Annotated in this window: 52 protein-coding genes and 1 tRNA gene (2 of these 53 running past the window's edge); 25 read left to right on the forward strand and 28 right to left on the reverse strand. The window is 51.7% G+C overall.

Features of this window, described 5'->3' with window-relative positions; all coding sequences use genetic code 11:
* Together FW415_RS03580 and FW415_RS03585 are read right to left on the reverse strand one after the other, a co-directional pair.
* Positions 1-3,421, reverse strand: partial view of a SusC/RagA family TonB-linked outer membrane protein gene (locus FW415_RS03580; RefSeq protein WP_148382924.1) — the 5' portion only. The gene continues 41 nt to the left of window position 1, outside the view; 3,421 of the gene's 3,462 nt are visible here — the first part of the coding sequence; the start codon lies at positions 3,419-3,421; the stop codon falls past the left edge of the window.
* A gap of 36 nt (positions 3,422-3,457) precedes the next feature.
* On the reverse strand, positions 3,458-4,438 hold the full coding sequence (locus tag FW415_RS03585; RefSeq protein WP_148382925.1) for a FecR family protein: 981 nt from the start codon (positions 4,436-4,438) through the stop codon (positions 3,458-3,460).
* 115 nt (positions 4,439-4,553) lie between these two features.
* Here FW415_RS03585 and FW415_RS03590 point away from each other — a divergent pair, with 115 nt between their 5' ends.
* The 3 genes from FW415_RS03590 (at position 4,554) to FW415_RS03600 (ending at position 6,575) form a co-directional block, all read left to right on the forward strand.
* Positions 4,554-5,105 carry an RNA polymerase sigma factor gene (locus FW415_RS03590; protein ID WP_148382926.1) on the forward strand — a complete coding sequence of 184 codons (552 nt, stop codon included), beginning with the start codon at positions 4,554-4,556 and terminating at the stop codon, positions 5,103-5,105.
* A gap of 182 nt (positions 5,106-5,287) precedes the next feature.
* Positions 5,288-6,181 (forward strand): S-adenosyl-l-methionine hydroxide adenosyltransferase family protein, encoded by an 894-nt coding sequence (locus FW415_RS03595; RefSeq protein ID WP_148382927.1) that lies wholly within the window; start codon positions 5,288-5,290, stop codon positions 6,179-6,181.
* 4 nt (positions 6,182-6,185) lie between these two features.
* Positions 6,186-6,575: an acyl-CoA thioesterase gene (locus FW415_RS03600; RefSeq protein ID WP_246858899.1), complete on the forward strand. Its 390-nt coding sequence runs from the start codon at positions 6,186-6,188 to the stop codon at positions 6,573-6,575.
* On the opposite strand, the gene FW415_RS03605 is transcribed toward FW415_RS03600, so the two are convergent.
* The 6 genes from FW415_RS03605 to rimP form a co-directional block, all read right to left on the reverse strand.
* A complete protein-coding gene (locus FW415_RS03605; RefSeq protein ID WP_148382928.1) occupies positions 6,572-7,075 on the reverse strand; it encodes a histidine phosphatase family protein in 504 nt (167 codons plus the stop codon). The genes FW415_RS03600 and FW415_RS03605 overlap by 4 nt on opposite strands.
* Positions 7,076-7,207: 132 nt before the next feature.
* Positions 7,208-9,055: an amidophosphoribosyltransferase gene (locus FW415_RS03610; RefSeq protein WP_148382929.1), complete on the reverse strand. Its 1,848-nt coding sequence runs from the start codon at positions 9,053-9,055 to the stop codon at positions 7,208-7,210.
* 183 nt (positions 9,056-9,238) lie between these two features.
* A complete protein-coding gene (locus FW415_RS03615) occupies positions 9,239-10,624 on the reverse strand; it encodes a peptidylprolyl isomerase (protein ID WP_148382930.1) in 1,386 nt (461 codons plus the stop codon).
* A 126-nt stretch (positions 10,625-10,750) separates the two neighbouring features.
* Positions 10,751-14,146: a translation initiation factor IF-2 gene (gene infB, locus FW415_RS03620; RefSeq protein ID WP_246858900.1), complete on the reverse strand. Its 3,396-nt coding sequence runs from the start codon at positions 14,144-14,146 to the stop codon at positions 10,751-10,753.
* A gap of 71 nt (positions 14,147-14,217) precedes the next feature.
* Positions 14,218-15,465, reverse strand: a complete 1,248-nt coding sequence (gene nusA, locus FW415_RS03625) for a transcription termination factor NusA (RefSeq protein WP_148382931.1) — start codon at positions 15,463-15,465, stop codon at positions 14,218-14,220.
* A 16-nt stretch (positions 15,466-15,481) separates the two neighbouring features.
* Positions 15,482-15,946 (reverse strand): ribosome maturation factor RimP, encoded by a 465-nt coding sequence (rimP, locus tag FW415_RS03630; RefSeq protein ID WP_168208652.1) that lies wholly within the window; start codon positions 15,944-15,946, stop codon positions 15,482-15,484.
* A 192-nt stretch (positions 15,947-16,138) separates the two neighbouring features.
* Here rimP and FW415_RS03635 point away from each other — a divergent pair, with 192 nt between their 5' ends.
* From FW415_RS03635 to FW415_RS03645, 3 genes are all read left to right on the forward strand, one after another.
* Positions 16,139-16,453: a DUF2752 domain-containing protein gene (locus FW415_RS03635; protein ID WP_148382933.1), complete on the forward strand. Its 315-nt coding sequence runs from the start codon at positions 16,139-16,141 to the stop codon at positions 16,451-16,453.
* Positions 16,450-16,803 (forward strand): TM2 domain-containing protein, encoded by a 354-nt coding sequence (locus FW415_RS03640; protein ID WP_148382934.1) that lies wholly within the window; start codon positions 16,450-16,452, stop codon positions 16,801-16,803. Before FW415_RS03635 ends, FW415_RS03640 begins: the two co-directional genes overlap by 4 nt.
* Before the next feature lie 90 nt (positions 16,804-16,893).
* Complete coding sequence (locus FW415_RS03645; protein WP_246858901.1) at positions 16,894-17,142, forward strand: hypothetical protein; 249 nt, start codon at positions 16,894-16,896, stop codon at positions 17,140-17,142.
* A gap of 3 nt (positions 17,143-17,145) precedes the next feature.
* Here FW415_RS03645 and FW415_RS03650 read toward each other — a convergent pair whose 3' ends face one another.
* Positions 17,146-17,766: an HAD family phosphatase gene (locus FW415_RS03650; protein WP_148382935.1), complete on the reverse strand. Its 621-nt coding sequence runs from the start codon at positions 17,764-17,766 to the stop codon at positions 17,146-17,148.
* A gap of 125 nt (positions 17,767-17,891) precedes the next feature.
* Between FW415_RS03650 and FW415_RS03655 the strand changes: the two genes are divergently transcribed.
* Positions 17,892-17,965: transfer RNA gene (locus FW415_RS03655), tRNA-Ile, on the forward strand.
* A 215-nt stretch (positions 17,966-18,180) separates the two neighbouring features.
* Here the strand turns inward: FW415_RS03655 and FW415_RS03660 are convergent.
* From FW415_RS03660 to FW415_RS03700, 9 genes are all read right to left on the reverse strand, one after another.
* Positions 18,181-19,563 (reverse strand): glycoside hydrolase family 2 TIM barrel-domain containing protein, encoded by a 1,383-nt coding sequence (locus FW415_RS03660; protein WP_148382936.1) that lies wholly within the window; start codon positions 19,561-19,563, stop codon positions 18,181-18,183.
* A gap of 11 nt (positions 19,564-19,574) precedes the next feature.
* The gene (locus FW415_RS03665; protein WP_148382937.1) at positions 19,575-21,164 is read right to left on the reverse strand and encodes a sulfatase; all 1,590 of its coding nucleotides are present in this window, start codon (positions 21,162-21,164) and stop codon (positions 19,575-19,577) included.
* 135 nt (positions 21,165-21,299) lie between these two features.
* Positions 21,300-22,520 carry a hypothetical protein gene (locus FW415_RS03670; protein ID WP_148382938.1) on the reverse strand — a complete coding sequence of 407 codons (1,221 nt, stop codon included), beginning with the start codon at positions 22,518-22,520 and terminating at the stop codon, positions 21,300-21,302.
* 1 nt (position 22,521) lies between these two features.
* Positions 22,522-23,886, reverse strand: a complete 1,365-nt coding sequence (locus FW415_RS03675; protein WP_210420824.1) for a glycoside hydrolase family 2 TIM barrel-domain containing protein — start codon at positions 23,884-23,886, stop codon at positions 22,522-22,524.
* Positions 23,886-25,544, reverse strand: a complete 1,659-nt coding sequence (locus FW415_RS03680; RefSeq protein ID WP_148382939.1) for an FAD-dependent oxidoreductase — start codon at positions 25,542-25,544, stop codon at positions 23,886-23,888. The genes FW415_RS03675 and FW415_RS03680 overlap by 1 nt, the downstream gene beginning before the upstream one ends.
* Positions 25,545-25,639: 95 nt before the next feature.
* A complete protein-coding gene (locus FW415_RS03685) occupies positions 25,640-27,217 on the reverse strand; it encodes a RagB/SusD family nutrient uptake outer membrane protein (protein ID WP_148382940.1) in 1,578 nt (525 codons plus the stop codon).
* A 12-nt stretch (positions 27,218-27,229) separates the two neighbouring features.
* Positions 27,230-30,463, reverse strand: a complete 3,234-nt coding sequence (locus FW415_RS03690; RefSeq protein WP_210420825.1) for a SusC/RagA family TonB-linked outer membrane protein — start codon at positions 30,461-30,463, stop codon at positions 27,230-27,232.
* A 248-nt stretch (positions 30,464-30,711) separates the two neighbouring features.
* On the reverse strand, positions 30,712-31,905 hold the full coding sequence (locus FW415_RS03695; RefSeq protein ID WP_148382942.1) for a FecR family protein: 1,194 nt from the start codon (positions 31,903-31,905) through the stop codon (positions 30,712-30,714).
* 82 nt (positions 31,906-31,987) lie between these two features.
* Positions 31,988-32,560: an RNA polymerase sigma factor gene (locus FW415_RS03700; RefSeq protein ID WP_210420826.1), complete on the reverse strand. Its 573-nt coding sequence runs from the start codon at positions 32,558-32,560 to the stop codon at positions 31,988-31,990.
* A 213-nt stretch (positions 32,561-32,773) separates the two neighbouring features.
* Here FW415_RS03700 and FW415_RS03705 point away from each other — a divergent pair, with 213 nt between their 5' ends.
* The 3 genes from FW415_RS03705 (at position 32,774) to FW415_RS03715 (ending at position 35,649) form a co-directional block, all read left to right on the forward strand.
* Entirely contained in the window at positions 32,774-33,874 is a 1,101-nt protein-coding gene (locus tag FW415_RS03705; protein WP_148382943.1) for an AI-2E family transporter, read from the forward strand.
* Positions 33,875-34,073: 199 nt separating this feature from the next.
* On the forward strand, positions 34,074-34,514 hold the full coding sequence (locus FW415_RS03710; RefSeq protein ID WP_148382944.1) for a nuclear transport factor 2 family protein: 441 nt from the start codon (positions 34,074-34,076) through the stop codon (positions 34,512-34,514).
* 373 nt (positions 34,515-34,887) lie between these two features.
* The gene (locus FW415_RS03715) at positions 34,888-35,649 is read left to right on the forward strand and encodes a hypothetical protein (protein WP_148382945.1); all 762 of its coding nucleotides are present in this window, start codon (positions 34,888-34,890) and stop codon (positions 35,647-35,649) included.
* A gap of 344 nt (positions 35,650-35,993) precedes the next feature.
* Here the strand turns inward: FW415_RS03715 and FW415_RS03720 are convergent, their stop codons facing one another.
* The 3 genes from FW415_RS03720 to FW415_RS03730 all read right to left on the reverse strand — a co-directional run bounded on the left by FW415_RS03720 (position 35,994) and on the right by FW415_RS03730 (position 38,600).
* On the reverse strand, positions 35,994-36,380 hold the full coding sequence (locus FW415_RS03720) for a DUF5367 family protein (protein ID WP_148382946.1): 387 nt from the start codon (positions 36,378-36,380) through the stop codon (positions 35,994-35,996).
* An 84-nt stretch (positions 36,381-36,464) separates the two neighbouring features.
* Entirely contained in the window at positions 36,465-37,328 is an 864-nt protein-coding gene (locus FW415_RS03725; protein WP_148382947.1) for an AraC family transcriptional regulator, read from the reverse strand.
* 51 nt (positions 37,329-37,379) lie between these two features.
* Entirely contained in the window at positions 37,380-38,600 is a 1,221-nt protein-coding gene (locus FW415_RS03730; RefSeq protein ID WP_148382948.1) for a hypothetical protein, read from the reverse strand.
* A gap of 82 nt (positions 38,601-38,682) precedes the next feature.
* Here FW415_RS03730 and FW415_RS03735 point away from each other — a divergent pair, with 82 nt between their 5' ends.
* The 5 genes from FW415_RS03735 (at position 38,683) to FW415_RS03755 (ending at position 42,347) form a co-directional block, all read left to right on the forward strand.
* Positions 38,683-39,180, forward strand: coding sequence for a DUF1648 domain-containing protein (locus FW415_RS03735; protein WP_148382949.1), 498 nt, complete (start codon positions 38,683-38,685; stop codon positions 39,178-39,180).
* A 34-nt stretch (positions 39,181-39,214) separates the two neighbouring features.
* The gene (gene purU / locus FW415_RS03740; protein ID WP_148382950.1) at positions 39,215-40,042 is read left to right on the forward strand and encodes a formyltetrahydrofolate deformylase; all 828 of its coding nucleotides are present in this window, start codon (positions 39,215-39,217) and stop codon (positions 40,040-40,042) included.
* A 50-nt stretch (positions 40,043-40,092) separates the two neighbouring features.
* Positions 40,093-40,770: a hypothetical protein gene (locus tag FW415_RS03745; protein ID WP_148382951.1), complete on the forward strand. Its 678-nt coding sequence runs from the start codon at positions 40,093-40,095 to the stop codon at positions 40,768-40,770.
* A gap of 200 nt (positions 40,771-40,970) precedes the next feature.
* On the forward strand, positions 40,971-41,558 hold the full coding sequence (locus FW415_RS03750; protein WP_148382952.1) for a hypothetical protein: 588 nt from the start codon (positions 40,971-40,973) through the stop codon (positions 41,556-41,558).
* Between the two features lie 48 nt (positions 41,559-41,606).
* Positions 41,607-42,347: an SDR family oxidoreductase gene (locus tag FW415_RS03755; protein WP_148382953.1), complete on the forward strand. Its 741-nt coding sequence runs from the start codon at positions 41,607-41,609 to the stop codon at positions 42,345-42,347.
* Here the strand turns inward: FW415_RS03755 and FW415_RS03760 are convergent.
* A complete protein-coding gene (locus tag FW415_RS03760; protein ID WP_148382954.1) occupies positions 42,344-42,727 on the reverse strand; it encodes a hypothetical protein in 384 nt (127 codons plus the stop codon). The two genes, FW415_RS03755 and FW415_RS03760, sit on opposite strands and share 4 nt — an antisense overlap.
* 53 nt (positions 42,728-42,780) lie before the next feature.
* Complete coding sequence (locus FW415_RS03765; protein WP_168208653.1) at positions 42,781-44,082, reverse strand: histidine kinase; 1,302 nt, start codon at positions 44,080-44,082, stop codon at positions 42,781-42,783.
* 46 nt (positions 44,083-44,128) lie between these two features.
* Between FW415_RS03765 and pheS the strand changes: the two genes are divergently transcribed.
* The 3 genes from pheS to FW415_RS03780 are packed head-to-tail and all read left to right on the forward strand — an operon-like array spanning position 44,129 to position 47,068.
* Positions 44,129-45,163 carry a phenylalanine--tRNA ligase subunit alpha gene (gene pheS / locus FW415_RS03770; protein ID WP_371417056.1) on the forward strand — a complete coding sequence of 345 codons (1,035 nt, stop codon included), beginning with the start codon at positions 44,129-44,131 and terminating at the stop codon, positions 45,161-45,163.
* Between the two features lie 15 nt (positions 45,164-45,178).
* Positions 45,179-46,021: a 3-hydroxyacyl-CoA dehydrogenase family protein gene (locus tag FW415_RS03775; protein WP_148382957.1), complete on the forward strand. Its 843-nt coding sequence runs from the start codon at positions 45,179-45,181 to the stop codon at positions 46,019-46,021.
* Between the two features lie 51 nt (positions 46,022-46,072).
* Positions 46,073-47,068, forward strand: a complete 996-nt coding sequence (locus tag FW415_RS03780; RefSeq protein ID WP_148382958.1) for an NAD-dependent epimerase/dehydratase family protein — start codon at positions 46,073-46,075, stop codon at positions 47,066-47,068.
* 2 nt (positions 47,069-47,070) lie between these two features.
* Here the strand turns inward: FW415_RS03780 and FW415_RS03785 are convergent, their stop codons facing one another.
* The 3 genes from FW415_RS03785 to FW415_RS03795 form a co-directional block, all read right to left on the reverse strand.
* The gene (locus tag FW415_RS03785; protein WP_148382959.1) at positions 47,071-47,775 is read right to left on the reverse strand and encodes a hypothetical protein; all 705 of its coding nucleotides are present in this window, start codon (positions 47,773-47,775) and stop codon (positions 47,071-47,073) included.
* A 10-nt stretch (positions 47,776-47,785) separates the two neighbouring features.
* On the reverse strand, positions 47,786-48,727 hold the full coding sequence (locus FW415_RS03790) for a UDP-3-O-(3-hydroxymyristoyl)glucosamine N-acyltransferase (RefSeq protein ID WP_148382960.1): 942 nt from the start codon (positions 48,725-48,727) through the stop codon (positions 47,786-47,788).
* A gap of 424 nt (positions 48,728-49,151) precedes the next feature.
* Positions 49,152-49,814 (reverse strand): Crp/Fnr family transcriptional regulator, encoded by a 663-nt coding sequence (locus FW415_RS03795; protein ID WP_246858903.1) that lies wholly within the window; start codon positions 49,812-49,814, stop codon positions 49,152-49,154.
* Positions 49,815-49,927: 113 nt separating this feature from the next.
* Between FW415_RS03795 and FW415_RS03800 the strand changes: the two genes are divergently transcribed.
* The 7 genes from FW415_RS03800 (at position 49,928) to FW415_RS03830 (ending at position 55,474) form a co-directional block, all read left to right on the forward strand.
* Positions 49,928-50,518, forward strand: a complete 591-nt coding sequence (locus tag FW415_RS03800) for a pseudouridine synthase (protein ID WP_148382962.1) — start codon at positions 49,928-49,930, stop codon at positions 50,516-50,518.
* A gap of 55 nt (positions 50,519-50,573) precedes the next feature.
* Positions 50,574-51,449, forward strand: coding sequence for a YicC/YloC family endoribonuclease (locus tag FW415_RS03805; RefSeq protein ID WP_148382963.1), 876 nt, complete (start codon positions 50,574-50,576; stop codon positions 51,447-51,449).
* Positions 51,450-51,472: 23 nt separating this feature from the next.
* Complete coding sequence (locus tag FW415_RS03810) at positions 51,473-51,958, forward strand: gliding motility lipoprotein GldH (RefSeq protein WP_168208655.1); 486 nt, start codon at positions 51,473-51,475, stop codon at positions 51,956-51,958.
* Positions 51,959-51,970: 12 nt separating this feature from the next.
* A complete protein-coding gene (locus FW415_RS03815) occupies positions 51,971-52,987 on the forward strand; it encodes a sensor histidine kinase KdpD (protein ID WP_148382965.1) in 1,017 nt (338 codons plus the stop codon).
* Positions 52,988-53,041: 54 nt separating this feature from the next.
* Complete coding sequence (locus FW415_RS03820; RefSeq protein WP_148382966.1) at positions 53,042-53,752, forward strand: response regulator transcription factor; 711 nt, start codon at positions 53,042-53,044, stop codon at positions 53,750-53,752.
* A 120-nt stretch (positions 53,753-53,872) separates the two neighbouring features.
* Positions 53,873-54,721, forward strand: a complete 849-nt coding sequence (locus FW415_RS03825) for a sensor histidine kinase (RefSeq protein WP_148382967.1) — start codon at positions 53,873-53,875, stop codon at positions 54,719-54,721.
* Between the two features lie 9 nt (positions 54,722-54,730).
* Positions 54,731-55,474 (forward strand): LytTR family DNA-binding domain-containing protein, encoded by a 744-nt coding sequence (locus FW415_RS03830; RefSeq protein ID WP_148382968.1) that lies wholly within the window; start codon positions 54,731-54,733, stop codon positions 55,472-55,474.
* 1 nt (position 55,475) lies between these two features.
* On the opposite strand, the gene FW415_RS03835 is transcribed toward FW415_RS03830, so the two are convergent.
* Both FW415_RS03835 and FW415_RS03840 read right to left on the reverse strand, forming a co-directional pair.
* Positions 55,476-56,240 carry a tetratricopeptide repeat protein gene (locus FW415_RS03835; RefSeq protein ID WP_148382969.1) on the reverse strand — a complete coding sequence of 255 codons (765 nt, stop codon included), beginning with the start codon at positions 56,238-56,240 and terminating at the stop codon, positions 55,476-55,478.
* Between the two features lie 5 nt (positions 56,241-56,245).
* On the reverse strand, positions 56,246-57,671 hold the 3' portion of the coding sequence (locus FW415_RS03840; RefSeq protein ID WP_148382970.1) for a BatD family protein. It continues 524 nt past the right edge of the window; 1,426 of the gene's 1,950 nt are visible here — the last part of the coding sequence; its start codon lies off the right edge, out of view — the gene reads right to left on this strand; it ends in the stop codon at positions 56,246-56,248.

The raw sequence follows: 57,671 nt of genomic DNA on the forward strand, positions 1-57,671 counted from the left end.
AAGGCAGGGAGCCGTATTCCAGCCCCTGCCCATTGCCGTTGTTATAGTTAGAATCAGGATCTACATTGGGTACTTTCTTATGCAGGATAAAAGGATTGCGGCTTACAACGGAGACGGTGAGCCCGCCTACATTTATACGCCGCAGCAAGGCAGCCGGCACATGGTATGTCAATGCCATTTCCCGCATCTTCAGGTACGAAGCATCATACAGGAAGGGCGTGGTGATGCCTTTATTATCGCTGTAGAACAGCGACCAGTACTGGCCGGGGTCCACCGCGGCCGTATTCTTCACATACACAGGTTTGCCGCTCGCATCCATACCGTTCCTGACCACACCCTGCGGCACATATCCCTGTACCATGCCCATTTCCCTCCATTCGGCGGGTGTTTTATTGGCGGCCATCCGCTGCTCTTCGGAATGTATCCATTCCTGCCGGCCTTCCAGCGTTATTTCATGGCTGCCGCGCAGTACGGCGAAGAGGTTGGTCATGGAGAAAAGGTCGGCGCCCTGCTTGATGTCCAGGATAGCATTGAAGGTGAAGTTCTTGTAGGAGAGCGTTGTGGTCAGCCCGCCGGTCCAGTCCCAGGTGCCTTTACCCAGTACCTTCCGTTCATCGGAAGGGATAGGTGTAAGGGTGATGGAGTCCAGTATGATATTTCCCGATGGGTCTTTCTGGTAGTCGTACCCCAGGATGGCCCCGTAGGGCGCATTGGGTTGGGCGACCACGGAAACACCCAGCCAGCGTGCATCGGAAAGCGAAAGGAAGGGTACGCCATTGGCGAGTGATTTTACCACATTCTTGTTCCTGGCTGCGTTCACGCTGATATCCCAGCGGAAGTCTTCCGTTTTCACCGGTGTGGCGGACAAGGCGATCTCCCAGCCCTGATTGCTGATCACTCCGGCATTCACGAGCCCCTGCGGGAAACCGGAGGACAAGGGTTGCGGAACATAATTGATCTGGTCCCTGGAGGCCTGCGTATAGTAGGTAAGGTCCAGCGAAATATTATTGTCGAAGAACTTCATTTCGGTACCGATCTCGAAAGAGCGGGTACGCGTTGGCACCAGGCTGTTGGGTGGCTGCACCTTTGTAGAGATGCCGCCTACGGCATTGCCATTGAGCGGATATTGCAGCAGGGCATAAGCGAGGTTCAGCATATGGGGGTCCGTATCGGTGCCTACTTCCGCGGCGGAAACGCGCAGCTTGCCGTAGCTCAGCACCTTGCTGCGGATACCGAATGCATCGGTGAAAATGAAACTGCCGGAAAGCGAGGGATACCAATAGGTATTGTTGTCCTGCGGCAATGTGGAGGAAGCGTCGCGGCGTACTGACGCATCCAGGTATACATAGTTTTTGTACGCCATGCTGACGAGCCCGTAGAAAGAATTGATCCGCTTGCGGCGGTCCAGGTCCGTGATCACTTTATCATTAAAGCTGTTGAAGCTCACCACATCATTTACCACCATATCCGTAGCCAGCAGGCTGGTACCGGGATTGGCGTATTGGGAGATGCTGCTCCCCAGCCTTGCGGCGGCGTACCATTTCGGCGTGAACTGCTTTTGCATGGTGAGCAGCAGGTCTGCTTCCGTAGTAGCGAAACGCTGATCCAGCCCTTCATACCTGCCGGAGATAGCGCCGGGTGTGCTGCGTGGACTGAACTTGCGGTATTTGAAGAACGTGATATCATTCGAGAAACGGCCCTGCAATCCTATCCATTCCGCAAACTGGTAATTGGCGATCACCGTGCCGAGCAGGCGGTCCTTTTTGGTATTGTTCTGCATCTCATTGATCACCCAGTAAGGGTTCAGCCGGTATTCCCCACCGCCCCAGTCCACATAATCCCCGTTCTGGTTCTTGTGCCCTCCGGCGAATATTTTCTGGTCCACATTATTGGCGAGGCCTACAAATGCGTTCCCGATATTGCCCACATCATCAGCCAGGGCGGGGCGGTTGTTCACATCTTCCCGCATGTACATGATCTTTGCATCGAGACTGAAGTGCTTTCCGAATTTAGAGCTGCTGGAAAGGTTGACCGTATTGCGGTGCATGTAGCTGTTGGGAACGATGTCGTTATTCCGGAGATCAGACACCGAGAGGCGAAAAGCCGTATTGTCCGTAGCGTTCGTAAGGGAGATGGTATTGGTGAAGGTGGAGCCGGTGCGGAAGAAATTCTCGATGTTATTGCGTACCAGTCCATATGGCCGAAGTTCTCCGTCAAACCCCGGCACCATCAGTCCCGGATCGAGCCTTGCGCCGAAATTGCTGAAGAGCGTGCTCCGCGCCTGATCCCGGTCCCGCGGGATGGTGCCCGCAGTGCCCTGGCCGTATTGGTATTGATAATCGTCCCAGCGGGTCAGTTGTTTCTCCATCGTGGCGGTGCTGTTCACTTCTATGCCCAGCGCCTTTTTCATGCTGCCTTTTTTGGTGGTGATGAGGATCACGCCGTTTCCGGCCCGGCTGCCGTAGAGGGCTGAAGCCGAGGGGCCTTTCAGTACGCTGATGGTCTCGATATCGTCCGGGTTGATCGCGGAGATGGCATCCCCGAAATCAAATCCGCTGGAATATTTTTCGCCGCCTACCTGGCCGTAGTTGGAGTTGTCTATCGGTACGCCGTCCACAACATAAAGGGGCTGGTTATTTCCGGAAATGGAAGTATTGCCGCGGATGATCACCCGGGAGGAACCTGCGGGGCCGCCCGCCGTGCTGTTGATGATCAGGCCCGGCACCTTGCCGGCCAGGGAATTGATCACATTGGTTTCGCGGGCGCGTTTCATATCATCGCCGGAAACTTCCGCATGCGCATATCCCAGGGCCCGCGCTTCTCTTCGTATGCCCAATGCCGTTACCACCACCTGGCCCAGCTCCGTAACTTTTTCTTTCAGCACAACATTCATCGTGGAGCCTTCGGGACCGGCCACGCGGGTAACCGTTTCAAACCCTATCATGCTGAAGGCTATCCTGTCGCCTTCATTGGCTTCAATGGAATAGGCGCCATCATCCAGCGAGTTGACCGCTTTTTTCAGGCGGGTGTTCTGCACGGTAACCCCTGGCAGCGGCTCTCCTCTTTCATTCTTTACACGGCCGCGCAGCTGGTAAGTCACCACTTCGGCAGCGGCCTGGGGGCGGATCATCACAATGTTGTCCGATATCCTGTAATTGGAGTTGATCGCTTTGCACAGTCGTGCCACCACAGCATCCAGCTGCTGCCCTTCTATGCGCATGCGAATGGGCATGTCTTCCCGGATACCGGAGGGGTTGTAGGAAAAACGCACGTCAGCCGCCTGTTCAATTTGTTTGAATACGGTGGAGAGCGCCGTGTTGTCCCAGTTAAACGAATAAACCTTCTGTTGTGCAAACGTACTGATCTGCAGCCATATCAACATAGCCGCGATCGTACATGAGCGGGGTAAAATTTGCTTCATGTACACAGGTTTTAGGTCACCAAAAAAAACGTTCTGTCAAAAACGCAGCAGCACTTCGTTGTCCTGCAGGCGATAAGTAAAGTTGTTCGTAAAGCTGATCGCATCGAGCACCACATTCAGTTGCTGATCGTTAAAAACACCGGTGAACATGACTGTGCCGGAGGGGCGGTTTTCCAGCTTTACCTTAAGTCCGTAGAACTCCTCTAATGTCGAAATGATCTGGTTGATACCTGCCTTGTCGAATATCACTTTCCGTTCCAGCCAATGCTGCAGGTCTGTTTGCCGGTAAGTTGTTTTTTTGATGGCGCCGCCGGCATATACGGCTTCTTCCCCGGGTAACAGTGCTATTGTTGCGGCCCGCGCTTTCACTTTTACTTTTCCGGAAGCCAGTGTCACCAGCTCCTGTTCGTCCGCGGGATAACTGCGCACTTTAAATGCGGTGCCAAGCACGGTGGTAGCCGTTTCGCGGGTTTCAACGATGAAAGGCAGGGCAGCATCGGGCTTTACGTCAAAATAAGCTTCCCCGGTCAGGAAAACCTGTCTGTTGTTCTTACTGAAATGATCGCCAAGCTGCAAGGTGCTGGCGGCATTGAGGATAACGGAGGTGCCGTCCGGAAGGGTGAGTTCCCGGCGGTCCTGCAATCCGGTCTGCGCGAAAGTGGTATAATGTACCGGCGTGGTGCGGAAGATCACATAAGAAGTTACGGCCAGTACGAGGATGGCCGCGGCAGCAACCCATTTCCAGGGGAGGCGCCTTACCGTTGCGGAGGTGGTCATGTTTTGGGTCCGTTCCAGGGTATCCAGACTGATCTCCAGCCGTTTCCGGGCATCCGCTTTCAGCGTTTCCGCGGGGCGCAGCTGCATCATCCGGAACAGTTCCTGGGCTTTTTCCACTTCGGGATTTTGCATACGCACTGACTGCCAGTATTGTACATCGGCATCCGGGGCATTGTTGCAGTATCGGAGGAAAGACTCGTCCAGCAGAAGTTCAGCGGCTGTAAATTGCGAATGATGCATGATCTGAATTGGTTGATATATACAAGTGTGAGAAAGATGCCGTTTTTACCAATGGAATCGAAAAAAAATTTTACTTTACCCTCCGTCAACCAAATCAGCCTTTTTTCATCGCCCCATGGACCTTCGTACTGCAAACATGGAAAAGAACTGGCAGCTGCTTGCCGGCGGGGACCGTCAGGGCCTGTATGCCTGCTTTGACCTGTTCTATGATGATCTTTTCCGGCTGGGTGTTTCCCTTTATCGTGATGTTGACCTGGTGCAGGATGCGATCAATGAATTGTTCCTCGAGCTCTGGAAGATACGGGAGCGTCTTGGGGAGGTCCGCAACATTCAGCAATATGTGATCACGATCTATAAACGTGTGCTGTATAAATCCCGCCACGTCCGCCAGGAGTTCGCCTCGCTGGATGAATGCATCGAGATGCCCCAATCGTCCTATGAGGAGGCGCTGATCGCCATACAGACGGATGAAAGGCGTAAGGCCCTGCTGCAACAGGCGCTGCAACAACTCTCCGAACGGCAGCGGCAGATGGTGCAGATGCGGTATTACGAAGGGCGGGGATTCCGGGAAATTGCGGAAACAACGGGATTGACGGAGCGGACGGTGTATAATACGCTGCACAACGCGCTGCAGGCCTTGCGGAAGGGGATGGAGCGGGTGGAGTGAGCGGCTGCGGAACGGGAATGACAGGCAATGCGAATTATGGAAGAGTTTGGAGTGGGTGGAGTGAGCGGATGATGGGATGATGTATGCAGGAAGCAGGAGCAATGATCATCGCCTCACGGCATGATCAGGCCGGAACCCGATTAACCGGAATGATGTATTTTAGCGGCATCAAGCTGTATCTCATGAAAACCGCATGGTATTTCCTCTTTTTTATACTGTTCTATACCCGGGCCGCGGCACAGCAACATGCGCTGGTGCTGCAATCCGATTTCGGCGTGAAAGACGGAGCGGTAGCGGCGATGAAGGGCGTTGCCTTCGGGGTCTCCCCTCAGTTGCCTGTATTTGATCTTACCCACGAGATCCCGCCTTTTAATATATGGGAGGCGGCTTACCGTTTGCAGCAAACGGCCCCTTACTGGCCTGCCGGTACTGTTTTCGTATCGGTGATCGATCCGGGTGTCGGCTCTTCCCGGAAATCCGTTGTCCTGCAAACGCGCAGCGGTCATTACTTCGTAACGCCGGATAACGGAACGCTCACGCTTGTGGCGGAGCAACTCGGTATTCAGGCTGTCCGGGAAATAGACGAGCAGCGGAACAGGCTGCCCGGATCTTCCGCTTCTTATACTTTCCACGGCCGAGATGTGTATGCGTACACAGGCGCGCGCCTGGCCGCAGGAGTGATATCCTTCGATTCCGTAGGCCCCCGGCTGGCGGACACGGTTTTGCGCATCCCTTACCGGCAGGCGGGGTTCCGCAACGGTATCATTCACGGCAATATTCCCATCCTTGATGTACAATTCGGCAATGTGTGGACGAATATTGATGCTGCAACGCTGGCACAATTGCATTTGCAGTATGGCGATGAAATAAGGGTGCGCATCCTGCAGGGGCAGTCCCTGGTATTTGAGGGTATTATGCCTTATGTAACGACTTTTGGAGCGGTGAAACAGGGAGCGCCGCTGGCGTACCAGAACAGCCTGCTGAACCTGTCCTTTGCGCTCAACGAGGGTGACTTCGCGGCGGAGCACAAGATCGGCAGCGGGCCGGAATGGACCGTGGAGATACAACGTAAATGATCAAATGATGAGTAACGAAACCAGGATACAACAATCGGAAACACGCATTTTCAAAGCCGTATTCCCCAATACAACGAACCATTATGATACCCTTTTCGGCGGAACAGCCATGCAGCTGATGGATGAAGTGGCCTTTATCACCGCTACCCGGTATTCCCGCAAGCGGATGGTCACCGTGTCGTCTGACAAGATCGACTTTACCAAACCCATTCCCGGCGGCACCATTGTGGAGCTGATCGGCAAGGTGATCCATACGGGCAATACCAGCCTGAAGGTAATGGTGGATATTTTTGTGGAAGAGATGTACACTACGGAGCGGTATAAGGCGATTTCCGGCACATTCACCTTTGTGGCGATAGATGAATATAAAAGGCCGGTATCTATTGATGCTTAAACGAGGCCTTCGCTTTTGGGGTAGTCAAAAAACAAAAACCGCTTTTTAGCACGGTCGAATTCTTCCCAGTGATCGGTTTCTGCTTCGATGGCAAAAATGCCGGTGGTGGGCACATTGTCTATACGGATCTCCTCTGTCAGATAGTTGGCGAAATCGGTGATGCCGGGATTATGGGCGAAAATGGCCACGGCATTAAAATCGTCGTCGATCTTCGTGATCACTTTGAGGAAGGTGGAAGCGTAGCAGAGATAGAGCTCTTCTTCCAGCAGTATGGCCTGTTTCGGGTATTTCCATTCTTTGGCCATGATGCGGGCGGTAGTGCGGGCGCGTTTTGCCGGGCTGGAGATGATCAGTTCGGGGACGGTCCCCCTGGAAAGCAGGCGCGTAGCCATTTCCGGCGCATTGATCTTCCCCCGTTTGTTCAGCGGGCGGTCAAAATCGTCCATGTCCGGATCAGTCCAGCTGGATTTGGCGTGGCGAATAAGTAACAATGTTTTCATACACATTGTAAACCGTTGAGTACAAACACTATCCGAATTTACGGCATTTTATGTTAAGTTAACAAGTTATGCCTTCCCGGGGGGAAAGCTGTGCAGGAATTAAGATAAAATTAACATGCTGAGGAAGCGATACTAGTACCCTCTTTCGTTCTTGCCCTCCATATAGTTCATGAATGCCTTGTTCACCACACGGTTTCCGCCCGGGGTGGGATAATTGCCGGTGAAGTACCAGTCGCCAAGGTTATTCGGACAGCTGGCATGGAGGCTTTCGATGTTCTGGTAGATCACTTCCACGTTGGCATTGATGCCGGAGGGGGTGATGATCTCGGCGATCTTGGCGGATATCTGTTCGGGCGTGAAAGGTTTATAGATGTTCTTCACGACGTTCTGTGCGTGGAGGGTATTGGTGCGTTCCAATTCCTTGCAGAGGCCGTAGGCTTCCTGCAGAATGTAGTCCTTCCCCTGCTCGCGCAGCAGCGAGATGGCGGCCTGGAAGGCAACGAATTCGCCCATTTTGCTCATGTCTATACCGTAGCAGTCCGGGTAACGGATCTGGGGGGCGGAGCTCATGACAATGATGCGTTTGGGGCCGAGGCGGTCCAGCATTTTGATGATGCTTTCCCGCAGCGTGGTGCCCCGTACGATGGAGTCGTCTATCACCACCAGGGTATCCGTGCCGGGTTTCACTGTTCCGTAGGTGATATCGTACACGTGCTGCACCATTTCATTCCGGCTGGCATCTTCAGTGATGAAAGTGCGCATTTTCACGTCCTTGATGGCGATCTTGTCTATCCGGACGCGGCGGTTCACCATTTCGCTGAGCTTTTCTTCGTCAAAATCCTTGCCCCAGCTCATGATCCTTTCCACCTTGATGCGGTTCAGGTAGTCTTCCAGCCCTTTGATCAGTCCGTAAAACGCTACTTCAGCCGTATTGGGAATAAAGGAGAAGATGGTATTGCGGAGGTCGTTATCGATCGCTTTGAGCACGGTTTCCGAGAGGTGATACCCCAGGGCGGAGCGTTCCTTGTAGATCTTTTCGTCGTTACCGCGTGAGAAATAGATCCGTTCAAAGCTGCAGGCGCGGCGCTCTTTGGGCTCCAGTATCTGCTCAATGCTGTAATCGCCGTTTTCCTTCACGATGAGGGCGTTGCCGGGCATCAGTTCCAGCACTTCGTTCTCTCCCACATTGAATGCGGTGCGGATGGCGGCCCTTTCGGAAGCCGCTACGATCACTTCATCGTTGATATAATAGTAGGAGGGGCGGATGCCGTGCGGATCGCGGATCACGAAGGAATCCCCCGAGCCGATGAGGCCGCAGACGTGGTATCCGCCGTCGAACATGGAGAAAGCCTGCTGCAGGATGGCCTTTACGTCCAGCCCGTTCTGCCTGGCCTCGTCTTCCTGGGCCAGGAAGTGATGTACAACTTCCAGCATGGCGGCCAGGTCGCTGTTCTTGTGGGTCTCCCCGGGGGAAACTTTCACGAATTTGAACAGCTCATCAACATTAACGAGGTTGAAATTCCCTGCCATACAGATATTGCGGGCGGGAACGGTATTGTGTCTTACGAAGGGGTGGCAAAGCTCTACGTTGTTCCTTCCCTGGGTGGCATAGCGGAGGTGGCCCATCAGCAGTTCCCCCAGGAAGCGCATATGCCCTTTCATGAGGCCCGGGTAACGGGTGATCTCGGGCTGGTATTTTTCTATTTCTGCTATTTCTTCGCGGATTTTGGAGAAAATGTCCGCAATGGGCTGGTGTTCGCTGCTTCTGATACGGTGCATGAAGGGAACACCGGGTTCTGTGTGCAATTTTACGGTGGCTACGCCTGCTCCGTCCTGTCCGCGGTTGTGCTGCTTTTCCATGAGCAGGTACAACTTGTTCAGGCCGTAGAAAACCGTTCCGTGCTGTTGTTGATAATACGAGAAGGGTTTCCTTAGTCTGATGAATGCCAGACCGCATTCATGTTTTATCGCATCACTCATGGCCGTAAAATTGAAGTCGCAAAGTTACGCCTAATATTTCAAACCACCGAAAGCAGGGGATGTTAAAGTTTGCGCGGGGCTGTAGCCGATTGCCTGAACGATGACAGGTCTCCATCAGGTACCCGAATAAATCAGGGCTGACCAATGGTCAGCCCCGCGGATATCTTTTTATGATACAATCTCTTATTTGCTGACTACGGAGTTGGCTACCCATTTGGAAATGTTCCCGCAATTGCGGTATTCCGGTTCCACATGCACGTAGAAGGTGGGTACGTGGTCTACCAGCCATTTGTTGAGCGCTTCCGCCTGTTTTTCCTGCAGGGTCCGCTGCTGGATGCGGGAGTAGTCGTCACGCAGGTTTTCGCGGTGCGGCTCGGTGCGTGTTTTCAGGTACACGAGACGGAGCGCTTTGCGGCCCTGTTCGTCCTCGAACACCATGGGCTTGGAAATGCCGCCGGGTTTCAGGTCGTCCAGGATCAGTACCAGGTCTTTTGTGGAAGGATCGTCCAGCATGTCCATGGTAATGAAGCTGCTGCCGGTCATCTGGTTCTGGATCATACCGCCGTTAAACTTGGCCATGGGATCGTCACTGTGTTTTACTACCGCTTCCGTGAAGGACATTTTGCCGGCCATGATGTTTGCGCGGATCGTGTCCAGCTTTTCGGTGGCGGCGTTGATATCGGCCGTCATTACGTTCGGTTTCACGAGAATGTGCTGAACCACTACGTTATCGCCCTTACGTTGCAGCATCTTGATAAGATGGTAACCGAACTGCGATTTAACGGGGGATGACATTTCGCCTTCTTTCAGCCGGAAGGATGCGGCCAGGAAGTCAGCGTCCCAGTTTTTGTCGTTACGGTTGAGGGTGTAGGTACCGCCGTTCTCCTTTACGCCGGGGTCTTCGGAATAGAGGCTGGCCAGGGTGCCGAATTCGCTTTCTTTCTTTTCCACCCTGCTTTTGAAGTCGAGCAGGCGGTCTACTGCATATTTATCCATTTCCCGGCTGGCTTTCGGCTGCAGCACGAGCTGGCCTACTTCCAGTTCAGACTCGTAAAAGGGGAGGCTGTCCTTCGGGATGCGTTCAAAGTTGTTCCTTACTTCTGTGGGCGTTACTTTCACGGCATTCACGATCTTGTCGCGCATGGCTTTTGCCAGCATGCTTTCGCGGATGGCATCGCGGAAACGCTCCCGGAGCTGGTAAATGGTATATCCGGTCACTTCGGTCATTTTCTCACGGCTGCCGTAACGTTGTTCAGCCCAGCGGATCTGGCTTTCGATACGTCCGTCCACGTCCGCTTCGGAGATCGGCAAGCTGTCCAGCTCTGCCTGCAGCACCAGTATTTTCTGGGCAATGATCTGTTCTATGGCTGAACAGGAGGCATTCGGGGGCAGCGGCATGCCTTGCAGCGCCTGCTGCTGCATGTCTACCAGGGCCGATTCGATATCCGAATTAAGGATGATCTTGTCTCCTACCTTGGCCACTATCTTGTCTGCCACTATCTTTTGCTGTGCTACTGCTACCTGGAAGAGGAGCAGTGCGCCAACGGAGGATATGAGAATTTTTTTCATGATAACGTTACTGTGATCTCAAAATAACCAATAAAAAATTAGCCGCACAAAGACGGCTAATCTATTTAACAAAAATTTCGGATTTGGACCGGCTAAAAGCCCTGCTTTCAGCCGGTCTCCGGTATTTTAGAGTGTTCTCTTTACTTCCACTTCCTCGAAACCTTCCACGATATCGCCTACTTTCAGATCGCTGTAGTTCTTGATGCTCAGGCCGCATTCCATACCGGATACCACTTCCTTCACATCATCTTTATAGCGTTTGAGCGACTGCAGTTCCCCGGTGTACACCACGATACCGTCGCGAACGAGGTTCACGCGTGTATTGCGGTTGAGTTTTCCGTCCAGCACATAACAGCCGGCTACGGTCACCTTGTCGAATTTGTAAGTTTCGCGGATCTCCACATTGGCCACCACTTTCTTCTCGATCTTCGGTTCGAGCATGCCTTCCATGGCGCTCTTCAGTTCGTCGATCGCATCGTAGATGATGGAGTAGGTGCGGATCTCGATGTTCTCTTTCTCGGCCAGTCTTGCCGCGTTCATGGACGGGCGTACCTGGAAGCCGATGATGAGCGCATCGGAGGCGGTTGCCAGCAATACGTCGGATTCGGTGATCTGGCCTACGCCTTTCAGCACAACGCTCACCACGATCTCTTCTGTGGAGAGTTTCTGCAGGGAGTCGCTCAATGCTTCCACGGAACCATCCACGTCCCCTTTGATGATCAGGTTCAGCTGTTTGAAGTTTCCGAGGGCAAGGCGGCGTCCGATCTCGTCCAGCGTAATGTGCTTTTTGGTGCGGATACCTTGTTCCCGCACGATCTGCGCCCTGCGGTTGGCAACGTCCTTGGCTTCGGATTCATCTTCATACATCCTGAACTTCTCACCGGCCTGTGGAGCGCCGTTCAGGCCGAGCAGCTGCACCGGTGCGGAAGGCCCTGCCTTCTCTACACGCTGGCCGCGTTCGTTGAACATGGCTTTGATCTTGCCGAAGTGGGAGCCGGAAACGATGGTGTCTCCCTGTTTGAGGGTACCGTTCTGCACAAGTACGGTTGTTACGTACCCGCGGCCTTTATCCAGCGTGGCTTCAATCACCGAGCCTGTCGCTTCGCGGTCAGGATTGGCCTTCAGTTCCAGCAGTTCGGATTCGAGCAGTATTTTTTCCAGTAATACGTCTATATTAAGACCGCTTTTTGCGGAGATCTCCTGGCTTTGGTATTTACCGCCCCAGTCTTCCACGAGGAGGTTCATGCCGGCCAGTTGTTCCTTGATCTTTTCCGGGTTTGCGCCGTCCTTGTCGATCTTGTTGATCGCAAATACCATGGGCAGTCCGGCCGCCTGTGAGTGGGAGATGGCTTCACGCGTCTGGGGCATGATGGCGTCATCCGCGGCTACAACGATCACGGCGATATCCGCTACTTTGGCACCACGGGCACGCATGGCGGTAAACGCTTCGTGACCGGGTGTATCCAGGAAGGTCAGTTTTTTGCCGCTGGCAGTGGTCACCTGGTAGGCGCCGATGTGCTGGGTGATGCCTCCGGCTTCACCGGCTACCACATTGGCACTGCGGATATAGTCGAGCAGGGATGTCTTACCGTGGTCAACGTGACCCATGATGGTAACGATCGGTGCGCGGGGCAGCAGATCTTCCGGATCATCCACAATTTCTTCCTCATCATCCTCGGTGGCGTCATCGATGCCGATGAATTCCACTTCATAGCCGAATTCTCCGGCTACCAGTTCTATTACTTCTGCATCCAGGCGCTGGTTGATGGATACCATGATACCGAGGCCCATACATTTCGAGATCACTTCTGCAAAGCTCACGTCCATCAGGTTGGCGAGTTCGCTTACGGAAACGAATTCCGTTACCTGCAGCTTGTTGCCGTCTGCGCCGCTCTGTGCTTCGCGTTCGGCCATTTCATGGCGTTTGTCCCTGCGGCGGCTGGCCTTGGTGTTACGGCCGCGTGATCCGCCGCCGAGCTTGGCCATGGTTTCCTTGATCTTGTTCTGTATCTCGTTCTTGTCGATCTCCTTGTCATCTGTCCTGCGGGGAGCGCCTTGTCCGAATCCTCCGCCGGGGCGTTGGTCCCGGCGCTGATGTGGACGGCTTGGGCCGGTTCCGGGGGGGCGGTTGCCGCCAGGGCCTCCCGGGCCGCGATTGCCACCCGGACCACGATTACCGCCACCGGGGCCACGGTTGCCACCCGGACCACCAGGTCCGCGGTTGCCGCCGCCGGGGCCGCGGTTATCCCTTGGGGGGGCTCCGCCGGCCGCGCCTTCTTTGGCGAACTCACCGGGTTTGATGGGTTCGGGTTTCTTTTCTATAACGATGCGCTTGCGTTTGCGCTTTTCGTCCTTATTGAAGTTTTTGTTATCCCGGCGATCCTGCTGCACCGGCAGGTCAATCTTTCCGATAACCTTGGGGCCAGAGAGCTTGGTGGCCTGGATATTTTCGATCACGGCGTTGCTGTTGTCTTCTCCTGATTCGTCTGATGATTTTGCGGGATCCGCCGCGGCTTCTGCAGGTTCTGCTGCTTTGGCAGCCGGTTTTTCTGCTTTGACCTCTTTGTTTTTAACTTCCTTTGCTTCCTTCGCTGGTCTGGCTTCCTTCGTTTCTTTCACGGGAGGCGCAGCTTCGGGAGTTTCGGAGGCCTTGGGCGCTTTAGGCTCTTCTGCTTTGGCGGCCGGAGCTTCTGCTTTCACTTCCGGTTCTTCCCTAGCAACAGGCGTTTCTTTTTCCGGGGGCGGTGCAGGGGCTGGAGCGGGTTCTGCTGCTTTTGGAGCAGGTTTCTCCTCAGCCGGTTCTGTCTTTTTAGCCGCCGGTTTCTTGCCGCGGTTAGCGGTATTGAGCGCTTCCAGATCGATGGTGCCCATTACTTTGGGGCCATTGATCCGGGGCGATTCGGGTTTTGCGGGTTCTTCCGGTTTTGCCGGAGCGGGTTCTTCCGGTTTTGCTTTAGGCTGCGGAGCGGGTTCAGGCGCGGGTTCGGGTTTGGCTTCCTGCACCGGTTCCGGTTTGGGTTCAGGCTTTGGCGCAACGGGTTCCGGTTTTGGCTCCTGTTTGGCGGCCGGAGGCTGCGGGGCAGCGTACGGCGCATCAGGTTGCGGTTCCGGGCGTGCGGGAGCGTCTTCGATCTTCTTTGCAGCAGCGGCCGCATCGGCATCCTCTTTCTCTTTCTTCTTCGCTGCCAGCTCTGCTTCTTCTTTCTCTTTCTTCTTGGCCGCATCCAACACGGTACCTTTCGGCAAAGCTATCTGATCGCTTTTCTTCTTATTTGCCTTATCCTGCTGGAACTCGTTCTGCAAGGAGTTGTACATCTGGGCTGTGAGACGGGCGTTGGGAGATCCGAATCCGTCCATATCGAAGCCCTTATTGGAAAGAAAATCGATGAGCGTTTCCTTTCCAATATTGAATTCCTTGGCCGCAGCCAGCAATCGCGGTGTGTTGTTTGTTACTTCAGGCATATCGTATTCTCGTCCTTCCCGTTTAATCCCCACCAGCCGGCGGAGCAATTCTTTTAACATTTAACAATAACTCAAAATATCTCTGCAATCAAAAAAGCCTACCCCATGGGAAGGTGTAGTGGCCGGCTTAATTATTCCTTTTCAAATTCTTCCTGCAGGATCCTTCTCACCTCATGCACGGTCTCCTCTTCGAGGTCGGAGCGGCGTACAAGTTCTTCCGGAGTCAGATCAAGCACACTGCGGGCCGTATCGCAACCGATGCGTTTCAGCTCGTCTATCACCCACGCTTCGATCTCGTCTGCAAATTCTTCCAGATCGATATCGAACTCTGTTTGTTCCTGTTCTTCGTCGCGGAATACGTCTATTTCATATCCCGTCAATTCACAGGCCAATTTTATGTTCACACCTTTTTTACCGATGGCCAGTGATACCTGGTCAGGTTTCAGGTAAACGGAGGTGTATTTGTTCTCGTTGTCCACATCCATACGACTGATCCTGGCGGGCGTCAGTGCGCGCTGGATAAGCAGCTGAATGTTGGCGGTATAGTTGATAATGTCAATGTTCTCATTGCGCAGTTCCCGCACAATGCCGTGAATACGGCTTCCTTTCATACCCACGCAGGCACCTACGGGGTCTATGCGGTCGTCGTAAGACTCTACCGCAACTTTAGCTCTTTCGCCAGGTTCGCGCACGATCTTTTTGATCACGATCAGACCATCGAATATCTCGGGCACCTCAATTTCGAGGAGCTTCGCCAGGAAGGAAGGATGAGTTCTGGAAAGGATGATCAGCGGGGAGTTATTCTTCAACTCCACTTTTTTCACCACAGCCCGTACATTTTCCCCTTTTTTGAAATAATCTGTAGGAATTTGCTCGGATTTAGGCAATATTAGTTCATTCCCTTCATCATCCAATAATAAAACTTCCTTTTTCCATACCTGGTATACTTCCCCGGTAACGATCTCGCCTACGCGATCCCCGTACTTTTTCACCAGGATATTCTTTTTCAGGTCGCCGATACGGGCTGTGAGCGTCTGTTTGGCGGCGAGGATAGCCCTCCGGCCGAAATCCATGATCTCCACTTCTTCGTACAGGTCTTCCCCCACCTGGTAGTCCGGCTCCACCAGGATGGCTTCGGAATATGCGATCTGGGCGTTGTCGTCCTCTACCGTACCGTCTTCCACGATGGTGCGGCGGCGGAGGATCTCCAGGTCACCCTTTTCGGTATTTACAATCACGTCAAAGTTCTCATCAGAGCCATACTTCTTACGCAGGAGCGTCTTGAACACATCTTCCAGCACCTTCATCAGGGTAGGGCGGTCAATATTCTCCGCCTCCTTGAACTCGGTGAATGACTCAATCAGGTTAATACTAGCCATGTTCTTTCATTATTGTTTAAAACACGATGCACACCTTTGTGTGCTTGATTTCAGGTAAATTGATGTTTGTTTGTTTCAGTTCTTTTTTCTTGCCGACCGTTTCTTCCAGCACCAGTTCCGCGTCGTCCACGCTCAGCAGCTTGCCTTCCACGACGGAGCCGTCCGTTTTCGTCACTTCCACCTTCCGGCCGATGTTCTTGACGAACTGGCGGTGTGTTTTCAGGGGCTCATCCAGCCCGGGAGAAGAAACCTCAAGGGAGAAATCGCCGTCCGGAAACAGCGCGGCAGCCTCCAGTAGCGGATATAGCTGCCGGTTCAGGGAAACCAGCTTGTCAATGGAAGCTCCGTTGTCCGCATCCAGATACACCTTTATGTTATTGGTCGGTTTTATCCGGATCTCCACCAGGAAATACTCGGGTTTATCCGCCAGCAGGGCCTCCACCATTTCCCGGATGGGTATTATCACTTGTTCGTTTGCCATACAGAAATAGAAGAAGGGGACAACGCGCGTCCCCTTCATTTGAATCATTTATCCATCACAAAATTAGTATTTATTTTCATTCCAGGAAAGTTTTCTTCTAAATATAACACCGGCTCCCACGGAATTTGTACACATGTGATTAATTCCTTATTCAATTCCAAAAACCGGCAGATTGGCTTATATTGTAAGATCATGCAGCGCATCATTTCCAGGATACCGTTAGAACTGATCGCCTGGTCCGGGGGACTGACCTGGCTGGGACTGACGGACCCGCATGGTGACCAGCCGCAGTTCTGCGTGTACAAGCTGGCCGGCTTCAGCAGCTGTCCGGGTTGCGGCCTCGGCAGCGCTGTAGGCCATCTGCTGCACGGAGATATCACGGCATCCTGGGCCAGCCACCCCCTCGGCATACCGGTGCTGGCCGTGCTGCTGGCGCGGATCGTGCAGCTGCTCAAACAGGAGGTCCATTCATTCAAGTCATTCAAGCCTGAAAAAAAACCGATATGAACGATTTTTACTTTGCCATGTTACCGGGCATAGATCATGAGGAAATGATCTGGCTGGAGGAGCTTACGAAAAAGTATGATCCCGATACCCGTCAGCGCTTCCTGATGCTGTACCAGGGCAGAAGGAAAGACCCGCAGACCATCCTGATCACCTGCCTGATCGGCTTTGCGGGGGTGAACGGCGTGCACCGTTTCCTGATGGACCAGATCCTGATGGGCGTGCTGTTCCTCTTCACGGCCGGGTTCTGCCTGATCGGCACCATCATCGATGCGATCAACTACCGTAAGCTGACCTGGGAACATAACAAGAAAATATCGATGGAGATAGCAGCCATGCTCGGCCGCTATTAGTTTCCCGGCTGTGCGTCCGTTGGCGGAGATCGTTAAAGAAATCCTAAAATGGTGGCTTAAAAAGCCCGTAACCGCTATCTTTGTGCGGATATGATACCTTTAGTCAAGCTACTTTTCTACATCCTCATAGGCTATATTCTTTATAAGCTGGTGTTTGGTTTCATCATCCCCGTTTATAATTCTACGAAGCAGGTACGCCGGCAGATGCGCGATATGCAGCAGCATCTCCGCGATCAGTTCCAGCAACAACAACAGGAACAGCCTGCCCCGCCTCCGGCCAAGGAGCCCGCCAAGCCGCGGGACAAGGGCGATTACATCGATTTCGAGGAGATCAAATAGTGTTTATACCGGCCTGAATACGTCCAGGATCGTCCGCGGCGCCTGCAGGTGAATGGCCCGTATGCCCAATTCCCGTGCGGCTTCCACATTCGGGAGCGTATCGTCGATGAACAGCGTTTCAGCCGGTTGCAGGTTATTTTCATCGAGAATGACCTGGTAGGCTTCTTTTTCCGGTTTGCGGTAACCGATCTGGTGGGAGTAGTAACTTTTGTCGAAAAACTCGTCCAGGGACGGGATGCCGCGGCTCTTCTCCAGGATCGCATTGAATGCCGCCAGGTGGATGGCGTTGGTGTTGCTGAGCAGATAGAGGCTGTAGTGCTGGCGGAGCTGCTGCAGGAGCTGCAGGCGGGCCAGGGGGAAGTCCAGCAGCATGGCGTTCCAGGCGCCGGTGATGGCTTCCGGGGTGGTGCCCTCCGGCAGATAGGGCAGCATGGCCGTTACGAAAGCGTCGTTTTCCACCCGGCCGGTTTCCAGGTCCTCAAAAAGGGGGGTGGCATTGAACTGGGAGTAGAGGCTGGAAAAATCCTTTACCCCGAGGGCGGTAAACGCCTGTTCTGTGCGTTTGTAGTCGATATTGAGGATAACGCCCCCAAGGTCGAAAATGATGTGTTTGATTCCTTGCATGGTGCAGCAAAGGTACGGGGGAGGGATAAAAATTTCTGGCAGATTGTGGAAAAAATATTTACTTTTGCGATCCCCCGGAAAGGGGGCCCAATAAAAGTTTGTTTATATTTTTGTCCGAAAGGACGGGTCCTATAGCTCAGTTGGTTAGAGCATCTGACTCATAATCAGAGGGTCCCAGGTTCAAGCCCTGGTGGGACCACCCGGTAAAAGCCTTACTAGTTCAAGCTGGTAGGGCTTTTTTGATTTTATAACCCGTGGAAATTTGATTTTGGAGGTATCCTGGGCATGGGCGGCATAAAACAGGAATAATAAAAACATGATGATCACATGCTTTTTCATTCCCGTTTTATGGAAACCGGGAAATTTCCCCAGATGTCTGATCAAAAACATATCGGTTTTCAGATGACGGTGTTCCTATTGCACAAAAAACGGAATTACTGCACTGGCCACTTTGTTATGATCATCCTTTACATACACATACAAACGGTAGGCGCCGGCAGCCGGGGCCGTAAACGAGACGTTCGCATTGCCATTGGCGAGTATAAGGCCGGGCAATCCCGGATGGGGGCCGCCACCCGGACCGGCCCCTCCTTCCGGAACAATGGTCCATTCATATACAAGCGGATCTCCATCCGGATCAGCGGCCACCACTGCCGCTGCATACTGGGTACCGTTGGTGAGGTATATGGCATCTTCCGCATGCTGCCCCTGCAGCGTCATATTGTTCCGGGAAACAATTTCCGGAGCCCTGTTAGCAGGGTACCAGTCCGACCACACTCTTTTCATGATATCCGCTGCGCCAAAAGACCGGCCTTCGGTATTATGAAATCCAAACCAGGTGCGTACGGCGCCATGCGTCTGGTATCCCCAAACAAAAGCAAAGGACCCAAGGCAACCATTGATAAAGTTCGCTTTTATATGTTGATTATACGCGCTCCTGTATATTTCCGCTTTTTCAGTACTGGTTTGTTCCACCAATCCGCCCCAGGGTAAAATACGGCTCGGCTCCGGATTCATTTGCCAGGTGCCGCGCGGGCCGAATTCTGTGATCATGTAAGGTTTTTCCCAGCCTGCCGCCTGCAAATTGCCCAATACATTGGGAAGATTGGGTGCGTACATATTGATGGAAAGAATGTCCAGGTTAGGCGCCCTGCTTTTGATGGCGGCAATTTTTGCCTGGTCGGAATTAACAAGCATTGTTGTGACAGGATGGTTCCCGTCTTCCGTATGGATCATTGCAGCAATATCATCTACGGCATCCCAGAGTTTCAGGTTGGTATAGGAGGCATCCGCCTCATTTCCGATACCCCACATGAGTAAAGCCGGATGGTCCTTGTAAGCAAGCACCTGGTCCCGCAGGTTCTGCAACTGGAGCTGTACAGCTGCCGTATCGTTATAATCAAAATTGTCGGCCTCCCTGTTCACCCAAAGCCCAAGACATACGTTTATTCCATTGGCATATGCGGCATCCAGGATATCCTGCGTGTATTCGGTTACGCTGTAAGTTCTGATGGTATTGCCGCTGAAAGACTCCAGCATCGTGAGATAATAACCCGGATCGGCATTAATGGACTTGCTGGCGGCAACTCCTTTTACGATATAATTTTGCCCGTTGCGCTTCAGTTTCCATACCCCGCTTTCCTCCACCACAGTTACTAAAGCCGGCGTATCGATGGAAAGGCGGGAAGCCGCGATCCGTTCAGACAAGGCCGCTGAATCGTTCATCATGTTATCAGACAGATTCCTGGTACAAGCTGCAAGCGATAGTAGCAGCACGAAAGAAAGCATCTTTTTCATACAGATTTTTTTTAGTTAACACCCATTCTTATATACTTCAGAAAACCTTCGGGATGTTCAAATCCCTCAAGTGTTTGCTGATGTGTTGTCCGGAAGAGGTCCCGGTGATCTTTTAAAGCAGGCGCGTAGGCAGGCAACAAGGCATCGTTCTCCATTTGCAATGGCCTTTTCCTCATATCGTACAGTTGTTCATGGTTGGTTTTCCCGCTCACGTATATTCCGTAATAAAAATCCCTCGTAACCATGCCCAGCCCGGTGGAGAACTCTACCGGGACCGCTGTTCTGTTCAGCCGCGCGCTGGCAGCATGCAGTAATGGAACGATACTCTTTCCTTCCCAATCCGGATCGGGCGGCGCTCCTGCCAGTTCAAAAACGGACGGAAGAAGGTCCAGCCCGTTGGATAACAGGTTTACGGTATCCACACGCGCTTTTTTAATGCCCGGATGACTTACGATAAACGGTATATGGCATACTTCATCAAAGAATAGCCCTTTCCCTGCCATCTGATGACTGCCCAGCTGTTCACCATGATCGCTGGTGAAAATGATAAAGGTGTTTTCTGCCAAGCCGCTTGCTTCGAGCCCATCGAGCAGTTGTCCCAGCTCACGGTCCACATCTTCCACAAAACGGCAATAAGCATACCGGTGGAGTAGCCAGTCGGTGGAGTCGTAATCATTCCGGTATCGCCCGAACGCGGCGGCCATACCGCTTGCCGCTTCCCCTTTTCCTGAAATAATACCGGGTTCGTTCCGCTGCGGCTGGTAGTTGTCCGGCAATGGCGGCGCCTGGCTCAGGTAGTAGTCAACAGGTTCATACCCGCCCGCCCCGGGGTATCCCTCCGGAATTTGCAGGTTCCTCAATACGGACGCCCGGAGTTTCGCCTTCCAGCCGCCGCCTTTTGTGCGGCTCATGATCTTCTCCATATCGAACCGGTTGTTTTTGATGTGCGCATAACAGATATCATGCGGGTTCATCAACGAAGTGATCATGAAAAAGGGCTGGCCGTTATTATCTTTTCTATGTTTGTTCAACGTTTCGATCGCCTTTGGCACACAATCTTCTCCCCTGTATTCTCTTTCACTTGCATACACCTCAAATCCCATGTCCTCCGGAAGAAATGCATAACCCGGAGGGCCAAAATGCGTTTTTCCTCCATAGTAGGTTTTGTACCCCGACTGTTGCAGGCGTGTGGCCACCTTCTTTTCCCGAACGTACTGTATCATATCCGTTTTTTTCGCGCCAGCCTCTTTCGGCACATGCACGCCAAACATACCCGGCCGTTTACCCGTAAGTAAACTTATGCGTGCCGGAATGCATACCGGATTGATGGTGTAAGCCCGGTCGAAACGAACACCCATTCCGCACAACCGGTCCATATTGGGTGTTTTTACATATTTATTGCCCGCGGCAGCGATAAAATCCCAGTTAAGCTGATCGCTGATGACCACCAGGATATTGGGTTTACCGGGATTATCAGTTCCCTGAACGGAAAGCTTTTGCGCCTGCGCCTTTATCGTGAACAGGACTATTGCCGCCAGGCAGGATACACATAGCCGCAGCCATATTATCCGTTGTGCCGGACGATGTTGTACGTTCATCATAGTGCTTTCATTTAAGTGCTTAGCTAATTATCAACGTGTGCCTTTTACGCGCGTTTTACCGGTTGTTTGATAAAAACACTGTTCTATTACGCCTGATTTCCTCAGGCATTCCCTGTATTTCCCTATGTGTCAATGCTATTTTTGCATTTTTATGTCCACCGTCAAATGGCCTGTATTGGCATTTGCGGACCTGGACTTGACGTACAGCAGCCCATATTTGTTATCCGCCGTTTTAAATACGATCACATTGTTATCCGCCAGGCCGCCGGAAGATTCCTCTGCAGCACCGGCCGCACCCGTATAAAGCGATGCTATATCGCTTGCGGCAGCCAGGTCGAAATCCTCCCGGCTTATCGGTATTTTCTTTATCAGGGTTTGGTTTCTTGTGGGCCAATTGATCATTGCATCATCGCCGTAGGCAGCAGCGGTGTAAATAAACTCCGACACGGAAGCCAGTGTTGGCGAAGTGATATTGTATGCCCTGCTGGAACCGCTGTAAAAAACAATCAGATCTATATCGCCTGATTTTGAAGCGGAACCCGTGGTAGCGTACACTTCTCCGTTCGCGGCGTTAAAAAACGGTCCGTGCGCAGTGGATCGCTGCGCGCCCAGGTTCACATCAAAATATGCCGTAAAATCAGCTGTCTGGGAACGTTTGATATTTAATGCGAAATCCTTCCTTACTGTATTCCCCATCACATCCATGACTTCTATCAGGAAGGGAATGGTTTTATCGGCATCCGCAGCCGTTGGCTGATAGGTAAAGCGGTAGCTGTCTTCTTTGGGATCGGTGAAAGTTTCTTTCGTTAAAGATGTGATCTCATTACCGTCAGCAAACGTTTTGATGTATTTGATGTCGTTCTCCGAAGTAACGGCAATATTAAAATCCGCTGTTTCATTATCCAGGATCTCAGCGGGGGCATCCTCCGGAATGGTGATCCGGATATCTGCCGGAGCCAGCTGGACATATATTGTAAAGTCTTTGCTGACCGACCGGCCTTCTTCATCAGCAACCACCAACCGGAAGATGAGGCTCTTCCCCACTTCATCTTTATCCAGGGCATAGGTGTACTGCACCGCGATCTTGTTATCTGCGGAAGCTGAAGCCGTGTGCAGTTCATTTTCATCCAGGTGCAGCACCGCTGTTTTCAAGGTACTGGTTGAATCGGTGGTGATCAGCAGATCAAATTCTATCTGATCCTTTGAAGTAACGGTCAGCGGCAACGTTACGTTCTGCGTAACTTTCGCGGAGAAAGCATCGTTTTGTACCACGAGGTTGTCTTCTTTTTTGCAGGCAACCAATGTCAGCACAGCAATAAAGAAGAGCAGTTTTAAAGGAATATTTTTCATCATCATACTAATTGACATAAAAAGGAATAACAGCGCTTGCTACTTTTTTATTGGCATCATCGGAAACAAAAACGATCAGCCTGTAGCCTCCCGTTTCTGATGGTGCTTTGAAGGCAATGCCGGACAACTTGTTATCGGTGATAAGTCCGGAAATACCCTCCGGCAAACTGCCATCCGAAGCGGCAGAACCTTCTTTCATGATCATCCAGGAATAGGTTAGGGGATCATTATCAGGGTCCGTAGCGATAACGGAAGCTGTATTGCCGGAACCTTTCTCCACGGATATATTCTCTTCCGCTTTCCTGCCATTCATCAAGATCGCGTTCCTGTCCCGGATAACGGGGGCCCTGTTGGCGGGGTAGCTGCCCGTCCACGCGAACTGCATGGCATCCACCGCCGGGAATGTGTACCCCTTCTTATCCAAAAGACCAAACCAGGTGAGCACTGCCCCATGCCTTTGGTATCCCCAGATAAATACGAACGAGCCAATACATCCGTTTGCCCGGTTATTTGAAATATGGTCCTGGTACGCTTGCAGGTAAGCATCGGCCTTCTCCGTACTGGTTTGTTCCACCAGTCCTCCCCAATTCAGTATCCTTGTTGGCTCAGGCGCCATTTGCCAGGTGCCGCGCGGGCCAAATTCAGTGATCATATAAGGTTTTTGCCAACCGGCGGAAGCCAGGTTCGCCAGTACATTGGGCAGCGTTGGCGCATAGCTGTTCAAAGAAAGGATGTCTATTTCCGGCGCCATATCTGCCACCAGCCCTATTTTAGTAACGTCTGAATTGGACAATGCAACCGTTGTGGGATGATTAGGATCTACCTGGTGCACGAACTTCGCCACCTCATTTACGGCGGTCCATAGTTTTGTATTGGTATAACTTGCTTCTGCTTCATTGCCTATGGACCAGCATAACAACGCCGGATGATCCTTAAAACGCAGTACCGCTTCTTTCATTTGCTCATGCTGCTGTTTAACCGCCGCTTCATTGTTGTAGTCGAAGCCATCCGTCTCCCGCTTCATGTACAAACCAAAATTCACGTACAAGCCGGCTTTAAAGGCATCATCCAGTATCTTTTGCGAATCATCCGCCACACCATAGGTCCTTATGGTATTGGCGCCGAAGGCGGCGGCCTCGCCATAGAAATTATTGGCGCAAACCCCTTTTATAAAGTGTTCCGTTCCGTCAATGAACATTTTCCATGATCCGCCCGATTTTGAAAGCGTAACCTTGGCCGGAGGCGGCAGCTCCGTTTCTTCAAAGGAATTGCGGGGTATCGGGTAATCGTACCGTTTATTGCATCCGAAACAGAGCAATACAAACAGGCAGATCGCCCCTTTTCCGGTATAATATTTCAACCTGCTCATCATTACTTTGATTTAGGATTAATATCAATTATCTGGCTGAGCGCATTCAGCCGTGGCGCCAACTGGTCGTACGGGATATCCTGAACGGCCATATTCCCGTCAATGGCCATCGCGGCGGCAACAGCCGCGGACTGGCCCAGGACCATATACACCGGTTCCATCCTGATCGTGCTATACGCCACATGTGAAGAAGATAAGCAGACGGGCACCAAGAGGTTCCCGCATTCATTCCGCTTCGGCGTTATTGATAAATAACTGATGGGATATGGCGTGGTGGCCTGAAAGATCGTTCCCTCGTACCTCAACTTCCCTTCCTCATCCACCACTTTCGAAACATAATGGCAATCCAGGGCATAAGTACCGACACCGATGGGATAGGGTGCGGCAGTCCGGTTCTCCTTTACGACATTCTTTTCCGACATCACAAATTCGCCCACCATTCTCCTGGCTTCCCGCACATACATATGGTTGGGGAAATTTCCGCTCTCCTCAAATTCATCTTTCGGCAATCCCCAGTCTTTCATTTCGTCCCTGATATGTTGCGGGACCCTGGGATCATGTTCCAGCAGCCACAACATGCCGAGCGCATAATTTTTATGCTGCTTTTCGATATCCCCTCTTTTTTTATACCCGGCTTCCGCATAGTCGTAACTGGCCCCGAAGAAATCCAGGTGATTCGTATCCGTTTTCCGGTTGGGCATCGGCGTTAAAGTGATTATTTTCTGAAGCGTCAATGCCGGGTTCAGGTTAATATACCGTACGAGCACTTCATACAGGGAAGGATCATAATCTTCCGGTTGGGCTATTTTAATTCTATTGGCCGGGTCGTCAGTGAGTGTAAGGCGGTAGCAATAAGCCTGAACCTTTTTGTCCTGCGTACCCTGTGCACCCTGTACTTTTTTATCTATGTAAGGAAGGAGGCCCGACTTCGGATCAGCCGCTTTCCGGTAGGGGCTCACCTTGCTGAGATTAGTCCCCATCTCATAATTAATACGGTAACCGTTGAGGGTTTCCTGATATGTTCTATTATCCTCTCTGCCAACCGTGTAAGAAATACCGGCAGCCGCGAGCAGGTCGCCTTCATAAGAAGCGTCGATGAATATCCTGGCGTTCACGGTTTTACCGCTTTCCAGCGTGATCCTGCTGATCTGACGGTCGTTTTTCCTTACGCCTCTTTTACGCTTCAGGCGTTCATGCTGCCAGAGCGTTACACCGGCCTCTTTCAGCATATCCAGCATGATGCGTTCGGCTACTTTGGATTCATACACCCATTGCATTTTGCGTTCATCATTCTTACCGGTGTAGGTCCTTTTCCTGGATTTTATAAAGAATTCCTCGCGGCCCTGGTTCTTCCAGACTTCGGGACGTAAATAGTAGTCGTATATTTTCTGATAGAACTCACGGGCAAGTCCGCCCACCATGTCATTACGGTTCATATCGGTAGCGGTAAGGCCTGATGTGACCAATCCGCCTACATGCTGGTTTTTCGAGATCAGTACAACGCTTTTCCCAAGCCGCGCGCTTTGTATTGCCGCCATTACGCCGGCGGCGGACTCGCCATATACGCAGATATCAAAAGAATTTTCCCGGCTCTCTCCGTACATATTGCCTGTGGTCATTACCATCCACAGGAAAAGCAACGATTTAACGAATGTGTTCATGAGTTATTTTTAAAGTGATTTTGTTCTATGTCAGGCAAAAGCATCCCTGCGCCTTTTGAAAAGCCTCCGGCGCCAATGCGTCAAAAATTACTGTTCTAATTATACCCCGGATTCTGGGGGAAATTTTCGGCTCCCATATTGATGACCTCGGTCTCGGGTATGGGCCATCGTATGAAATGCGGGTTAGCCGGCAAGTTTGTTCTCCCCGGTAATGAGCTGCTTATTTCAGCATCGCCGGCATAGTTGGTCACTTGTGAGATCAGTATTCCCAATCTTTTCAGGAAGTACCAGCGCTGGCCTTCAAATGCCAGTTCGCGCGCCTGTTCATCGATGATGTTTTTCAATGACAGCGTGCCGGTAAAGGTGGTGTTGCCCGCCCGTTCCCAGGTTTTATTGAAATATCGTTTCGCCAGCGCCTGATCACCCTTCATCAAAGCGGCTTCAGCGCCCATGATATAGGTTTCCGCCAGGCGATAGAGAATAATATCCTTATAACTCCTGGTTTCCGAAGCCGCCCTTGTCCAGATATCGCCGTGTTTAATACAGCCCGGGTACACGAACCGGTTCTTCGTTCCGTTCTTGTAAAGCGGGAAATAAGCACCCGGCTGCACCGTTACGGCGCCATAAGGTTTAGGATCGGGCGTCGTATTTTTATACTGGTGTATATAGAAGCTTTTGTAGCGGGCATCATTGGCGGTATCATACAGCGAGAACAGGTAGGGATTGGGCAGGCATCTGCCGTAAGTATAGCCCCAGTTCTCAAAACTGCAGGAATACTCCGCCGTTCCTCCTATCTCCTGGCGATAGGAAGCTACATAGAACGCGGCGAAAAGGTTTCCTTTCGGGGTGGCGTTAGAGAGGTTCCCTCCCGGATTCCGGCTCCACTGCTGTACCATCAATGCCTCTTTATGATTGAGATCGGCCGCGTTAAAAATATTCTCCAGCGGCTCCAGGCCGTAACTGCCCGACTGATCAATTTTGTTCACCTGGTCCAGCACCTCATCCCAATCCTTTTTCCAGAGCGCCGCTTTCGCTTTGATATGCCTTGCCGCGGCCTGGTTAAAGCGGCCTGGTTCCGAAGATAGCCAGGGCAGGTGCTCAATACTGTAATCCAGGTCTTCATACAGCAGGTTGAGCACTTCCTCATTGGTGGCCGCTTTATAATCCCTGGGAAAGTCAACGTTTTCCCAGGTAGTGGGCTCCGTATTCAGCCATATCCGGTCGTATGTGCGGTAAAGCAGGAAATAGGATTGCGCCCTGAAGCATTTTGCTTCAGCGATCGTGGCCTTCAGCGCATCGGTTTGCTCCAGCTTTTCACCTGCGTAAATTATTTCATTTGCCTTGCCGATGATCTGGTACATGGTCCTCCACATGAAGGCCACCTGGGAGGAGGAAGGTCTGAGGAAATTGGGATCGTACGTGCCGAAGTAATTCCCGGTCCCTCCGTTTGTTACCACCAGGTCCGTAGCTCTTTCCAGGGCGAAAACGGTAGCATCGTCATCCGAATAATAGCGTTGCAATGCATAGAGTGCATTCACCGCTAACTTCAAACCACCTTCACTGCTGTAAATATATTCGGCGGAATACCTTGTTTTGTTCTCTTCTTCCAGCAATTTGGAGCAGGAAGTGAATGCCACGGTGAACAATATAATGATCCGTATTGTGTGCTTCATGACTTGTAAGTATTAGAATGAGCAATTAAGGCCAAACAACAAGGTTCTTGGTTCCGGATAATCGCCGGGATTTTGTTCAGGCCCATAGCCCTGTACATCTGTAAGGGTCCAGATATTGCTGGCGGTGAAAAACAACCTCAGGTTACTGAGTTTCAACCCGCTGATCACCTTTTCCGGCAAATTGTAGGAAAGAGAAACATTGCGGAGGCGTATGTGATCTGCTTTTTCATAGGCCAGCGAAGTTAAAAAAGCGGGCTGCTGCACAAAATTGGGCGCCGGCGCTTCATTGGAGGGATTATGCACCGTCCAGTAATTGCGCCTGACCCCGTTTCGTTTCCCGGTAAGATCGCCTCCCGTTTCAAAAGTGGCGAGATAAGCATTGTACAGATAACCGCCATGCAAAGCATTAATATCCAGGGAAAGACTGAAGTTCCTGTACTCAAAACTGGTAATAAAAGCGCTGATCAGTTTAGGATCTCTTCTGATGATGCGGCGGTCGTCTACAGAGATGACTTTGTCGCCGTTGAGATCGTTCACGCGGATGCTCCCGGGCGTGGCGGCCGGCATGGCCGATCCGGCGATGTCATCATCCAATTGCCAGATACCATCGAACTGGTAATCATAATACACGTTCATGGACTGGCCAATGAACCACCTGTTGTTCAGGTCGTTTACGGGATTGCCCTGCGCATCAACTGCGCCGTTGATCCTTTCAATCCTGTTCCTGTTGGTAGAAAAATTCACCCCCACGTTCCAGGTAAAATCTTTATTCCTTACCGGAACCGCATTCAAGGAGAATTCTATCCCCCTATTCCGCACACGGCCAAGGTTCACCAATTGACTGGCATATCCGGAAGTGGTTGACAGCGATTTTTCCACGAGCAGGTCCGTTGTTTCGGTATCGTAAAATTCCACGGAACCGTAGATCCGGTTTTTGAAAAAGCCATAGTCGATACCTAAATTGGCGGAGGTGGACGTTTCCCACTTCAGGTTCGGGTTCGTCAATTCTGAATTGGGCAGGTATCCCACCGCGGTCTGGTCCCCGAACTCGGTCAGGTATTTATCCGCCAGCCCCAGTGTGGTATATGGACTGATGCCCTGGTTGCCCACCTGGCCATAACTTAAGCGGAGTTTCAGGTCTGATATCCATTCACTGCCGGCCATAAAATCTTCGCTGTTGATCCGCCATGCTACTGCGGCTGATGGAAAGTAGCCATATTTATTATTGGCGCCGAAAACGGAGGACCCGTCCACACGCATAGCCAATGTGAGCATGTATTTGCTGTCGAAGTTGTAACGGCCCCTGACCAGGTAGGAAAGAAGTTTCCTGTCGGAAAACTCATATACGGGCACGGCGTGGGAAAGCGCTGAAGCAATGGCATGATAAGCCAGATCATCGTTAGCGAAACCGAAGCCCGTATTACCGGTCCGTTTCCACTGGATGCCGTTCAGGCTGGCCATGGCGGTGCCATCCAGATGGTGCTTTCCTATATCCTTTGTATAGTTAAGAATATTTTCCACCAGATAATCGGTGTAAATGCTTTGCGCAACCATTGCCCGTCCGGCATTGTTCCTGCCTACCGTATGCTGGATGCCGAGGTAGGCGTTTTCCTGAACGGTCCTTGTATTTATACTTGCATTAAGCCGGTACGACAAGCCTTTTACGATCTTCCAGTCCGCGATAAAATTCAAATTAAGCCGGTCGGTGATGGTAAGATTTTTTGCATGCTGGTTGTTCCACAAAGGATTAAAATGGGATTCCCCCGCTTCCGTCACATCTTCCCGCAGCGAACCATCACTGTTGTACACTTCGGCCAGGGGAGGCATGGTAATGAAAGAATTGAAGGTGCCATCGGCAATCTTCCGGTCCGACCGGGTATAGGCGATATTTGCTCCCAATGATATCTTTTCAGATAGTTGCTGATCTACATTGAGCCTGCCCGTAAACCTCCTGAAGTTGGAAGAAGGAACGATCCCATCCTGGAAAAAATGTCCGAGAGACAGTGCATATTTTGTTTTATCGTTTCCCGATTGTATCAGTACATCATTCTTGTTTTGCCAGGCCGGGCTCAGCATCACATCTTCCCAGTCGATATATTCCTTTGAATGATAAACATCCTTCATCAATCCTCTGAGCGCTTCATCTTCATTGTAGTAGCCATATGCATTGTAGAACGCTTCTTTTCTGTAGGCCGCCCACTGTTCCCCGTCATAAAATTCAAAGTTCCTGTACAGGTTCTGCACACCGGCATAGGTGTTCACATTCACTTTCGTTTTTCCGGAGATCCCTCTTTTGGTGGTGATCAGAATAACACCGTTGGCGGCCCTGGCGCCGTAGATCGATTGGGCGGAAGCATCTTTCAGTATCTCTACGGAAGCCACATCGTTCGCATTGACATCATCAATACTGGCGGAAGGCACACCGTCCACAATATATAACGGATCATTCCCCGCCGACAGTGAGCGCCTGCCCCTGATCAGGATACTGGACGTGCCTCCCGGCGCGGCGCTCCCCATCGTCACCTGGAGTCCCGGTGCGGCCCCCCGCAGCATTTCGCTGATGCTGGTTGTAGGCATTTTATTCAGCTGTTCCGCTTTCACCGAGGAAATAGCGCCGGTAACATTCGCTCTGGTTTGCGTGCCGTAACCTACCACCACTACTTCATTCAGGCCGCTTATGGCCACTTTCATGGTTACGTTGACGGTATCCCGGGGACCGGCGGCCAGCTCCCTGGGCTCGAACCCCACCATGGAGAACAGCAATACCGCTTTATCGTCCTGCACGGCGATCCGGTAACGGCCTTCTTCATCTGTATTGGTGGCCTTCATGCTGCCCTTTATAACCACGGTTACGCCGATAAGCGGCATTCCTTCCTCATCCGTCACCCTGCCTGAAACAGTGCGTTCCTGTTGAAAGGGATCCGGGATATCTTGGCCCTGCCCGCCGGCAGAACGCCGGGCGGGACGCAGCACGATGGTCTGCTCCGTGATGACCCATTCCAGTCCGAGGTCATGGGTCAACACATCCATCGCTTTCCGGAGCGGAACGTTTTTGATGCTGGCGCTTACGCGCATCCCGGCCAGTTTTTCCCCTTTCAGGAAAAACAGGTATCCGGTCTGTTCCTGGATACTCTCCATTACGCTGGTCAGGGGCAAATCACGGGCATTCAAAGTAACAGTCTGTGCGTGACTTGCCGCGGCTACCTGCAGTACGGTGATGAACGTCAGGAAAACTGCTAGTTTCATAATTGACAATAGTCGGTTGATCAAAGGCATAGTACTGCCTTTGGCACGTGGAAACAAAATCATACCTTTGTACGGTTGGATTACGTTAAAGAATTGATTGATTCGGCAGCTGTTTTACAGCTGTATAGCGGCATCCAATAATGACCGGACAGTGCCTCTAACACTTTCCGGTTTTCTTTATGGATGATCTTACCGCCAGCTTGTCAAGTTTTGGTTGTGTGCATCATAACGTTGTTTGGTTTATATATTCATGGCATAACGACCACCCGGTAAGCGGCGCCATTGTTTTCAATCCTGAAATGTACATTTCCCTCCTTAAGGATGTCAAGCACCCCGGCCAGCGAATTGCTCCTGCTGATTTTTCCGTAAAACGGGGTAGGCGGAATATTGCCTTCATAAATAACGTCCACATCGTACCAGCGGCTCAGCTGCCTCATTGCTTCGCGCAATTCGGTGCCGTTGAATGTAAAATAGCCTTCCTTCCAGCTGGTATACGCCGCAACGTCCACTTCGGCTACACTGATCTGCCTGCCGGAAACAACGCTTTGCTGGCCTGGTTTTAAAACGGTGGATGCTGTATGCTGCGCAGCGCCCACCCGCACGCTACCCTCCACCAGCGTTGTTCTTGCCACCGTTTCATCCGCGTATGCCGCTATGTTGAACTGTGTGCCAAGTACCTCTACTGACTGGTTCCTGGTGCTGACAATGAACGGGACCTTCCGTGAAGGCCCGGAGTTTCCCGATGCCCCCTGTACAGGAGCACGTATTTCCGATACTTCAAAATATGCTTCCCCTGCCAGCTCCACAGTGCGTTCATTATCGCTGAACCGGCTTGGATAGGTTAATGTGGAAGCCGCGTTAAGCCATACCTTCGTGCCATCCGGGAGGGTTACCCGGTAGGTGCTGCCTTTCGGGATAGCAAGCGTCAGCCGCTGCGAAACAGCGGAAGCGTTTTGACTTGCCGCGCCATGGCCGGGTGATTGTTCGCCAACGCCCGGAACGGAGGTGCCGTCGGTGTACGTTACCTGGTCACCCATAACAATACCGCTTTGCGTGTCGCTCAGCGTCACAACGCTCCCGTCCGGCAGCGTCAGTGTAGCAGCGCTGTGCGCCGGTAGTATATTGGCCGTCTCCCGGCCGGGCGCCTGCCCGTGGTCATTCATCCGTGAGTAGGTCCAGATGCCGGCGGATACCACAAAGATCAGCATTGCGGCATAGGGCAGCCATCTGCGGAAGGCAGTCACCCTCAGATCATGTTTACGCATGCTGCGTTCAAGACGTAACCGGATATCCAGCAGGTCATCCAGCAATTCTACATCGCTCAGGTCCGGCGGACCGGCAGCATCATGCAATATCCAGCTTTCTACCAGTTGCCGTTCGGATTCCGTACAATCTCCCGAGCGGTAACGGATCAATAAATCTCTGGCGGAGCTTCTGTCCATATTCAATTTTTCCAGGCTTTTACCTTTGATACAAATAAGACAGCCAGGTGAGGCCCAGGGGTGAGTGTTTTCTAAAAAAAAATCAGAATACCATGAAAAACAGGTTGCCGAGCCTTGTCTTCAGCAACTTTAGCGCGGTGTGCATATGGCTTTTTACCGTTTCCTCGGAGATGCCCAGCTTTTCGGCGATCTCCCGGCGTGTAAGCGAGCTTTGCCGGCTAAGTTCGAATATCTCGCGGGTGCGGGGCTGAAGGTTGCTGATCTCCCGCTGAATGAATGTTTGAAGATCATTATAACGTGCCAGGTAGTCGGCGGACTGATGATCGGCCTGTCCGAGAAAGGAAAGAAAGGAATCAATGTACCGGGAGGCGACCTGTTGATGGGCGATGGCGTTGATGATGCGATTGCGGACAGCTGTGTACAGATAAACGGAAAGACGCCCGGTGATCGCCAGCCGGGAATGATTGGCCCAGAGCCCGAAGAACAGCTCATGAACAATGTCCTTGGCTTCCTCGCGGTCTTTCAGACGATTATAGGCAAATATATACAGAAGGCCATGATAACGGTTGTATATCTCCGTATAAGCTTCCCTGTCGCCTTTCTGCAGCAAAGGGACCAATACCTCGTCCGTGTACGTGGAATATTCAGCCATCATGTTTTCCCCCGGCTAATGTAATAAATTTGCAAGAAGTAGCGCCGTCTTTGTAGACATAATTGAATATTTCACAGGTCCGTGTCTACTTCCTGTTTGGAAAAGAATCGAAGGGGAATTGAGTACGGAAAAATTCAAATCAGCAAAACAGGCGACGGCTCAAACCCCGTAGTGTATCCCCAAAATTCATTACATTTAGTTACGAATCCTTACTGCATGCGCACAAACCACCCCAATTCCCGCGGCATCATCGAAACTATCCTGGTGTTGCTGCTCCTGCTGGCCCTGCTCTTCGCGTTGTATGACGTGTTGAAGGTGTTCTTCGGTGTATTCACTTTCGCATTGATCTTCTCCGTGTCCTTCGCTGTTCCTTACGAAAGACTGGTGAATGTAATGAGAGGAAGGAAACTCGCCGCGATACTGTATGCCGTTATCCTCATCATTGTCGTGGCGCTGCCGGTGGTGTATGTTGTGAGTGCCATGGGCAAGCATATGAAGGATATCCTGAAATTTTATGCGGATATCCAGGCAAACGGCCTGCCACCTTTGCCACCGCAGGTCGCGCAGATACCGGTTGCGGGAGGTGCAGTAGCTTCGTTCTGGCAACATTTGCAGGAAAACCCACAGGAGGCCCTCATGGGATATGAGCAACAGATACATCATGTGCTGCACCGCATCCTGACCGGCGGGGCGGGCGTATTGGGCACCGCACTGCAGATTGTTCTTGGCATCATCATCTCAGCCATCCTGCTGGCGGGCGGGGAAAAGGTGATGAGACCGGTCAAAAACACGCTGCAACACCTGTTAGGCCGCCGCGACGGCCTGGCCCTGCTGGATGCTACCACTCACGCTATCAAAGGTGTTTCCATCGGCGTGATGGGCACGGCCTTTATCGCCGCCTTTATTTCATGGATCGGGTTTGTAATAGCGGGATTGCATTTCAAGATCGTATTGTGCGCGCTGGTGTTCTTTTTAGTGCTCATACAAGTCGGACCCTTGCTGGTGTGGTTGCCGCTGGTGGTAATCCTGGCAGTGGAAGGGCATACCGGCACAGCGGTTTTTGCCGCAGCTTACGGCCTCTTCGTACTGCTGATCGATGCGGTACTGAAACCTGTGCTGATCGCGAAAAGCGGGGGGCGGTTGCCATTTCTTGTGCTGTTCATCGGCGTAATTGGCGGGCTTGCGGCCTGGGGCTTCACGGGCATGTTCAAAGGAGCCATTATTCTCGCTGTTTTCTATACGGTCTTCAACTCCTGGCTGGCACGGAAAGATCAACCCGACCTGTCCCCGGAACCGGGCGCGGGTGAGTTCATCTAAGGCAGTTACCGATGATGTCGACTATATCAATCGAAGGGCGGCTGGTGGAAAAACAATAAAGACAATATAGCCGGCCATAAGCATATCCATATCATGTTAATTGAAACGGGGCAGCCAAAAACGTTCAGCCTGGAAGTGCATAAAATTGAGTTCGTGAAACCACATTTTCTTCCTCTCCCTGTTATTAATATCTTGCAATATGGCAGAACAAAAATCGAATCAGGAATTTGAAACGAAAAACGTTGGACAGGAAATAAAAGAAGCCCTCGTAAAGGCTGATGTGTCCGGTGATTGGAGTGGTTTCCTGGATATGATGGACGATGATGTAACATTCAGGGCAACGATTCCTGAAGGAACTCCGATCAGTGGTGTGTTTAGGGGCAAAATAAAAGTTGTGGAATACTTTGATGCCGTCTTGCCGTCTGTAGCATCTTTTTCCCAAAATAAGCCGATGGAATTTATCGTTGATCAAAACAAAGTCATTGTATTGGGAGATGATACCTATACGATAGTCAAAAATGGGAAATCCCAACGCAGCCCTTATGCCATGGTAATTGATTTCAAGGATGATAAAATCAGCAGCATCCTTATTATTCAGGATCTTTCCGGGATATATCTGGCGTATGCTCCAAACCCATAAAAAGTTGTTTGGAATTGCGACAATTCAACATGTTTTTTTGACAAAAAACAGCCATCCAAAAAGCGCTGCAGCAATTCACGGAAAGATATCTGGCCGAAGCAATGAATACCGAAAATAAAAACCTGCCTTAACTTTCCATCAGGTCAAATTCGCCCCCTCTCACGAAGAGGCATCCCATCAGGCCCAAAAACTCATCTTTTTTCGAAATTCTCCAATACCCGTTATAGCGGCATTCGTCATTGTCCAATATGAATTAGGCGCTCATTGAACGTTTCCCAACACCCGTCGCACCGGCCTTAGATATTCTCCAACTCCTCCGTGAACCTTCCTCCCCGGATTGCGTTATTTTTAGATCTCACCAACACAATTGCTCATGGGCAGACAAACATCTTTGCTCACCTTTACCGGTAGAGTAGGTAACCTGATCGGTTACAACCGCAACGGCAAACATTTCATGCGCTGCATGCCTGAAACCATCAGGCAGACCTCAGCCACCCGCCAGGCTGCACAGCGCTTCGGCGCCGCCAGCAGGAAAGGGCGACTTATCAGAAGCGCTTTTGCAGGGGAAGTGGATATCCGGCCTGATGGCAGCCGGGTTAACCGGTTGAATAAGGCTATTATCAAAGGCGGGTATAACAACCCCGAGGCCATTGCTGGCTTCCAGTTCAACCGCTATACGGGAATAGACAAGTTCTTCCGTGTAGCGCCTGTGCTATCCGCAGACGGTATCCTCCACATCCCGGCTCAAACGCTGAAGGAGATCAAAGGCTTTACCGCCCTGGAAGTAAAAGTGGTCGCTGCCCGCATCAGCTTTGCAGAGCGTAAAGTAGTGCATACGGAAACGGCCGTTATTGTCCTGGATACCCGGGAGCCTTTTGCCGGGGCGGCATTATCTGTAGATGCACCGGGGAAAGGAACGCTGGTCGTTACCCTGCAGGTCAGGGCCCTGAAGGACGGGCACCCTTCCGGTAACCGCAAATATGCAGCGGCGGATATCATAGCGGTGCAGGAGCCGCAAACTAAACAGGTCTTCCATAAACCTGAATGCCCGAAAGAGATTGCTATACGGCAGCGCCTGGATGCCCTGTTCGATCCTTCCCGCGAACAATCCATCCACATCGTACAAAGGGAATAGACTATCCCGGCCCTGAGTACTGCATTTTGGTGAGCAAACTATCCTGAAAACACATACTGTAACCCGAAAATTCCCCCGCAGGCCTTCGCTGCGGGCGTTCTCCATTATGGACATACAAGCGCATCACACCACCAAACGACATCCCTCTTCAATTCCCCATCCTCAACACAACAAAAGATCACCACCGCTATAAGTCCACCTTTCCTCCGGCCGCCGGCCGGTGCCCCCTCAGTGTTCCTACCACTATCCGCCGGATATACTGCTGATCCATCCGACACACTTCAGCACACTCTGTTAATCCTGCTGACTCATTCACGCCACACCGGACCGACCCTGCACAACACCTAACGCAAAGCCGGCACCTTCAGCTTCCAATACAGAAAGGTCACCAGCAAATGCTCCAACACCAGCACCCATAAGATCAGGCTGGTAAAGAACGTAAAATGATTCCCGCCAGCGGGATAAATGACCAGCGGCACCGTAATAACGGCATCCAGCAACAGGATCACGCCTGCCATCAGCAGGCCGGCAACCAACCCGTTGGTTTGTGCGCCCTTGCGGTAATAATACCGTGCGCCCAGGAAGGAATACAGCACCAACATAATGCAAACAATAACGGACTGCAGCGTTTCCGAAGCATTAATGCCCGGGATCAGGCTTAATACAAAGAAGGTGCTGAATACAAATATCCATACCATGACACCGGATGTCACCGCTCTGATAATATCCATCTTTTCGGGATTTTAATTTGAACAATACCGCAAAGTAACCGGTATTATCGGCCCTGCAGTTGTTCGAAAGGAACGATGATTTGTTCAGGAGGATTTTTTTCTGACCTCGCTCGGGCGGATACCGAATTTTTTGAGAAATGCGCTTGAAAAGGAACTGAGACTGTCGTAGCCCACAAACCAGGCTACTTCCTGAATGCTTTTATCCGTTGTGGTTAACAAACTATGCGCCTTGCCCAGGCGTTCCTGCTGCAGATATTTGAAAACGGGCATCCCGAACATCTCCCTGAAATCCTTTTTCAGCCGGGAGCTGTTAAGGCCGATCATACGGGAAAGCTCCTGCAGCGATGGCGGGGCATCCATGTTCCTGTCCAGTATCTCTTTTACCTGGAACAGCTTGTCCGCCGCTCCGGATGGTTTGATATGACATTGACCAGCGGCTATGGCAAAAAAATGGGACAGCAGCTCCATGACCTGGCTACGGATGAACATCAGGCGGGTGGCGCCCTGATAACGGGTATTGAAGATCTTGTCTACCGCCGAGAGCATATCAGGGGACATATAGAAAGCGGGGCCTTCCACATAGCTTTCCTTCGGCTCCAGCAGTTCCGGAACATGTGTCACGAACGTATCCACTTCGTATTCCGGGCGGTTCAGCAGATTGGGAATGGTAGCGTACACACAGATGCAGTTCAGCGGCTGGCTGGCGGATATCGTATGTACAAACTCAACGCCTTTGTCGGCCGCAAAGGAAATCGCAAGCCCTTTGGTATTGGTATAAGTGCGCGGCCCGCCTTCGTAATTGACCGTTAAGTCTACATTCCCCGAGCCGTAAAAAGAAAAGCAGACGATCTGCCTGTCGAAGCCGCATCTCTCTACAACCGTTGCTTCGGATGCAGAGGCTTCTATCAGTACAACAAAATCATTTATGGCCAGAATATCCCTTGTCATTTTCAGAATTTTTTGGGCGCCGCGCCATCACGCTCAGGTATAAATCAGCTGTCATCTGATGGCGGACAATAACGTATCCATCCTCGATTCCAGCATTAATATTGTCTCTTGCTGGAGCTTGATCTGTTCCTGCTGTGATTTTAATAATTTGTGCTGATCTATAAGGTAGAGAGTCAACTCTTCGATCTTTTTCAACAACAATGCCTGATTATTCCCCAGATCCAGCCCGTCAGCCGATATCTCTGCAGCAGTCGGAACCTCGGGAAGGTGTTTGTTTGTTTTGATAAATTCTTCTACCTCATGCAGGTCCGGCAGCTTATAACCATTTTCAAATACAAAGTCGGGCCAACCGGTTTTCAGTTTCACTTTTACTTTTTCGGCGATCATATTTCCCGCCACCGCCAGCTTGTATCCTGCGGTATTGGTTGTGCCGATGCCCACCTGGCTTGACGTATTAATATAGAACGCCGGAACATCATACGTCAGATTTTCATAGCTGGATGCGATTGGGGCAGCACGGATATAAAACCCGCTTCCGTGCTGGTCTATATTCGTTCCCATTTTGATGCCGTATGAATGGGTCATGCTAACATGGTTGACCATTTCGATGACCGTATTCCCATTACCCGTCTGACCGATCTTCATCACTTCAAAATTATATACCCCCGGGATAGTGATATGGGAAGCGTTATTAGTTCCATACGAACCAAGCTGAAGTTTAGACAATGGGGTGTTTGTTCCAATACCAACATTTCCGGCCATAAAGTAAGAATTCCCGTTTTCAGAGAAGTATGCTTTTGTCCCGATTTTGGTACCGCCGGTAAAATCTCCGCCATAGTTGAGTCCCAATACATTCCCTCCATCATGGACCATAGCCCTTCCTCCAGTACCGCGGTCTTCAAAACGAAGCCAGAGATCTGAACTCCCATTATACCTAAAATAATTGTTGCCCACGCCTGCCCTGAAAGTACCATTCACCTGCAACGTGTTGGAGCCATCGTCAACAATTGCCTGGTTCCCCGGGCCGATCAGGGTGCGGGAGCCTAAAAGCGCCAGTGGTTGAAATGTTGTGGTTGAACCAGTCGCATTTCCAAAAATTTTCGTGATGGATTGTTCGCTTAGCAACGTCATCCTTCCGTTGCTGCTGCCGTTGTCGATGATGATACTTTTATTGGTTTGATTTCCATTAGTGGTCACCTCCTGGAGGGTCTGGGATTTCACGGGCAAACATGCAGCAGCGCAAAGCATCAGGGTAAGGGTCTTTTCTATCATTTATCTTCATTTTGACCCCTAAATCTAGATTATTTTTCCTATTGCCGGTAAGTGATTATTTTACATCCAGTTTTTACCCGTCATGAACACAAAGCCAAAGCTCCACCCCACCCCCAACACCCTGGATCAGCTCCTTGAATCCGCAGGATGGATCGCGCTGACCTCCCTCTGGGCCATCGCTATCTATCACTATTCCAATCTGCCGGATACCATTCCCACCCACTATAATTTCACCGGCCAGCCGGACCGTTACGGCGGCAAGGCGGCGCTGCTCGTATTGCCCGTCATCGGCACGCTGTTGTTCGCCGGCATGACCATCCTCGGCAAACGTCCGCATTTGTTCAACTACCCCAGGGCAATAACAGCCACCAACGCCCTGCAGCAATACACCCTCGCCACACGCCTGCTCCGTTTCCTCAAACTGGGCATCATCCTCGTTTTTTTACTGGTCGTCTGGGACACTATTGCCGTGGCAACCGGACAATCCAAAGGGCTGGGATGGTGGTCCATGATCGCTCTTCCTTTCATGATCGTGCTCCCCGCCACCTGGTACATCATCAAAGCCATGAAAGCACGGTAGATTAATTTCCTAAAACACTATCTTCATTCCCGATATGATCATCCTCATTCAATCCATCGACAGGGTAGGCCTCGTGGCCGCCATTTCCGGCATCACCGCAAAGCACGGTCTCAATATCATCTCCCTCCGGGAGCATGTGGACAAAGTGGAGAACCGCTTTTTCATGCGCATCGAAACAGAGAACGACACAGCTGCGCCTGTGCTGGAAACGGAAATAAAATCCGTGTTACCGCAGGATGCGCTGGTCACCATCGATCCCCGGCCTGAGAAAAAGATCATTGTGATGGTCACCAAAGAATATCATTGCCTGGCGGACATACTGGTGCGGAACTATTTCGGAACGCTGGGGGCATCCGTACAGTGCGTGATCGGCAACCACAACGTGCTGGAAAACATCTGTACACGCTTCGATGTGCCGTTCCACCTCGTATCTCATGAGGAACATGACCGGCAGGCATTCGAAGAAAAGATCATCAGGATTATTGACGGGCATCAGCCGGATTATATCGTGCTTGCCAAATTCATGCGCATACTTTCCCCGGGCTTTGTAAAGCAGTATCCTACCCGCATCATCAACATACATCATTCTTTCCTGCCTGCATTCGCCGGGGCGCATCCTTACCGGCAGGCATTTGAAAGAGGGGTGAAGCTCATCGGCGCCACCTCCCATTTTGTCACGAATGAACTGGATGAAGGCCCCATTATCGCGCAGCAGGTGATCCCGGTCAACCATTCCTTCACGGCGGCGGGGATGATGAAAGCAGGGCAGGAGATCGAAGTTTCCGTGCTTGCGAGGGCGTTAAGACTGGTATTTACAGACCGGGTTTTCGTGTATGAGAATAAAACCGTGGTATTTGAATAATTGAATAGACGATTTCTGTTCCTAGAAGTAGAAAAATAAACTTAGTAGACATGTCCTCACTACTCCCTGAATACATGGAAAAAATAAAAAATGAAATTTCTTCGAAGATTGACGAAGTGATTAACAACAGAACAATTAAATCCCTCTCAAGAGATGTTTTCAAGAGAGGATTAATAGATAATAAAAAGAAAATGGGATTTCACAAGAAATATCTGGAAATAACAGGGAAAAAGGAGGCAATAGAGATCAAGAAAAAATTCTTCTCGGATTTCAGGCATCTCTATGGCTTACAGTATATGGATAGCGGATTTATACATAAATTGGAAAGAAAGAAAAACGAAATTATCAAGTTGATAGGGAGCTGTCCCTTTCAAGCTTATGAAAAATATTTTCACCAGGCCAAGATTACAGAGAAAGAGTGTGTGAAAAGGAAGAATCTCATGTCTTTCTTTACAAAACTCAGTCACACAATCCATCCCAAACGCTGTTCTGCTATGGATAATCAAATTAAACGATACTTCGGGCTAAGAAAAGAAGGGTTCTTTTTTTCATATTGTCTGATAAATGAGTCTTATCTTACATGGATAAAAAATAACCGCCCTAAACTTGCTATGATCAAAGACATTGTAAGAAATCTTGATGCCGAAAATGCGCTAAAAATTTCCGCTGTTAGCGATTTGAAAATACTGGATATGATTTTTTGGTTTAAAGCAAATTCTCAAAAGTAAGTTTCCCATATTGATAAGGCCAAACCCGGCATAGAGCCTAAAAAGTCATAAGTTCCCCCCTTTTAAACCAAGTATTCCCTGAATGAAATGAAATTTATTCCCAGATTCTCAGTTCTTCGTGTATGAGAATAAGACTGTGGTATTTGAATAATCCTTACATTTATTTTATGATGAAATTCCTTATGCCCACTGTCCTTTGTATGATTATATGTACAATGTTTGCCTGCAATTCCGGCACATCATCCTGCCCGGCAATCTCACTGGAAGGCAAAGACGCCATTGCGGCCATACGCGCAAAAGACTCCCTCATTCCCGAAACTTTTATCGCGGTGCCGGACAAACACCTGGCCTCGTCCACCCGCGAGGTGGAAGCCGTATTGGATCAGCTTGCGGAGGCAGGCCTGCTGCAATACCGGTTAACAGACAGCCTGCCGGGAAAGCGCAGCCTGGGCGGCACGGAAGAAACACCTTTCTACCAGTATGCTGTCGACTGGTCTTCCGCACTGGAGGAGCAGGCTGTTCAGCAGGCGGAGCGGGACTCGGTCACTGCCATTACTTTCTTCGGCAAACAACTTCACGGTGAGGTGCGTTTTGCTGCCAGGAAATTCCTCGCCGGAGAGATCCGCATAGAAGGCTCAATGCCTTTGTTCTATAAGGAAGACTGCCATGAACTGGCCTACAAATACACTTACACCATCGATTCCACAAATGCGCTGGCCCGCATTGCCGGCATGAACCCTTATATCAAATCCACCAGGGCTGTAACCACAACCGTTTCTTATAACTGATGAAGCCATGCAAGGCTCCATCCGGCCCGTTAAAAAATAAAACAACGGATGAAAACGATCCTGATCACCGGCGCCAGCCGCGGCATCGGCGCAGCCACAGCCATTCTTGCAGCAGAACGGGGATACCGGGTCTGCATCAACTATCATCATAACCAGACGGCAGCCGAGCAGGTAGCCGGAACGATCCGCGCAAAGGGCGGCACTGCATTTCTTTTACAGGGAGATGTTTCTTCCGAGGCGGATGTTTGCCGTATGTTCAGGGAAGTAGACAGCATCGGCCCGCTGCATGCCCTAGTAAACAATGTAGGCATCCTGGAAAAGCAGACCCGCGTGGAGAACATCGATGCGGAAAGGCTAAGCCGGGTATTACGGTCCAATGTCATCAGTTGTTTCATCTGCGCGCGCGAAGCCATCCGCCGCATGTCCGTTAAACATGGCGGAGCCGGTGGCGCGATCGTAAACGTATCTTCCATTGCGGCACGTACCGGTTCTCCCGGAGAGTATGTGGATTATGCTGCCTCCAAAGGCGCTATGGATGCCTTCACTACCGGCCTCTCCAAAGAGGTGGCTGATGAAGGCATCCGTGTGAATGGCGTCCGGCCCGGATTCATCTACACGGATATCCATGCCAGCGGCGGCGAACCGGGGCGGGTAGACCGGATCAGGGATACCATTCCCATGAAACGCGGCGGACAGCCGGAGGAAGTAGCGGAAGCCATCCTGTGGCTGCTGTCCGACGGATCTTCATTTTCCACCGGCACTTTTATCGACATCACGGGAGGTCGTTAACCTTTCTTCGATGGCTCAACCGGGGGTGGCGGGGGCGGAACATGGCCCTTGTTTACCGGCACGATCTTCTTTGCGGGCGCGTCTTTTTTAAGTACCGGCGGAGCGGATTTCTTTACAGGAACGACGGAAGGAGCAGGCGGATCTTTTGTGATCACCGGGGCAGGTTTCGCTTTCACGGAAACGACGGAAGGAGCAGGCGCATCTTTACGGATCACCGGAGGCAATTGCGGAGACTCCTCTTTTGTGATCACCGGGGCCTGCTTTCCCTTTGCAGGTGTGTCCTTACGAATAACAGGCGGCGCAGGCTCCTTTTTCTGCGCCGAAAGCGTGCCACCGGCAAACAGACATGCCGCCAGCAGGAAATAAGCGTTTTTGTGCATAACGTAGGTTTATCTATGGAGATGCAGCCTTCCCGCTTTTCCATAAATTTTTCCTACCCGTTTTCCCTGCCTGCGCCAAATGCAATATTCACCTTCGTTCCCTGCGGTACGCCGTCCTCATCATAAAGATCATGTATATGGATGTTGAAAGTGGTGTTAAACAATGCCTTGTACAGGTCAACCCGTTCCATGCAAAGGCTCATCCCTTTGGAAACATGCCCTTCTTCCCGCTTGCGCAGCGCCTGGTCCCGCCCCACCCCGTTATCCAGTATCTCGCAAAGCAACACTTCTTCCTTCAGCCGCCGCCAGTGGATCTGTAGTTTCCGGTTCCCGTCCTTGTTCATCAGGCCATGCCAGATCGCATTCTCCAGGAATGGCTGGATGAGCATGCCCGGCACATGATGCGTATCGGGATCGATCCCCTCATCGATCAGGATGCTGAACTCGAAAGGTTTGCTGGTGCGCAGCGCTTCTATCCGGAGGTAATGCCCCAGCAGCTCCACTTCTTCCCGCAGGGAAATGAAATTCTTTTCCGAATGCAGCAGCACCATTCTTAACAGCTTTGCGAAATTGGAAAGGTATGCGGAAGCTTTATCGATTTCGGAAGACAGGATACAATGATAGATCCCGTTAAGGCAGTTGAACAGGAAATGCGGGTTCATCTGGCTTTTCAGGGTCACCAGCCGGAACTCCGCCAGTTGTTTATGCAGCAGCTGCACTTCCTGCTCCTGCCGCCGCGCTTTTTCTTCTATCAGCGTACGGCCGATCTTGGAAGAACAGATGGCGGCGATCTTTTCCAGCATGGACAGATGGCGGCCGGTATAAAAATATTTCCGCGAATGCTCCGAGTCGATGATACCGATCACCTTATTCGCATAATAAATGGGGATGGTGATCTCCGAGTACCGTCTTTCATCATCCACAATATACCGCTGGTCCAGCGACGTATCCCCCACGATCTCCGCTCTTCCATGCAGGGCAACAGCACCCACGATCCCGCGCCCCAGCGGTATCTCTATAGGGTCCCGTATCTCGAAACGGACGGGGTTCTTGGGGCCGTAAGCCGCCTTCTGCACCAGCACCTGCCGTTCTTCATCCAGCAGATAGATCACACAATCCTCCAGCCGCAGCTGCGAAATGCAGTTCTTGGCCACATCCCAGAGGATGTCATCCACCGTATTTTTTCCAAAAAGGGAGGTGGTAAAATAGTTGAACGTAGCTTCTTCCCGGTATTTGCGGCGATAAAGCATCATCTGCCGGTACAACCAGGCAGAAAGCAACAGTGCGGTGATAAGGACAATATAGTACACGACAGGCATGAGCAGCAAGATATGGCAATGTTGTGCATCTCTCAAAATCCTCCAAAATTTAATCATTTTTCTCCATAGCACGTTATCTTTGTTGCCTATGGAGCAGATCGTGCAGCAAATAGAAGCCTACAAACAGGAGATCGCCGCCTTCGAGCCGAAGACGGCAGAAGAGCTGGAACAATACCGCATCAGGTTCCTGGGCACCAAGGGCCTGGTCAAAACCCTGTTCGGGGAAATGAAATCGGTGCCGAATGAGCGGAAAAAGGAATTCGGGCAGGTATTGAATGCCTTCAAGCAACTGGCGGAAAGCCGTTACGAAGCATTTCAGCAACTGAAGGATGATGACGCAGCGGCCGGGCATGAACTGGACCTTACCCTTCCCGGGGAACCCCACCGCCTGGGGACCCGCCATCCCATCAGCATCCTCCGCAATAAAGCTATCCGCATTTTCGAACGCCTGGGCTTCTCCATCGCGGAAGGCCCGGAGATCGAAGACGACTGGCATAACTTCACCGCGCTGAACCTTGCCGAGAACCATCCCGCCCGGGACATGCAGGATACGTTCTATGTGAATCATCATCCGGACTGGCTGCTGCGCACCCACACTTCCTCCGTACAGGCCCGTGTGATGGAGCAGGGCAAACTCCCCATCCGCATCATCTGCCCCGGCAGGGTGTACCGGAACGAGACCATCAGCGCCCGGGCGCATTGCTTCTTCCACCAGATCGAAGGGCTTTACATCGCGGAGAACGTTTCTTTCGCCGATCTCAAACAAACCCTCTACTATTTCGTGCAGGAAATGTTCGGGAAAGACTTCAAAGTACGGTTCCGCCCCTCTTACTTCCCCTTCACCGAGCCAAGCGCGGAAATGGATATCTCCTGCCTGATCTGCGGCGGCGAAGGATGCAACGTTTGCAAACACACCGGATGGGTGGAAATACTGGGCTGCGGCATGGTACATCCGCAGATCCTGGAAAACTGCGGCATCGATTCCACAAAATATACCGGCTATGCGTTCGGTATCGGGATAGAACGCCTCACCATGCTCAAATACCAGATCAAAGACCTGCGGCTGTTCTCGGAAAACGATGTCCGTTTCCTGAAACAGTTCCAGGGAACCATATAAAAAACCGGCCACCTGATGATCCACACAATTGCCGTTTGCGGCGCGGGCACTATGGGCGCAGGCATCGCACAGGTCTCCGCCACCGCGGGATACTATACTTTGCTGTTCGATACCCGGCAGGAAGCGCTGGACAATGGCATCGCCCAGATCAGCCATAACCTCCGCACCGCCGTAAAAAAAGGCCGGCTGGAGGAACAGCGGGTACCGGAAATATTGTCCAGGATCAGGACCGTCAACGATGCACAGGAATGCATTGCGGAGGTCATCATCGAAGCCATTGTGGAAAGCATCCCGGCCAAGATCGCCCTCTTCAACCAGCTGGCCGAGATCAATCACAGCGATACCATCTTTGCCACCAATACCTCTTCATTATCCGTCTCCGCCATTGCACAGGGGATCGTCAACCCTGCGCGCGTGGCCGGCATGCACTTCTTCAACCCCGCGCATCTCATGCAGCTGGTGGAGATCGTCAGCGGTAAAGCCACCCATGAAAGCATCACCGCATCACTGTCGGAACTCGCAAAGCAGATGGGCAAAACGCCCGTGCATGTAAAAGACGCACCGGGGTTCATCGTCAACCGCGTAGCCCGGCATTATTATCTCGAAGCGATGCAGATCGCGGAAGATGGCGTATGCGATATCCGGACGGCAGACCGGCTGCTCGAATCCGCAGGCTTCAGGATGGGGCCCTTTGCCTTGATGGACCTCATCGGCAATGATGTCAACTATGCCGTTACCTGCTCCCTTTATGAAGCATTCGACAAAGCGCCGCGCTTCAGGCCCGGGCAGATGCAGGCCGATAAAGTGGCCAGGGGAGAGCTTGGCCGCAAAACCGGGAAAGGCTTTTACGAATATTGATTAACACTTTGAATCTCCTACCTTTGTGCCTTCACTAACGCAGCATTCATCATGATCCTTGTGACCGGCGGTTCGGGTTTTCTTGGCAGCTATTTGTTACGTTCACTGGTACAGGCCGGTACGCCGGTAAGGGCATTGTACCGCCGGCAAATACCGGAACAGGTGAATGATATCAAAAACGGGGTGGAATGGGTGCAGGGCGATGTACTGGATACCGGCGCGCTGGAAGATGCCATGCAGGGTGTGGAACAGGTGTACCATTGCGCGGCCGTCGTGTCCTTTCAGCCGGACAAAAGAGCGGAGATGCTCCGGATCAATGTGGAAGGCACCGCGAATGTGGTGAACCTTGCCCTGGAATACGGCATAAAAAAGATCGTGCACGTCAGCTCCGTGGCCGCACTTGGCCGCGCCAGGCAACAGACCGATATTTCGGAAGACGCTACCTGGGAAGACAGCAAAAACAACTCCTACTACGCCATCAGCAAACACCTCAGTGAAATGGAAATATGGCGGGGGATCGCAGAAGGGCTGGATGCCGTGATCGTCAACCCGTCCATCATCCTGGGCAGCGGTTTCTGGCATGACGGCTCAGGCATGATGCTGAAAAACGCCTGGAAAGAATTCCCCTACTATACGGATGGTGTGAATGGCTTTGTGGATGTACACGATGTGGTGGATGTAATGCTACGCCTCATGAACAGCGACATTACCGCGCAACGGTTCATTCTTTCCGCGGAGAACTGGGCTTACCGCCAGCTGTTCAACCAGATGGCGGAAGAACTGGGTAAAAAACCGCCGCATATCGCCGCCAAACCCTGGATGGCGGAACTGGTATGGCGGATGGCAAAACTGAAAGGGATGATCACGGGCAAACGTCCGCTGCTGACAAAAGAGACCGCCCGCACCGCACAACTGAGAGTGTATTACAGCCACGACAAGATATTGAAGGCGCTCCCTGATTTCCGGTTCAGACCACTGGAACATACGGTGGCGGAGATATGTGCTGCTTACAAAGCATACCGCGGGGCCTCCGCTTCATCAACGTAAGATCACCCTTTAAAAACAATGGCCAGCATGGCAGCCACCAGGGTCTGCTGCAACGCGGCATCGGCTTTCGGGTGTATCCATGCCCTCGGTTTGTCCCCGGTCATTACCGCAGCTACCGGCACTCCTCTCAACTGAAATTCATAACAGGTATTTTCATAACTGTTCCTGATGCCGAAACGGTTATGCGCTGTTACGCGGATCTCATCGGAAGCGGAGCGAAGCACGCCTGCCGGTTTGTTCTCATTCAGCTCCAGGAAAGAAATGCTGCGTTTCAGGATCAGCTCCCAGCTCTTCAAGGGTTCCAGTACCGTTGCGCCGATATGAAAATACCACAGCGGCACATCACCCGCGAGCGCATCCAGCTGCTCCGGCATAGGCCGGTTGGAAAAGGTAATGCGCGGCGTGCTCAGCACCTGTACCGGCACCTGCACATCTGTTGCTTTCACGGTGAAATAGAACGCATCGGAAACATTCCTGAACTGCTTTGCAGGCGTATTGGCGGCAACGCCGTTGGTACGGGAAGAAGTGGAATAATCACCGATTGAAATGGTCTTCGCCGTCAGCCAGCCGTCCTGGATCTTTACCCTCAATTCATGCGCATCCAGGTATAGTCCGGGGTCTTTTTTCTGCACAACGGATTTTGTGGAGGTACAGGCTGCCAGTAAAAGGCAGAGCGCCGGAGCAAGCCGGAAAAAGGTTTTTATCATCCTTGTTAGTTTAACTGTTGAGCTTCGCCCACATTTCGGGAATACGTTTGATCCAGGCCAGCTCCCGCTGCTTTTCCCGGGCATCGGTTACCGGAGAGCCGAAATACACTTTGCCGCCTTCCAGCGATGCGGGAACGCCGCTTTGCGCATACACTACCGCACCCTTGCCGATGGTGAGGTCTTTTGATACGCCCACCTGTCCCCACAGAATCACATTATCTTCAATGATGGCTTTGCCGCCGATACCTACCTGGGCAGCAAAGAGGCAGTTCCTGCCGATCACGGCGCCATGCCCTACGTGGATCATGTTATCGAACCGCGTACCGGCGCCGATGATCGTATCGCCGCTCACCCCTTTGTCGATCGTACAACCGGCACCGATCTCCACATCATGTTCAATGATCACCCGTCCGCAACTTTCCAGCTTGTCGTACATCACTTCCCGGTCTGCCCGTTTCTTGAAGTAAAATGCATCCGCGCCGATCACGGTGCCGGCATGGATGATCACGTTATCGCCAATGATGGTGTGATCGTAAATGGTCACATTGGGATGAATGATGCAGTTTTTGCCGATCCGGACATGGTGTCCTACAAACACGTTGGGTTGCAGCACGGTGCCTTCTCCTATAACGGCAGTATCACTCACCGGCGTATGTGCCGGAACGAATGGCCGGAAGCGTTTTACCAGGCTTACATAAGCGCTGAAAGGATCATCAAGCACCAATAATGCCTTTCCTTCCGGTGCTGCTACCTTTTTGTTGATGATGATGATGGTAGCTGCGGAATGCAGGCAGGCATTGTAGTACTTCTCAAAATCCACAAAGGAGATATCCCCTGTTTCCACTTTATGGATCTCGTTGATCCCTGTAGCCATCAGGTTTTCATTCCCTGAAAGTTCTGCGCCAATCATCGCAGCTATTTCTTTTACCGGTATCGGTTTTTCAAACTTCATATGAACTTCGTTAAAGTAAGCGCAAAGTTAGGGGGCGTTATCCACAATTTTTTTTTGCTTGTGAATAAAATTTCTTGCAAAATTTTTCTTTTGTGATGAAATTCTTTTTAATATTGTGTAGGGAATTTTATTTCCCTGTACTTACTAACCCATTCACATAACAAGAAAGTCTGATTGTAATCACGGTCAGACTTTTTTTATTGCCGCTACAACCCGTGGCAGCACTGCGTTTCAGCCGATCATACTTTTTGGAACAGATCCCTTTGATACTTGTTGAACAATGTTTTTATGCGGTAAAAGGCCGGCTTCGGCGGTTGCCCGGGTTTTCATTTTTCCTTCCTTTTTACCCTTTTCCAGTACCTGAAAAATGCAAAGCCGGTGACTTGCCGGTATAAAGGGCTACTAATTAAACGAATAGCTGGTATCAATCCTGCAGGTTTGCCATTTTGATCAGCTGCTGGAGACGCAGTATCCTGATCTTCTTGCCGGAAAGGTCGATCACTTTCTCCTTTTTGAACTCGGATAACAGCCGGATGGCTGACTCTGTTGCCGTACCTACCAGGTTGGCGATCTCTTCCCTGGAAAGGGTAACATTGATGGTTTGCTCATCCGCTTCAAGTCCATATGTTTCCTTCAGTGTGAGCAATGTTTCAGCGAGCCGTTCCCGCACCGGCTTCTGGGCAAGGTGCGTGATCTTTGTTTCCGCCCGGCGCAGTTCGCTGGTCAGTATCTGCATCATCCTGAGGGAAAGGGAAGCATCCTTTTGCATGGCCAGCAGAAAGATGTCCCTGGGTATGAAGCAGACGGCGCTGTCTTCCAGCACGGTTGCCGTTGCGGTATAAGGCTCGTTGCTGATAAGGGCCTTATAACCGATAAGGTCTCCGGGTTTCACCAGCCTGATGATCTGGTCCCGCCCCTCGTCACCGCTGTGAGAGAGTTTTATCTTTCCGGTATTGATGCAATAGATGCCATAGGGATGTGCGCCTTCCTGGAAGATGACCTGGCCTTTCTTGTAAAGGGTGCATTGCTTGGCATGGACAATTTCTGCCGCATGTTCCGGTGTGGAGGCCGAAAAAATATCGCTCATGTACTTGTTGCAGTACCGGCACGCTGTTTGATCGCTTAACATAACTACTCCATAAAACCACTATGGATGCGGCAAAATTACTAATTTACAGCCCCTTAACCAAAGCAAGCATTTTGAGCCTTCACTATTTTGCCGTGTACAAGCCTTATGAGGTGCTGACCCGTTTCGGGAAAGAAGGAGATAAAGCAGTGCTGTCAGACTTCTTTGATGTGCCCCGTGATGTGTACCCCGTGGGCCGGCTGGATTACGACAGTGAAGGGCTGCTGATCCTCACGAACGATAAAACCCTCAACCACCGCCTCCTGCATCCCGGGCAGGCGCATGAAAGGGAATACTGGGTACAGGTAGACGGCGCGGTGACGGAAAAGGCCATACAGCAGCTGAAGGATGGCGTGACCATCCGGGTGGACGGGAGAGATCATCATGTGAAAGCCCTGGATGCCGCGATATTTGCCAGCGATCCGGTAGTGCCCGAACGGCATCCGCCTATCCGTTTCCGCAAACTCATCCCTGCTCCCTGGATACGGCTGGTACTGAAAGAAGGAAAGAACAGGCAGGTGCGCCGGATGACCGCCGCGGTCGGTTTTCCGACGTTGAGGCTTATCCGTTACCGGATCGCGCAGCTTCATATCGGCCATATGCAGCCGGGTGACATGATAGCGCTTTCCCGGGAAGAGCTGTTCAATGCCCTCCAAATTCATTGAAGCCCAATCCAAATATGGCTTAATTTAACTAGGTTTGTCACAATAAACAGATATTATGCTCAAATCCATGACCGGCTTCGGCCGTGCGGAAGTAACCCGGGGGGAAACAACGATCACCGCGGAGATAAAATCGCTGAACGGAAAACAGTTTGAGGTGAACCTCAAAATGTCTCCCCTGTTAAAACCCTATGAATTCGATATCCGTAATATCCTTCAGCAGGAGCTGCAACGCGGCACGCTGGATGCTACCATCAACATCAAACAGAACGGAGCCACCCGCCCGGTAGTGATCAACACGGAACTGGCCCGGTATTACCATCAGGCGATCAGCGCCATGGCGAATGACCTCTCCCTGCCGCAGGAAGATATGCTGAACGTATTGATGAAACTGCCGGAAGTGGTAACACCCGCATCCGAGCAAATGGAAGAGTCCGAATGGCTGGAAGTGGCCAAAGTGATCCGCACCGCAGTGGGCGATATGGATGCCCACCGCATCGATGAAGGCGCTGTGCTGGAAAAGGACCTGCTGCTGCGTATCGATAACATCCTGCTGTACACGGAAAAGGTAAAGGAACTGGACCCGCTTCGTAAAGACCGCGTGCGCCTCCGCCTGGAAACCCTGCTGGCAGAATATGTAGGTAAGGACAACGTAGACGGCAACCGCCTGGAACAGGAACTGATCTTCTACCTGGAAAAGCTGGACATATCGGAAGAACTGATCCGCCTGCAGAACCATTGCCGTTATTTCAAGGATATCCTTGCCGAAGCGGATGCCGCCAAAGGAAAGAAACTGGGCTTCGTATTGCAGGAGATCGGCCGGGAGATCAATACTACCGGTTCCAAAGCCAATGATGCCGGCATACAGCAATGGGTGGTGATGATGAAGGATGAACTGGAAAAAGCCAAAGAACAGGTGCTGAACGTCCTTTAAGCCCTTTAAAAATGATCCTGAAGATGAAGTTTCGAATCACTTGCGCCCTGTTGAGCATGCTGGCTGTTGCCTGCAAACCTCCCAGGATGGAAACCTTTGAAAAGAACCGCGATATTCCCCGCCAGGAATGGCTGACGGCATACCAGCCCTCTTTTGAAGTGGAACTGGCGCCGGAGGATACCGCCTTCTACTATAACATCTACGTGAATGTAAGGCATACAGACGCCTATCCGTACAATAATCTCTGGCTGCTTATCCGCACCCTCACGCCGGGAGACAGTACCGCGGGTGTGAGGAGAGTGGAACTGCCGCTGGCGGATACCTACGGTAAATGGCTCGGCAATGGTCTGGACGATATCTTTGAGCACCGCATTCCCATTCAGCAAAATGCGCTGCTGTCCAAACCCGGTCTGTACCGCTTCTCTTTTGAGCAGAATATGCGGCAGGACCCGCTGCCTTATGTAATGAGCGTGGGCCTGCGTGTAGAAAAAGCCGCTCCGCGGAAATAAGGAAATGACGACATGAAGAAGTCCTCAACAGGCTTGCAAAACAGTAAGGTGATCACCGGCGTGTACGTTTTTGTGCTGGCATACACCGTTCTCCAGCTGCTATGGTGGGGCGTATTGCTGCACCAGCAAAGCAGGCAGATCTCCAGGTATGAACAGCAGGAACTGATGCACCGCATCCACCAGCTGAACCAGCCCGCTGAATTCATGATGGAAATGCAGCGCCTGCAAAAGGAGGAACAGATGCGCACCTTCAAATATATCGGCGAAGGCGTGATCTTCCTGATCCTCATCATCGCCGGCGCTGTGCTCGTGTACCGTTCCGTATGGAAACAGATGCGGCTCTCGCGGCAGCAACAGAACTTCATGATGGCGGTTACCCATGAGCTGAAAAGTCCCATCGCTACCGCCAAGCTTAACCTGGAGACACTGCGCAAGCACAAGCTGGATGAAGAAAAACAACTCAAGCTGCTGAACAATACCATCCGCGAAACGAACCGGCTGGACCAGTTGTGCAATAACATCCTGCTGGCTTCCCAGTTCGAGCACCAGAAATACCAGCCTTTCCTGGAACACCTGGATTTCTCCCGCCTGCTCTGCGCAGGCATAGAAGAGCTCCGGGACCGGACGGCCAGCCATCACATCAAAGCGGATATCTTTCCGCACGTCTGGCTGCAGGCGGACAAGTTCATGATGCAGCTGATGCTGAACAACCTGGTGGAGAATGCCGTAAAATACGCGCCGAAAGGAACGGATATCACCATCCGGCTCCGCGCCACGGAAGAAGGCCTGAAGCTGACCGTCAGCGATGAAGGGGAAGGCATACCGGCGGAAGAGCGGTACAAGATCTTTCTTAAATTCTACCGCATCGGGAACGAAAACACCCGGAAGTCCAAAGGTTCCGGACTGGGGCTGTACCTGACCAAACGGATCGTGGAACAGCACGGCGGCACCATTACAGTGAAAGACAATGTTCCCAAAGGCACCACCTTTGAGATGACCTGGAACGATTATTCCGTACAATCTGTATAAAATTAACGGCTTCGTCGTAATTTTATCAGTAATTCATAAAATAACACTTCACACATGAAGGAAGCGACGAAAGCATCGATCTTGCTGGTAGAAGACGAGGAGAACCTCCAGGAAGCGTTAAAGCTGAACCTGGAACTGGAAGGATATGAGGTTACGGCGGTGGACAATGGCACCGCTGCGCTGAAGGCCGTCAAGAATGAATATTTCGACCTGATCATTCTCGATATCATGCTGCCCGAAATGGATGGACTGGCCGTATGTGAAAATATCCGCATACAAAATAACGAGGTGCCCATTCTTTTCCTCAGCGCCAAGAACAGCAGCGCGGACCGCGTACTCGGCCTTAAAAAGGGCGGGGATGACTATATGACCAAGCCCTTCAACCTGGAAGAGCTGCTGCTCCGGGTAGAAAAGCTCATTGTAAAGAACAAGAAGATACAGGACAAGGACAGTGTGCCCAATGTATATCACTTTGGCAGCAATATGATCGATTTTGCCGCACAGGAATGTGTGGGTAAAGACGGTAAACACCATGAGCTGAGCAAAAAAGAAACCATGCTGCTGAAACTGCTGATCGAAAACAAGGGAGAAGTGGTTACGCGGGAAAAGATACTGCAGGTAGTATGGGGATACAACGTATATCCCACCACCCGTACCATTGATAATTTCATTCTCAACTTCCGCAAATACTTCGAGCAGGACAGCCGCAATTCACAGTATTTTCATTCCGTGCGCGGTGTAGGTTACAAGTTTACGGACGGCTGATGCGCCGTTTCCATCTATCCCCCTTCCGCTGCCATCCGTAAGCTGCCTGCTGCCAGCTATTCAATCCCTCTTTTCCGGTGATTCCGGCAGCCGTATCTTTGACTGGCTTAGGAATCTGATATGTATAACCCCTTCGGTGAATCTGTATTGTTACATGACGGCTTATGTTTCCTGCTAAACGGGAAAGCGCTCTACTGGGCGGTATTCCTCATTGTTACCGGGGCTGTTGGCCTGTTCTTCTGGTGGAGGGAACGCCGGCTCAGGAAAAAGATACAGGCAAAGATGTCTGCCCAGCGCAGCTGGGCCGCGCTGGAGTTGCATGCACTGCAATCGCAGATGGACCCGCATTTTATTTTCAACAGCCTGAACGCCATTCATAGCTATATACTTTCCGCCAGAACAGAACAGGCCTCCTCCTACCTGACCCGCTTTTCGCGGCTGATGCGTATGACGATAGAGAACAGCGGCAGGGAATGGATCAGCCTGCAGGAAGAGATAGAGGGGCTGGAGCTTTACCTGCAACTGGAACAATTGCGTTTTGAAGGCCAGTTTGAATACAGCCTGCAACTGCAACCTGCGCTACAGGGCACACAGATACTGGTGCCGCCTTTTATCGTTCAGCCGTATTTGCAGAATGCCATCTGGCACCGCCTGCTGCAAAAGACGCCGGACAAAAAAGGCCGGCTGCGGATAGAGATCGGGCGAAAGGAAAATGAACTGTACATCCGGCTGGAAGACAATGGCATGCCCCGCCAGAGCGTATTTCACAGCTATCAGCAAAAGACCTCAGGCACCCGGGTAGCGGCGGAACGCCTCCTCTGGCTCAATGCCCGCTACCATACACATGCCACCATCAGCAGCGGACATCTGTACGACCAGCATCATAAAAGGACCGGCACCTATACGATCATCCATCTGCCGGATGTTACTGCTGCCTCCCTGCCGCAGGAAGAGGAGATTTTTAAGTAAATTCGAAGCATGCAAGCCATTATCATTGATGATGAACAACACTGTCGGGATGTATTGCAGATACTGCTGACCCGCCATTGCCCGGAGATCACGATCTCCGCCATATGCAACGGTGCGGAAGAAGGACTGCAGGCCATTGAACGGCATCACCCGCAGCTGGTTTTCCTGGATGTGGAAATGCCGGGCATGAATGGCTTCGAGATGCTGGAAAACTGTCCCCGCCGCAGCTTCGCCGTTATCTTTACTACGGCATACGACCGCTATGCCATCAAGGCCATCCGCCATAGCGCCCTCGATTTTCTGCTGAAGCCGGTGGACAAGGAAGAACTGGTGCAGGCCGCACATAAAGCCCTCTCCCAGAACACCAATACCGCCTCCAAGGTAGACGCGCTCCTGCAATTCCTGCAGCAGCATATACAACCCAATGAAAGGATCGCACTCCCCGCGGTGGACGGGCTGCGGATGATGCCGGTAAAGGATATCCTGTATTGCGAATCGGAAGGCGGCTATACCCGTGTATTCCTGCAGAGCCTGGGGAAACCCGTGCTGATCTGCCGGACGTTGAAAGAAGTGGAAGAAGTGCTGAGGGATAAAGGTTTCTTCAGAGTGCATAACAGCTTCCTCATCAACCTGGCATTCATGTACAAATACATCAAGGGAGACGGGGGAGAGATCATTATGACGGACGGGAAGAACATTCCCGTATCCCGGAACAGGAAACAGGACTTCCTGATGCGGATAGAGAAATTGTAAGCTACAGCTCCTTTACATCGGCCACGGCTATCCAGCCGGTTTTGCCATCCGCCAGTTCGATCTTGCAATATTCACTGGTGGCGTCCAGCAGGTGTACTTTAACCCCTTCCTGTGCGTCAAAGAGGTCTTTACCGCCATCATCCGGCGCGGCCTTTACCTTCACCGTTTTCAGCACGATGCCCACACCGCTGTTATAAGCCTTGTTATGCATCCATACGGCCATGCTGAAATACCCGATGAAAAGCACTGCGAATGCGGTGGCGCTCCAGCGGATATACGGGTTGCCCTGAAAGCGGGGGATGAAGAAATATGCCATAGCGCCCGCACAACAGAGCCAGAACAGCACAATGGTGCCGATGGCCCATCCCGCGGCGGTATGCAGCTGCTGCCATTGCAGCCACCATCGTTCAAAAAATAACATGGGAAGGGATTCAATCGTATTATTCACCTGCAGGTTAGCCAGTTGCAGGTTATGCTCAATGGCGTCATCGCCGGGGTTCAGGTTCAGCGCTTTCTCAAAGCTGTACACCGCCATGCCGGTCTGATTGCTTTTGTAATAAGCATTGCCGGCATTGAAGTAAAGATCGGCCACCTGGTAACCGGAATCGATCAGCTGCTGGTATTTTGCCGCCGCCGCCCGGTATTCCTGCTCCCGGTAAAGCTGGTTGGCTTCCCTGAACAGTGCGGTATCCTGTGCCTGAAGGGTAATGCAAGAAAGCAGGCATACAGCTGCCAGCATGATTGGTTGAATGAATGATCGCGTCATAATCTTTATTTTGCGGACCGGCCTTTTAATTCATCTTCCAGTGAGCTGATCACTTCCACGGCTTCCTGGTATGCGTTCCGGCGGTGTTCGCTGCTGCCGGACGGGGCATACAGGGCCATCTCGCAACGGTCTGTCAGTTCAAATAGCTTGCGCGTTGTTTCAGCATTGATCTGCAGCGCCTGCAACCTGTCCTGCACCACCTGTTTGCTCAACTCCGCCATCGGGATCTTCAGCTTATGGCTGAGATAACCCCATGTGGCGCGGGAGGTTTCTTCATAGAAGGCCTTGTCTTTCCCCTCCTTCAGATAACGCGCCGCCAGTTCAAGGCGTTTCAGCGCGGCCTTGTTAGCGTGTTTATGCCGCAGTAATGCTGCATTGCTCTGCCGGAAAACCTGCTGCCTGCGGTAGACGGCCATGCCGGCCAATACCAGTAAAGGCAGTGCCAGCAGCACCCAGAACACCGGTTTGCCAAAGAAGAAGGGGCTCTGTTTGCTCCAGTGCTGCCCGGACGTGCGGATGTCCGCCAGTTGCGTGTTCCCGAAATCCTCTTTTTCTTTCTTCGTCTGTTTGCCGGCAATGATATGCAGGGGGAAAGCAGAGGACTGCAGCGTTTTATAAGCATTCGCCGCCGGATCGAAATAAGAGAACTCCACAGGCGGCAAGGTGAAATTACCTTTCTCCTGCGGCATCAGCACATACTGGAACTGGCGCGTTCCGCTCAGCGGATTGCTGTTCCTGTCAATTTTATCGGAAACGGAGGGATCATATTTTTCAAATGCCGGTGGTATGTTGAGCGGCGGTGCATTCAGCAGGTTCACATTTCCCTGCCCGGTGATCCCTACCTTCAGGGTGATCGCATCATCCGTGCTCAGGTCCGTTTTATCCACTGTAGCCGTCATCCTGAAATTACCGACCGCGCCATTGAAGCTGGCCGGGCGACCTTCTGCCGGCAGCGGTTTTACCGTTACCTTGACGGTGGGACTTTGGATCTTGTACGGCACCACTTCATACTGCGGTCTGGCGAAGGCATCTTCAAAGAAAGGATCATCGAAGGGATTGGCGCCGCCGAAGGCATCCCGGAAAAAGGGATCGTTGAACGGGTCATTGGCGGGCCGTTTTCTGCGGTTGACGCTGACCAGATGCACCTGGTTGTCCACCTCCGCAGGGTCCAGCTCCAGCACGCCGCTCTGCAGCGGGAACAGTAAGGTCTTCCGGATGATAAACACCTTGAAAGGCACACCGTTCACCATTTCCTCCGTTGCCTGCGGCGGATTGGGCAGGTCGATATCCTTTGCGGAGAACCCTTTGAAGGCAGGCACTTTTGTTACGCTGGAATTCGTGGGCAGGCGGGTGTACAATTTATAGGTGGCGGTGAGCTGTTCCCCTTCATATACCGTGGTTTTGTCCACATCCACTTTTACAAAGATATTC

The organism is Chitinophaga sp. XS-30 (assembly GCF_008086345.1).
Taxonomy (GTDB): Bacteria; Bacteroidota; Bacteroidia; order Chitinophagales; family Chitinophagaceae; genus Chitinophaga.

What these genes read in the sequence shown, in the direction of transcription:
- FW415_RS03750 (WP_148382952.1), top strand. Translation starts at nt 40,971, where the DNA reads ATGATTATATGTACAATGTTTGCCTGCAATTCCGGCACATCATCCTGC.
- FW415_RS03760 (WP_148382954.1), bottom strand. Translation starts at nt 42,727, where the DNA reads ATGCACAAAAACGCTTATTTCCTGCTGGCGGCATGTCTGTTTGCCGGT.
- FW415_RS03585 (WP_148382925.1), bottom strand. Translation starts at nt 4,438, where the DNA reads ATGCATCATTCGCAATTTACAGCCGCTGAACTTCTGCTGGACGAGTCT.
- FW415_RS03775 (WP_148382957.1), top strand. Translation starts at nt 45,179, where the DNA reads ATGATCCACACAATTGCCGTTTGCGGCGCGGGCACTATGGGCGCAGGC.
- FW415_RS03660 (WP_148382936.1), bottom strand. Translation starts at nt 19,563, where the DNA reads ATGAAAAAGATGCTTTCTTTCGTGCTGCTACTATCGCTTGCAGCTTGT.
- FW415_RS03715 (WP_148382945.1), top strand. Translation starts at nt 34,888, where the DNA reads ATGGGCAGACAAACATCTTTGCTCACCTTTACCGGTAGAGTAGGTAAC.
- FW415_RS03670 (WP_148382938.1), bottom strand. Translation starts at nt 22,520, where the DNA reads ATGATGATGAAAAATATTCCTTTAAAACTGCTCTTCTTTATTGCTGTG.
- FW415_RS03830 (WP_148382968.1), top strand. Translation starts at nt 54,731, where the DNA reads ATGCAAGCCATTATCATTGATGATGAACAACACTGTCGGGATGTATTG.
- FW415_RS03640 (WP_148382934.1), top strand. Translation starts at nt 16,450, where the DNA reads ATGAACGATTTTTACTTTGCCATGTTACCGGGCATAGATCATGAGGAA.
- FW415_RS03635 (WP_148382933.1), top strand. Translation starts at nt 16,139, where the DNA reads ATGCAGCGCATCATTTCCAGGATACCGTTAGAACTGATCGCCTGGTCC.
- FW415_RS03720 (WP_148382946.1), bottom strand. Translation starts at nt 36,380, where the DNA reads ATGGATATTATCAGAGCGGTGACATCCGGTGTCATGGTATGGATATTT.
- FW415_RS03705 (WP_148382943.1), top strand. Translation starts at nt 32,774, where the DNA reads ATGCGCACAAACCACCCCAATTCCCGCGGCATCATCGAAACTATCCTG.
- FW415_RS03745 (WP_148382951.1), top strand. Translation starts at nt 40,093, where the DNA reads ATGTCCTCACTACTCCCTGAATACATGGAAAAAATAAAAAATGAAATT.
- FW415_RS03780 (WP_148382958.1), top strand. Translation starts at nt 46,073, where the DNA reads ATGATCCTTGTGACCGGCGGTTCGGGTTTTCTTGGCAGCTATTTGTTA.
- FW415_RS03795 (WP_246858903.1), bottom strand. Translation starts at nt 49,814, where the DNA reads ATGAGCGATATTTTTTCGGCCTCCACACCGGAACATGCGGCAGAAATT.
- FW415_RS03815 (WP_148382965.1), top strand. Translation starts at nt 51,971, where the DNA reads ATGAAGAAGTCCTCAACAGGCTTGCAAAACAGTAAGGTGATCACCGGC.
- FW415_RS03805 (WP_148382963.1), top strand. Translation starts at nt 50,574, where the DNA reads ATGCTCAAATCCATGACCGGCTTCGGCCGTGCGGAAGTAACCCGGGGG.
- FW415_RS03650 (WP_148382935.1), bottom strand. Translation starts at nt 17,766, where the DNA reads ATGCAAGGAATCAAACACATCATTTTCGACCTTGGGGGCGTTATCCTC.
- FW415_RS03690 (WP_210420825.1), bottom strand. Translation starts at nt 30,463, where the DNA reads ATGAAACTAGCAGTTTTCCTGACGTTCATCACCGTACTGCAGGTAGCC.
- FW415_RS03610 (WP_148382929.1), bottom strand. Translation starts at nt 9,055, where the DNA reads ATGAGTGATGCGATAAAACATGAATGCGGTCTGGCATTCATCAGACTA.
- FW415_RS03735 (WP_148382949.1), top strand. Translation starts at nt 38,683, where the DNA reads ATGAACACAAAGCCAAAGCTCCACCCCACCCCCAACACCCTGGATCAG.
- FW415_RS03675 (WP_210420824.1), bottom strand. Translation starts at nt 23,886, where the DNA reads ATGATGAGCAGGTTGAAATATTATACCGGAAAAGGGGCGATCTGCCTG.
- FW415_RS03600 (WP_246858899.1), top strand. Translation starts at nt 6,186, where the DNA reads ATGATGAGTAACGAAACCAGGATACAACAATCGGAAACACGCATTTTC.
- FW415_RS03725 (WP_148382947.1), bottom strand. Translation starts at nt 37,328, where the DNA reads ATGACAAGGGATATTCTGGCCATAAATGATTTTGTTGTACTGATAGAA.
- FW415_RS03755 (WP_148382953.1), top strand. Translation starts at nt 41,607, where the DNA reads ATGAAAACGATCCTGATCACCGGCGCCAGCCGCGGCATCGGCGCAGCC.
- FW415_RS03730 (WP_148382948.1), bottom strand. Translation starts at nt 38,600, where the DNA reads ATGATAGAAAAGACCCTTACCCTGATGCTTTGCGCTGCTGCATGTTTG.
- FW415_RS03820 (WP_148382966.1), top strand. Translation starts at nt 53,042, where the DNA reads ATGAAGGAAGCGACGAAAGCATCGATCTTGCTGGTAGAAGACGAGGAG.
- infB (WP_246858900.1), bottom strand. Translation starts at nt 14,146, where the DNA reads ATGTTAAAAGAATTGCTCCGCCGGCTGGTGGGGATTAAACGGGAAGGA.
- FW415_RS03790 (WP_148382960.1), bottom strand. Translation starts at nt 48,727, where the DNA reads ATGAAGTTTGAAAAACCGATACCGGTAAAAGAAATAGCTGCGATGATT.
- FW415_RS03645 (WP_246858901.1), top strand. Translation starts at nt 16,894, where the DNA reads ATGATACCTTTAGTCAAGCTACTTTTCTACATCCTCATAGGCTATATT.
- nusA (WP_148382931.1), bottom strand. Translation starts at nt 15,465, where the DNA reads ATGGCTAGTATTAACCTGATTGAGTCATTCACCGAGTTCAAGGAGGCG.
- FW415_RS03785 (WP_148382959.1), bottom strand. Translation starts at nt 47,775, where the DNA reads ATGATAAAAACCTTTTTCCGGCTTGCTCCGGCGCTCTGCCTTTTACTG.
- purU (WP_148382950.1), top strand. Translation starts at nt 39,215, where the DNA reads ATGATCATCCTCATTCAATCCATCGACAGGGTAGGCCTCGTGGCCGCC.
- FW415_RS03835 (WP_148382969.1), bottom strand. Translation starts at nt 56,240, where the DNA reads ATGACGCGATCATTCATTCAACCAATCATGCTGGCAGCTGTATGCCTG.
- FW415_RS03810 (WP_168208655.1), top strand. Translation starts at nt 51,473, where the DNA reads ATGAAGTTTCGAATCACTTGCGCCCTGTTGAGCATGCTGGCTGTTGCC.
- FW415_RS03665 (WP_148382937.1), bottom strand. Translation starts at nt 21,164, where the DNA reads ATGATGAACGTACAACATCGTCCGGCACAACGGATAATATGGCTGCGG.
- FW415_RS03605 (WP_148382928.1), bottom strand. Translation starts at nt 7,075, where the DNA reads ATGAAAACATTGTTACTTATTCGCCACGCCAAATCCAGCTGGACTGAT.
- FW415_RS03595 (WP_148382927.1), top strand. Translation starts at nt 5,288, where the DNA reads ATGAAAACCGCATGGTATTTCCTCTTTTTTATACTGTTCTATACCCGG.
- FW415_RS03825 (WP_148382967.1), top strand. Translation starts at nt 53,873, where the DNA reads ATGTATAACCCCTTCGGTGAATCTGTATTGTTACATGACGGCTTATGT.
- rimP (WP_168208652.1), bottom strand. Translation starts at nt 15,946, where the DNA reads ATGGCAAACGAACAAGTGATAATACCCATCCGGGAAATGGTGGAGGCC.
- FW415_RS03685 (WP_148382940.1), bottom strand. Translation starts at nt 27,217, where the DNA reads ATGAAGCACACAATACGGATCATTATATTGTTCACCGTGGCATTCACT.
- FW415_RS03615 (WP_148382930.1), bottom strand. Translation starts at nt 10,624, where the DNA reads ATGAAAAAAATTCTCATATCCTCCGTTGGCGCACTGCTCCTCTTCCAG.
- FW415_RS03590 (WP_148382926.1), top strand. Translation starts at nt 4,554, where the DNA reads ATGGACCTTCGTACTGCAAACATGGAAAAGAACTGGCAGCTGCTTGCC.
- FW415_RS03680 (WP_148382939.1), bottom strand. Translation starts at nt 25,544, where the DNA reads ATGAACACATTCGTTAAATCGTTGCTTTTCCTGTGGATGGTAATGACC.
- FW415_RS03695 (WP_148382942.1), bottom strand. Translation starts at nt 31,905, where the DNA reads ATGGACAGAAGCTCCGCCAGAGATTTATTGATCCGTTACCGCTCGGGA.
- FW415_RS03710 (WP_148382944.1), top strand. Translation starts at nt 34,074, where the DNA reads ATGGCAGAACAAAAATCGAATCAGGAATTTGAAACGAAAAACGTTGGA.
- FW415_RS03700 (WP_210420826.1), bottom strand. Translation starts at nt 32,560, where the DNA reads ATGATGGCTGAATATTCCACGTACACGGACGAGGTATTGGTCCCTTTG.